The organism is Microvirga calopogonii (assembly GCF_003347665.1).
Classification (GTDB): domain Bacteria; phylum Pseudomonadota; class Alphaproteobacteria; order Rhizobiales; family Beijerinckiaceae; genus Microvirga; species Microvirga calopogonii.
Genome location: NZ_QDGA01000039.1, coordinates 1 through 46,653 on the forward strand (window position 1 = coordinate 1; position 46,653 = coordinate 46,653).

At 64.1% G+C, this 46,653-nt stretch carries 51 protein-coding genes; 28 read left to right on the plus strand and 23 right to left on the minus strand.

The window, feature by feature from the left end; all coding sequences use genetic code 11:
• The 3 genes from DDF70_RS22190 to DDF70_RS22200 all read right to left on the minus strand — a co-directional run.
• Positions 1-893 (minus strand): transglycosylase domain-containing protein (locus tag DDF70_RS22190; protein ID WP_170316109.1); only part of this gene is annotated, 893 nt, incomplete at its 3' end.
• Between the two features lie 151 nt (positions 894-1,044).
• Positions 1,045-2,487, minus strand: coding sequence for a UdgX family uracil-DNA binding protein (locus DDF70_RS22195; RefSeq protein ID WP_114946994.1), 1,443 nt, complete (start codon positions 2,485-2,487; stop codon positions 1,045-1,047).
• Positions 2,488-2,653: 166 nt separating this feature from the next.
• A complete protein-coding gene (locus tag DDF70_RS22200) occupies positions 2,654-3,868 on the minus strand; it encodes a putative DNA modification/repair radical SAM protein (RefSeq protein ID WP_114946995.1) in 1,215 nt (404 codons plus the stop codon).
• Between the two features lie 266 nt (positions 3,869-4,134).
• Between DDF70_RS22200 and DDF70_RS22205 the strand changes: the two genes are divergently transcribed.
• Positions 4,135-4,509 (plus strand): ComEA family DNA-binding protein, encoded by a 375-nt coding sequence (locus DDF70_RS22205; RefSeq protein WP_114946996.1) that lies wholly within the window; start codon positions 4,135-4,137, stop codon positions 4,507-4,509.
• Positions 4,510-4,568: 59 nt separating this feature from the next.
• Here the strand turns inward: DDF70_RS22205 and DDF70_RS22210 are convergent, their stop codons facing one another.
• The gene (locus DDF70_RS22210) at positions 4,569-5,132 is read right to left on the minus strand and encodes a PRC-barrel domain-containing protein (RefSeq protein ID WP_114946997.1); all 564 of its coding nucleotides are present in this window, start codon (positions 5,130-5,132) and stop codon (positions 4,569-4,571) included.
• 203 nt (positions 5,133-5,335) lie between these two features.
• Here DDF70_RS22210 and DDF70_RS22215 point away from each other — a divergent pair, with 203 nt between their 5' ends.
• Genes DDF70_RS22215 through DDF70_RS22225 form a run of 3 tightly spaced genes read left to right on the plus strand, consistent with a single transcriptional unit; the run spans position 5,336 to position 8,211 of the window.
• Positions 5,336-5,881 carry a TRAP transporter small permease gene (locus DDF70_RS22215; protein WP_114947038.1) on the plus strand — a complete coding sequence of 182 codons (546 nt, stop codon included), beginning with the start codon at positions 5,336-5,338 and terminating at the stop codon, positions 5,879-5,881.
• Between the two features lie 6 nt (positions 5,882-5,887).
• Positions 5,888-7,195 (plus strand): TRAP transporter large permease, encoded by a 1,308-nt coding sequence (locus DDF70_RS22220; RefSeq protein ID WP_114946998.1) that lies wholly within the window; start codon positions 5,888-5,890, stop codon positions 7,193-7,195.
• A gap of 32 nt (positions 7,196-7,227) precedes the next feature.
• Entirely contained in the window at positions 7,228-8,211 is a 984-nt protein-coding gene (locus DDF70_RS22225) for a TRAP transporter substrate-binding protein (protein WP_114946999.1), read from the plus strand.
• Positions 8,212-8,328: 117 nt separating this feature from the next.
• On the opposite strand, the gene DDF70_RS22230 is transcribed toward DDF70_RS22225, so the two are convergent.
• On the minus strand, positions 8,329-8,751 hold the full coding sequence (locus DDF70_RS22230) for an OsmC family protein (RefSeq protein ID WP_114947000.1): 423 nt from the start codon (positions 8,749-8,751) through the stop codon (positions 8,329-8,331).
• Between the two features lie 199 nt (positions 8,752-8,950).
• On the opposite strand from DDF70_RS22230, the gene DDF70_RS22235 reads away from it, so the two are divergent.
• Both DDF70_RS22235 and DDF70_RS22240 read left to right on the plus strand, forming a co-directional pair.
• A complete protein-coding gene (locus DDF70_RS22235; RefSeq protein ID WP_114947001.1) occupies positions 8,951-9,595 on the plus strand; it encodes a DUF1345 domain-containing protein in 645 nt (214 codons plus the stop codon).
• Positions 9,596-9,745: 150 nt separating this feature from the next.
• Positions 9,746-10,300 (plus strand): GNAT family N-acetyltransferase, encoded by a 555-nt coding sequence (locus DDF70_RS22240; RefSeq protein ID WP_114947002.1) that lies wholly within the window; start codon positions 9,746-9,748, stop codon positions 10,298-10,300.
• Here the strand turns inward: DDF70_RS22240 and DDF70_RS22245 are convergent.
• The 4 genes from DDF70_RS22245 to DDF70_RS22260 form a co-directional block, all read right to left on the minus strand.
• On the minus strand, positions 10,297-10,887 hold the full coding sequence (locus DDF70_RS22245; RefSeq protein WP_114947003.1) for a DUF2239 family protein: 591 nt from the start codon (positions 10,885-10,887) through the stop codon (positions 10,297-10,299). The genes DDF70_RS22240 and DDF70_RS22245 overlap by 4 nt on opposite strands.
• Before the next feature lie 81 nt (positions 10,888-10,968).
• On the minus strand, positions 10,969-11,520 hold the full coding sequence (locus tag DDF70_RS22250; RefSeq protein WP_114947004.1) for a regulatory protein RecX: 552 nt from the start codon (positions 11,518-11,520) through the stop codon (positions 10,969-10,971).
• The gene (locus DDF70_RS22255; RefSeq protein WP_114947005.1) at positions 11,517-12,269 is read right to left on the minus strand and encodes a phosphatase PAP2 family protein; all 753 of its coding nucleotides are present in this window, start codon (positions 12,267-12,269) and stop codon (positions 11,517-11,519) included. The genes DDF70_RS22250 and DDF70_RS22255 overlap by 4 nt, the downstream gene beginning before the upstream one ends.
• 55 nt (positions 12,270-12,324) lie before the next feature.
• Positions 12,325-13,518: a winged helix-turn-helix domain-containing protein gene (locus DDF70_RS22260; RefSeq protein ID WP_114947006.1), complete on the minus strand. Its 1,194-nt coding sequence runs from the start codon at positions 13,516-13,518 to the stop codon at positions 12,325-12,327.
• A 293-nt stretch (positions 13,519-13,811) separates the two neighbouring features.
• On the opposite strand from DDF70_RS22260, the gene DDF70_RS22265 reads away from it, so the two are divergent.
• The 4 genes from DDF70_RS22265 to DDF70_RS22280 all read left to right on the plus strand — a co-directional run bounded on the left by DDF70_RS22265 (position 13,812) and on the right by DDF70_RS22280 (position 18,040).
• Positions 13,812-14,750 carry a ring-cleaving dioxygenase gene (locus DDF70_RS22265; protein WP_114947039.1) on the plus strand — a complete coding sequence of 313 codons (939 nt, stop codon included), beginning with the start codon at positions 13,812-13,814 and terminating at the stop codon, positions 14,748-14,750.
• A 233-nt stretch (positions 14,751-14,983) separates the two neighbouring features.
• Positions 14,984-15,502, plus strand: coding sequence for a putative pterin-binding protein (locus DDF70_RS22270; RefSeq protein ID WP_114947007.1), 519 nt, complete (start codon positions 14,984-14,986; stop codon positions 15,500-15,502).
• Positions 15,503-15,542: 40 nt separating this feature from the next.
• Positions 15,543-17,471 (plus strand): putative bifunctional diguanylate cyclase/phosphodiesterase, encoded by a 1,929-nt coding sequence (locus DDF70_RS22275; RefSeq protein WP_162820574.1) that lies wholly within the window; start codon positions 15,543-15,545, stop codon positions 17,469-17,471.
• A 182-nt stretch (positions 17,472-17,653) separates the two neighbouring features.
• Complete coding sequence (locus tag DDF70_RS22280) at positions 17,654-18,040, plus strand: 6-carboxytetrahydropterin synthase (RefSeq protein WP_114947009.1); 387 nt, start codon at positions 17,654-17,656, stop codon at positions 18,038-18,040.
• Positions 18,041-18,115: 75 nt separating this feature from the next.
• Here DDF70_RS22280 and DDF70_RS22285 read toward each other — a convergent pair whose 3' ends face one another.
• A complete protein-coding gene (locus tag DDF70_RS22285) occupies positions 18,116-18,934 on the minus strand; it encodes a MipA/OmpV family protein (protein ID WP_114947010.1) in 819 nt (272 codons plus the stop codon).
• Between the two features lie 168 nt (positions 18,935-19,102).
• Between DDF70_RS22285 and DDF70_RS22290 the strand changes: the two genes are divergently transcribed.
• Positions 19,103-19,306 carry a hypothetical protein gene (locus DDF70_RS22290; RefSeq protein WP_162820575.1) on the plus strand — a complete coding sequence of 68 codons (204 nt, stop codon included), beginning with the start codon at positions 19,103-19,105 and terminating at the stop codon, positions 19,304-19,306.
• Between the two features lie 33 nt (positions 19,307-19,339).
• Here the strand turns inward: DDF70_RS22290 and DDF70_RS22295 are convergent, their stop codons facing one another.
• A complete protein-coding gene (locus DDF70_RS22295) occupies positions 19,340-19,888 on the minus strand; it encodes a BON domain-containing protein (RefSeq protein WP_245435603.1) in 549 nt (182 codons plus the stop codon).
• Positions 19,889-19,969: 81 nt separating this feature from the next.
• Between DDF70_RS22295 and DDF70_RS36820 the strand changes: the two genes are divergently transcribed.
• Both DDF70_RS36820 and DDF70_RS22305 read left to right on the plus strand, forming a co-directional pair.
• Positions 19,970-20,248: an HNH endonuclease gene (locus DDF70_RS36820; RefSeq protein WP_162820576.1), complete on the plus strand. Its 279-nt coding sequence runs from the start codon at positions 19,970-19,972 to the stop codon at positions 20,246-20,248.
• 77 nt (positions 20,249-20,325) lie between these two features.
• Positions 20,326-20,505: a hypothetical protein gene (locus tag DDF70_RS22305; protein ID WP_114947013.1), complete on the plus strand. Its 180-nt coding sequence runs from the start codon at positions 20,326-20,328 to the stop codon at positions 20,503-20,505.
• A gap of 3 nt (positions 20,506-20,508) precedes the next feature.
• Here DDF70_RS22305 and DDF70_RS22310 read toward each other — a convergent pair whose 3' ends face one another.
• Positions 20,509-21,612, minus strand: coding sequence for a patatin-like phospholipase family protein (locus DDF70_RS22310; RefSeq protein ID WP_114947014.1), 1,104 nt, complete (start codon positions 21,610-21,612; stop codon positions 20,509-20,511).
• 129 nt (positions 21,613-21,741) lie between these two features.
• On the opposite strand from DDF70_RS22310, the gene DDF70_RS22315 reads away from it, so the two are divergent.
• Positions 21,742-22,479: a dienelactone hydrolase family protein gene (locus DDF70_RS22315; protein ID WP_162820577.1), complete on the plus strand. Its 738-nt coding sequence runs from the start codon at positions 21,742-21,744 to the stop codon at positions 22,477-22,479.
• 3 nt (positions 22,480-22,482) lie between these two features.
• On the opposite strand, the gene DDF70_RS22320 is transcribed toward DDF70_RS22315, so the two are convergent.
• Positions 22,483-23,184 carry a winged helix-turn-helix transcriptional regulator gene (locus tag DDF70_RS22320; RefSeq protein ID WP_114947015.1) on the minus strand — a complete coding sequence of 234 codons (702 nt, stop codon included), beginning with the start codon at positions 23,182-23,184 and terminating at the stop codon, positions 22,483-22,485.
• Between the two features lie 63 nt (positions 23,185-23,247).
• Between DDF70_RS22320 and DDF70_RS22325 the strand changes: the two genes are divergently transcribed.
• The 5 genes from DDF70_RS22325 to DDF70_RS22345 all read left to right on the plus strand — a co-directional run bounded on the left by DDF70_RS22325 (position 23,248) and on the right by DDF70_RS22345 (position 26,515).
• Positions 23,248-23,679 (plus strand): VOC family protein, encoded by a 432-nt coding sequence (locus DDF70_RS22325; RefSeq protein ID WP_114947016.1) that lies wholly within the window; start codon positions 23,248-23,250, stop codon positions 23,677-23,679.
• Positions 23,680-23,725: 46 nt separating this feature from the next.
• Positions 23,726-24,205, plus strand: coding sequence for an SRPBCC family protein (locus tag DDF70_RS22330; protein ID WP_114947017.1), 480 nt, complete (start codon positions 23,726-23,728; stop codon positions 24,203-24,205).
• 128 nt (positions 24,206-24,333) lie between these two features.
• A complete protein-coding gene (locus DDF70_RS22335; RefSeq protein ID WP_114947018.1) occupies positions 24,334-24,798 on the plus strand; it encodes a DUF4126 domain-containing protein in 465 nt (154 codons plus the stop codon).
• Positions 24,795-26,174: an FAD-containing oxidoreductase gene (locus DDF70_RS22340; protein WP_114947019.1), complete on the plus strand. Its 1,380-nt coding sequence runs from the start codon at positions 24,795-24,797 to the stop codon at positions 26,172-26,174. The genes DDF70_RS22335 and DDF70_RS22340 overlap by 4 nt, the downstream gene beginning before the upstream one ends.
• Positions 26,175-26,299: 125 nt before the next feature.
• Positions 26,300-26,515 (plus strand): hypothetical protein, encoded by a 216-nt coding sequence (locus tag DDF70_RS22345; protein WP_114947020.1) that lies wholly within the window; start codon positions 26,300-26,302, stop codon positions 26,513-26,515.
• Between the two features lie 195 nt (positions 26,516-26,710).
• Here the strand turns inward: DDF70_RS22345 and gyrB are convergent, their stop codons facing one another.
• From gyrB to mutM, 9 genes are all read right to left on the minus strand, one after another.
• Complete coding sequence (gyrB, locus tag DDF70_RS22350) at positions 26,711-29,137, minus strand: DNA topoisomerase (ATP-hydrolyzing) subunit B (protein ID WP_114947021.1); 2,427 nt, start codon at positions 29,135-29,137, stop codon at positions 26,711-26,713.
• 195 nt (positions 29,138-29,332) lie between these two features.
• On the minus strand, positions 29,333-29,947 hold the full coding sequence (locus DDF70_RS22355; protein WP_114947022.1) for a LysE family translocator: 615 nt from the start codon (positions 29,945-29,947) through the stop codon (positions 29,333-29,335).
• 62 nt (positions 29,948-30,009) lie between these two features.
• Positions 30,010-31,191, minus strand: coding sequence for a DNA replication/repair protein RecF (recF, locus tag DDF70_RS22360; protein WP_114947023.1), 1,182 nt, complete (start codon positions 31,189-31,191; stop codon positions 30,010-30,012).
• 172 nt (positions 31,192-31,363) lie between these two features.
• A complete protein-coding gene (gene dnaN, locus DDF70_RS22365) occupies positions 31,364-32,482 on the minus strand; it encodes a DNA polymerase III subunit beta (protein ID WP_114947042.1) in 1,119 nt (372 codons plus the stop codon).
• Between the two features lie 159 nt (positions 32,483-32,641).
• Positions 32,642-34,144, minus strand: coding sequence for a chromosomal replication initiator protein DnaA (gene dnaA / locus DDF70_RS22370; RefSeq protein WP_114947024.1), 1,503 nt, complete (start codon positions 34,142-34,144; stop codon positions 32,642-32,644).
• 780 nt (positions 34,145-34,924) lie between these two features.
• Positions 34,925-35,191 (minus strand): 30S ribosomal protein S20, encoded by a 267-nt coding sequence (gene rpsT, locus DDF70_RS22375; RefSeq protein ID WP_114947025.1) that lies wholly within the window; start codon positions 35,189-35,191, stop codon positions 34,925-34,927.
• Between the two features lie 175 nt (positions 35,192-35,366).
• A complete protein-coding gene (locus DDF70_RS22380; protein WP_114947026.1) occupies positions 35,367-36,170 on the minus strand; it encodes a TSUP family transporter in 804 nt (267 codons plus the stop codon).
• Between the two features lie 2 nt (positions 36,171-36,172).
• The gene (locus tag DDF70_RS22385; RefSeq protein ID WP_114947027.1) at positions 36,173-36,946 is read right to left on the minus strand and encodes an enoyl-CoA hydratase; all 774 of its coding nucleotides are present in this window, start codon (positions 36,944-36,946) and stop codon (positions 36,173-36,175) included.
• A gap of 87 nt (positions 36,947-37,033) precedes the next feature.
• A complete protein-coding gene (mutM, locus tag DDF70_RS22390) occupies positions 37,034-37,927 on the minus strand; it encodes a bifunctional DNA-formamidopyrimidine glycosylase/DNA-(apurinic or apyrimidinic site) lyase (protein ID WP_114947028.1) in 894 nt (297 codons plus the stop codon).
• A 95-nt stretch (positions 37,928-38,022) separates the two neighbouring features.
• Between mutM and ubiE the strand changes: the two genes are divergently transcribed.
• The 9 genes from ubiE (at position 38,023) to DDF70_RS37365 (ending at position 44,462) form a co-directional block, all read left to right on the plus strand.
• Positions 38,023-38,772, plus strand: a complete 750-nt coding sequence (gene ubiE, locus DDF70_RS22395; protein WP_114947029.1) for a bifunctional demethylmenaquinone methyltransferase/2-methoxy-6-polyprenyl-1,4-benzoquinol methylase UbiE — start codon at positions 38,023-38,025, stop codon at positions 38,770-38,772.
• A 3-nt stretch (positions 38,773-38,775) separates the two neighbouring features.
• Complete coding sequence (ubiB, locus tag DDF70_RS22400; protein ID WP_114947030.1) at positions 38,776-40,350, plus strand: 2-polyprenylphenol 6-hydroxylase; 1,575 nt, start codon at positions 38,776-38,778, stop codon at positions 40,348-40,350.
• A complete protein-coding gene (gene coaBC, locus DDF70_RS22405) occupies positions 40,347-41,561 on the plus strand; it encodes a bifunctional phosphopantothenoylcysteine decarboxylase/phosphopantothenate--cysteine ligase CoaBC (RefSeq protein WP_114947031.1) in 1,215 nt (404 codons plus the stop codon). Before ubiB ends, coaBC begins: the two co-directional genes overlap by 4 nt.
• Positions 41,558-42,013 carry a dUTP diphosphatase gene (dut, locus tag DDF70_RS22410; RefSeq protein WP_114947032.1) on the plus strand — a complete coding sequence of 152 codons (456 nt, stop codon included), beginning with the start codon at positions 41,558-41,560 and terminating at the stop codon, positions 42,011-42,013. Before coaBC ends, dut begins: the two co-directional genes overlap by 4 nt.
• A 12-nt stretch (positions 42,014-42,025) precedes the next feature.
• On the plus strand, positions 42,026-42,475 hold the full coding sequence (locus tag DDF70_RS22415; protein ID WP_114947033.1) for an RrF2 family transcriptional regulator: 450 nt from the start codon (positions 42,026-42,028) through the stop codon (positions 42,473-42,475).
• Positions 42,476-42,548: 73 nt separating this feature from the next.
• A complete protein-coding gene (gene cysK, locus DDF70_RS22420; protein ID WP_114947034.1) occupies positions 42,549-43,523 on the plus strand; it encodes a cysteine synthase A in 975 nt (324 codons plus the stop codon).
• Positions 43,524-43,669: 146 nt separating this feature from the next.
• Complete coding sequence (locus DDF70_RS22425) at positions 43,670-44,026, plus strand: hypothetical protein (protein ID WP_114947035.1); 357 nt, start codon at positions 43,670-43,672, stop codon at positions 44,024-44,026.
• Positions 44,027-44,051: 25 nt separating this feature from the next.
• Complete coding sequence (locus tag DDF70_RS22430) at positions 44,052-44,273, plus strand: hypothetical protein (RefSeq protein WP_114947036.1); 222 nt, start codon at positions 44,052-44,054, stop codon at positions 44,271-44,273.
• Positions 44,274-44,294: 21 nt separating this feature from the next.
• The gene (locus DDF70_RS37365) at positions 44,295-44,462 is read left to right on the plus strand and encodes a hypothetical protein (RefSeq protein WP_170316108.1); all 168 of its coding nucleotides are present in this window, start codon (positions 44,295-44,297) and stop codon (positions 44,460-44,462) included.
• A 108-nt stretch (positions 44,463-44,570) separates the two neighbouring features.
• On the opposite strand, the gene typA is transcribed toward DDF70_RS37365, so the two are convergent.
• Complete coding sequence (gene typA, locus DDF70_RS22435) at positions 44,571-46,397, minus strand: translational GTPase TypA (RefSeq protein WP_114947037.1); 1,827 nt, start codon at positions 46,395-46,397, stop codon at positions 44,571-44,573.
• Between the last annotated feature and the right edge of the window lie 256 nt (positions 46,398-46,653).

The following is a 46,653-nucleotide window of genomic DNA, read 5'->3' on the forward strand; positions in this document are numbered from 1 at the left end:
ATGAAGCCGAGCTCGTTCATGGCCGCGATCACCAGCTCCGCACGGGCCTGCGCGCGCTCGGGATTGCGGTTGGGCGCAAGACGCGAGGGCGACTGGACCAAGCCCGCCAGCACGGCCGCTTCCGAGAGCGAGATGTTGCGGGCCGATTTGCCGTAATAACGCTGGGAGGCGGCCTCGACGCCGTAGGCGCCGGCGCCGAAATAGACCCGGTTGAGATAGAGTTCGAGGATCTGGTCCTTCGAGTAGTTGCGCTCGAGCCAGAGCGCCAGGATCGCCTCCTGGATCTTGCGCGAGGCGGTGCGCTCCTGGGTCAGGAAGAGGTTCTTGGCGAGCTGCTGGGTCAGGGTCGAGCCGCCCTGCAGGCCGCCCTTATGGGCCAGGTTGCGGTAGACCGCGCGGGCAATGCCGACGGGATCGATGCCCCAATGGTCGTAGAAGCGCCGGTCCTCGATCGCCACGAAGGCCTTGGGCAGGTAGGGCGGAAGTTCTTTCAGCGAGACGGTGCGTCCGCCGGTCTCGCCGCGATTGGCCAGAAGGGAGCCGTCGCTCGCCATGATGGCGATGTTCGGCGGGCGTTTCGGCACCGTAAGCTGGTCGATAGGTGGCAGCTGGGAGGCGTAATAGGCCACCACGCCGCCGACGGCGATCACACCCCAGAGGCAGAGCACGAGACCGGTATAGACGAGCTTGCTGAAGAGGGAACGTCCACCCTTGCGCTTGGATTTCTTGAGCTTGGCCGGGCGACGCGGTCCGCCCCCGCCGTTTGAAGAAGCCCGTCTGCGCGCCATGGTCCCCCCTGCCCGGTCCTCGGGCGAGAGGTGAAAGTCCAGCTCCCCCGCTTCCCCAGCGGTCGCATCGAAGACCGGCTCGCGCCGGTCGCGTCCGTTCGCCACTTTTGAATAACCCCGCATCGATGTGGCCGGTATATCGTCCGGCCTTCCATGCTCTCGGAGCACCCTAATTGTGGCGGTTTAAGGGGCGGTTAACGGGGATTAACCCCTCCCGAACCGGATCTGCCAGGGCGTGGTTTTCGTGCCACGAACCCTATTCCGCCGCCAGCGGCAGCTCCCCGGTTTCCAGGTCCGCCTGAGCGAGATCGCGGATACGGCGCAGGTCGTTCAGGAACGCCTCATAGGCCTCCCGCTTGGTAGCCTCGTCAGGCAGGCGCAGCAGATAGGACGGGTGCACTGTGACGTAACCTTCGTACGGACCAAACCGGGCTCGCCCGCGCGAGCGGGTGATCGGCGTCGCCTTGCCGGTCAGAGCCAGTACAGCTGTCGCTCCGAGCGCTACCACGAGCTTGGGCCTTACCAGCTCAAGCTCCTTCATGAGCCAGGGCCGGTAATGCTTCACCTCTCCGGCCGTGGGCTTGGAATGGATACGCCGGTGCCCGCGCTGCTCGAATTTGAAATGCTTGACCGCATTGGTGAGGTAGGCCTGCTCGCGATCGATGCCGGCTTCCTTCATGGCCTTGGTCAGGAGCTTGCCGGCGGGCCCCACGAAGGGGCGGCCCTGCAGATCCTCCTGGTCGCCCGGCTGCTCGCCGACGAAAACGATCTCGGCATGGGCGGGGCCCTCGCCGAACACCGCCTGGGTCGCTCCCGGCACGAGCGGGCCGGCCTTGGCGATGATGGCGTTGAGCTCCTTCAGGTTCTTCGGCTCCTGATCCCACATGGCCTCAAGAGCACGCTCGGGGGTGCGTTTGGCGGGCATCGTCGCCTCCTGTTCGATCATCCGTTCAACGCGCCGGGAGGCGGTTTGGATCAGGCCGGGGATCGCGGCGGTCTCGGGCATGTTGCGCCAGTATTTCTTCGGCATCTCGGCCCGCATGGCATTGGGGTTCACCCGGGCCGGGTTGAACACGCTCTCGTAGTAGCCGCGCCAGCCCTCCTCGAAACTGTCCTCTGCAGGGGCATCCTCGCGTTGCGCCGGCGGCCCGAAGGTCAGGGTCCGGCGATCCCAGCGCACCGAGCCGATGGGCGTGAGGATCGTCCAGTCCATGGAGCGGAAGCGGTCGACGAAGAAGGGAGCCGCCGCCTCCAGGATGAAATGCTCGGGCTCGAACCAGGCGGCGAAGCGCTCGAGATCTTCGCCGGTCATCCGCCTGAAGCGCACGAAGGCATGCATCTTGTGCAGGTCGCGTCGCACGGATCGCGCCATCAGGTCGATGCGGTGCACGAGAGGATCGCTCGCCACCTCGAGCAGATCGCGCTCGCCGTTCAGCACCCGCCAGACGAGCTGGTAGAGCAGGGCGTAGCGCTCCGGGTCGCTGTGGCAGACCACATGCTCGATCAGTCGCGCCACTCCCTTCGGAACCGTGACTGGCGGTGCATCCCCCGTGGATTCCTGGCCGAACAGGCCAGGCGCGTCATCGATGGCGAAGACCACATGCTGCGGCGCCAGTTCCTCGGCGATCAGCCGCCGCACCGCTTGGCGGAAGCCATCGAGATCAGCGCCGGTTCTGAGCGTGATGCGGTGGAGGGTCATGTCTTAGCTCCATGGTCATTCCGGGGCGGCCAGAGGCCGAGCCCGGAACCCATAACCGCTGACGATGCAGGAATACGCATAACGGTAATCGTGCTTTCTTGAGCCGTCGTGTTCATGGATTCCGGGTTCGCCTGCGGCGCCCCGGAATGACAGCTTGATGGCGGGCTCATCCGAACAGGCTCAACTGCTCAGGCTTCTCGATCAGCCGTTCGCGCAGGCCGAGAGAGTCGAGCCTGGCTTTCGGGTGGTGGTCGGCCGTGATGAGGAAAGGCTTGGCGCGCTTGAGCCCCGAGGTGAGGCGGGCGACATCCTCCAGGCGCAAGGTCGTGTGCTTTCGCGCCACCACGATCTTGTCGACCGCCCGGGCGCCGAGGCCGGGGACGCGCAGCAGCATCTCGCGCTCGGCGCTGTTCACGTTGACGGGGAAGCGGTGGCGGTTCTTCAGCGCCCAGGCGAGCTTCGGGTCGACGTCGAGGTCGAGCATGCCCTTGTCGGTCCCGGCCGCGATCTCGTCCACGTCGAAGCCGTAATAGCGCAGCAGCCAGTCGGCCTGGTAGAGCCTGCTTTCGCGCATCAGCGGCGGCGATTTCAGGGGCAGGATGGCGCTCGAATCCGGGATCGGGCTGAAGGCGGAGTAATAGACGCGCTTCATAGCGTAGTGGCCATAGAGCTTGGCGGATGTGCGCAGCACGTCCGCATCCGTGGTGTCGTCCGCGCCGACGATCATCTGCGTGGTCTGGCCGGCCGGCGAGAAATGGCGGCGCTCCTCGCGGGCCTCCTCGATGCGCTCGAACATCTGCGCCATCGCGGTCTCGATGGAGGCGCCGTCCTTCTCCGGCGCCAGCCGCTCAAGGCTCTTTTCCGTCGGCAGTTCTAGGTTGATCGACAGCCGGTCGGCCCACAGCCCCGCTTCCTCGATGAGCCAGGGGCTCGCTTCGGGAATGGTTTTCAAGTGGATGTAGCCCCGGAAGCCGTGATTGCGGCGCAGCTTCTTCGCCACCAGCAGCATCTGCTCCATGGTGTAGTCCGGCGAGCGGATGATGCCGGAGGACAGGAACAGGCCCTCGATGTAGTTGCGCTTGTAGAACTCGACCGTGAGCGTCACCACTTCGTCGACCGAGAACTTCGCCCGTTTCACGTTCGACGACCGCCGGTTCACGCAATAGGCGCAGTCGAACAGGCAGTAATTGGTGAGCAGGATCTTCAACAGCGAGACGCAGCGCCCGTCCGGCGTGTAGGCGTGGCAGATGCCATTTCCGTCCGTCGAGCCCAAACCTCCCACGTCGGCCTTGCGCTTGGGCGCGCCGGAGGAGGAGCAGGAGGCATCGTATTTGGCCGCGTCCGCCAGGATGCGCAGCTTCTTGGCAAGCTTCTCGTCCATGGACCTTCCGCAGATTTGTTCATGATTTGTTCTACCACGGAGGCCGGCTGTTGGCGAGGCCCGGAACAGGGACGGGAGGTCGCATCGGTCTCGATCCAGAGGGGCACGGCGAGAAAAGACATGCGGGCGGCACCGATGCTCCGCGGGACCTGCGTCTGGAAGTGCGCAAGGACGGCTCGCTCCAGCCTAACTGTGCTCTAATTCTCTCCTCTGATGATGCCGGGTGAAGGATTCCGGGAACAACCCGGCCGTCAAAGGAGGATACGATGCGCTTATCTCATCTCGGGGCTTTGATCGCTCTCGGCTCCCTGCTCGTCTCGCCGGCTTTCGCCCAAACCGCCGCTCCGGGAACCGCCACTCCCGGCACGGCCGCGAAACCGCCGATGACCGGGACGGCCCCGGCGACGGGCGCCGCCAAGCCGATGCCGAGCACCACATCGTCCACGAGCGCGCTCATCGATATCAACACCGCGTCCAAGGACCAGCTCGACAAGCTGCCTCAGATCGGCTCGGCCCGGGCAGATGCGATCATCAAGGGCCGCCCCTACAAGGCCAAGAACGAGCTCGTGGACAAGAAGATCATTCCACAGAACGCCTATGATGCGATCAAGGATCGGATCATCGCCCATCAGAAATCATGAGCAGCCAACAAAAAAAAAGGGGCCCGACGGGCCCCTTTCTCTTATCCGCTGGAAGCGGCTTAGCGGCTGTACTTGAACTCCGGAGCAGCCTTCAGCTGGTCCTTGGTCATGTCCAGCAGGGCATGATCGGGAGCGGACCGTTTCATGTTGTCGGTGGTCGTCGTGGTCGTGGTCGTGGTCGACCCCGTCGTTGCCGGCGCAGTCGAGGTGGTGTTCGTCGTACCGGCCGTGCCGGTCGTGGTGTTCGCAGCGGTCGTGTTCGCGCGCGGCTCGGTGACGAACTTGATCTGGTCGAAGGGAACGGCGACGTCATGCTCGCCCATGCCGAGGAAACCGCCGACGCCGATCACAACGGCCTCGACCTTGCCGCTCTGATCCACGAGCAGCTCGCTGATGTCGCCGATCTTCTCGTTGTTGTTGTTATAGACGTTCAGGCCTTCGATCTTCGATGCACGCCACTGGCCGGCACGCTCCTGGGTCATCCAGTTGCCGCTGGACACGGATCCGGCCGACGCAGCGGCGTTCGGGCTTGTCGACGAAGTCGCTGGCTGATTCTGGGCGAGAGCCGGGGCCGACAGAAGAGCCGTTCCGAGAAGCGCCATCATGAGATGCTTTGAAGCCATGTATTCCTCCTGAATATGGGTGACGCACTGTCACGTCTGATCTCTCAACGGCGGAGGGGGAGATTGGTTCTGTCAAGAAGATGGGCAGTCTCCCAAGTTTTGCTCAACCCCTGCGCAGCGGCACGGCAAGGAACCGCTTGCTCCTTCGGAGAATGCTCCTAAACTCGGCCAAGCTTCCTCGCCGAGCCTCCGAAACGGAACGCATGATCCGAACCCTCCTCGATGGCCTTTATCGCCTCGCCGGCTATCTCGCAGGCGTCTTCCTCCTCGTGATCTTTCTCCTGATGATGGGCCTGTCCCTGGGGCGAGGCCTCGGCATCAACATCCCGGCCGGCGACGATCTCGCCTCCTGGTCCATGGCCGCGATGGCGTTCCTGGGGCTGGCACACACCTTCCGCTCCGGCGAGATGATTCGGGTCGGCCTCCTCACTGATCGCCTTCAGGGTCGCACCCGCTGGTGGTTCGAGATGTTCTCCCTCGTGATCGGCCTCGGGTTCGTGGGCTTCTTCGCTTGGCATGCGGTGTTCCTGACCTATGACAGCTGGCGCTTCAACGACATGGCCCAGGGCGTCCTGGCGATCCCGCTCTGGATTCCGCAGATCGGCTATGCGGCCGGCCTCGTGATCCTGTTCATCGCCTTCGTCGACGAGTTCATCCATGTGCTGCGCGGGGGCGACCCGCGCTACGAGAAGCCGCCCGCCACCACGGCCGAAGAGGTGGTGGAGCGCGCGATCCAGAGTGGAGTTTGAGGCGTCATGGAACTCATCGAGATTTCAGGCCTGCTTCTCCTGCTGCTCGCGGTGCTTCTCGCCGGCGGCGTATGGATCGCCATCGCGCTCATGGCCTGCGGCTGGGTCGGCATGCAGTTCGTCGGTGGCGGCATCCCGGCAGGTTCAGTGCTCGCCACCACGATCTGGGGCAATTCCGCCTCCTGGACGCTCGCCGCATTGCCGCTCTTCATCTGGATGGGCGAGATCCTGTTCCGCACACGGTTGTCGGAAGAGATGTTTCGCGGATTGGCGCCCTGGCTCAACTGGCTGCCGGGAAGATTGATGCACGTGAACGTGCTCGCCTGCGGCATCTTCGGGTCGGTTTCCGGTTCGTCCGCCGCCACCTGCGCGACGGTCGCCAAGATCGCGTTGCCGGAGCTGAAGAAGCGCGGCTACGACGACATGGTGAGCCTCGGCTCGCTTGCGGGTGCGGGCACGCTGGGCATCCTCATTCCGCCCTCGATCACCATGGTGGTCTATGCGGTGGCTGCCAACGTGTCGATCATCCAGATCTTCCTCGCGGGCTTCCTGCCGGGCCTGCTCGTGATGGCGCTCTATTCCGGCTACATCGCCGTATGGTCGGTGCTCAATCCGGCGAAGTCGCCTCCCCCTGAGCCGACCATGTCGTTCCGCGAGAAGCTGAGGGAATCGACCAATCTCATCCCCGTGGCGCTTCTGATCGCGCTCGTCTTCCTGACCCTCATGCTCGGCTGGGCCACGGCGACCGAATGCGCCGCCTGGGGCGTGCTCGGTTCGCTCGCCATCGCCTGGTGGTCGGGCTCGCTGTCCTGGGAATCCTTCTGGGCCAGCGTCATGGGAACGACGCGCATTACCTGCATGATCATGCTGATCCTGGCGGGCGCCTCCTTCATGTCCACCTCGATGGCCTATACGGGCATCCCCCAGGCTCTCGCCTCCTGGGTCGACAGCCTGCACCTCTCGCCCTATGCGCTGATCGCCGCGCTCACGCTCATGTACATCCTGCTCGGTACGGCGCTCGACGGCATCTCGATGATCGTGCTGACCACCGCCGTGGTGATCCCCATGGTGAAGACTGCGGGCTTCGACTTGGTCTGGTTCGGCATCTTCCTGATCCTGGTGGTCGAGATGGCGGAGGTCTCGCCCCCGGTCGGGTTCAACCTCTTCGTGCTGCAGACCATGTCGGGCAAGGATTCGAACACGGTGGCGCTCGCCTCGCTGCCCTTCTTCTTCCTGCTCGTGGTGGCGGTCGCCATCATCACGGTCTTTCCCAGCATCGTGATGATCCTGCCGCAGATCGCCTTTCCGGACTAAACCGTTCCATAAAAACCAGTGGGAGAACGACAATGAAACACATGACACGCTTCGGCTTGAGCCTCGCGGGAGCCCTGCTCCTGGCAGCGCCCGCGATGGCGCAGACCAAGTGGAACCTGCCCGCCGCCTATCCGCCGGACAACTTCCACACCGAGAACCTGAACGCCTTCGCCAAGGATGTCACTGAGGCGACCGGCGGCAAGCTGCAGATCACGGTCCACGGCAATGCCTCGCTCTTCAAGGCTCCGGAGATCAAGCGCGCGGTGCAGACCGGTCAGACCCAGGCCGGAGAGGTGCTGATGTCGCTGCACGAGAACGAGGATCCGGTCTACGGCCTCGACGTGGTGCCCTTCCTCGCCACCTCGTTCGACCAGGCGAAAAAGCTCTGGGACGTGCAGAAGCCCGCGATCGAGAAGAAGTTCGCAAGCCAGGGCCTGATGCTGCTGTTCGCGGTACCGTGGCCGCCGCAGGGCATTTTCGCCAAGAAGGACATCAACACCGTCGACGATCTGAAGGGCGTGAAGTGGCGCTCCTACAATCCCGGCACGGCCCGCATCGCGGAACTCGTCGGCGCACAACCGGTCACCGTGCAGGCCGCGGACCTGCCGCAGGCGCTTGCCACCGGGGTGGTCACGACCTTCATGACCTCGGGAGCCACCGGCTACGATTCGAAGGTGTGGGAATCGCTGTCCCACTTCTACGACACGCAGGCCTGGATCCCGAAGAACCTGACCTTCGTCAACAAGGCGGCTTTCGACGCGCTCGACAAGCCGACCCAGGAAGCGGTGCTCAAAGCCGCCAAGACGGCAGAGGAGCGCGGCTGGAAGACCGCTCAGGAAAAGACCAAGTGGTACACCGACCAAATGGCCGGGAAAGGCATGAAGGTCCAGCCGCCGAGCGCCGAGCTCAAGGCGGGCCTGCAGAAGGTCGGCGAGCAGTTGACGCAGGACTGGTTGAAGAAGGCCGGCCCTGACGGACAGGCCATCGTCGACAGCTACAAGAAGGCGGCGATGTAGAGCATCCCTGCCCTCTCACGTCATGGCCGGGCTTGTCCCGGCCATCTCGATTGGAAAAGCGCCGCACTCTCCGGAAGCGAGATCACCGGCACAAGGCCGGTGATGACGGCGTGATTCTCACGCCAGCGTGAAATCCATCGTGATTTCGGCGTTGAGAACCTTGGAGACCGGGCAGTTCTTCTCTGCCGCGCGGGCGAGTTCCTCGAACTTGGCCCGGTCGATGCCCGGCACGTTGGCGCTGAGCGTCAGAGCCGACTTCTTGATCGCGAAGCCGCTGCCCTCCTGTTCGAGGGAGACGACCGCCTCGGTGGCGAGCTCGGTCGGCGTGAAGCCCGCGCCCTGGAGCTGGAAGGCAAGGGCCATGGTGAAGCAGCCGGCATGGGCGGCGGCGATCAGTTCCTCCGGGTTCGTGCCCTTCTCGTTCTCGAAACGGGTCTTGAAGGAATAGGGCGTCGAGGACAAAACGCCGGAATCCGACGTGAGATGGCCGCTGCCATCCTTGCCCGTCCCCTGCCAAACGGCTCTTGCCTTGCGGTTCATTGTGATCTCCTTTTGCGGATAGGCTTGGAGCATCGGACCCAAAAGTGGGATGCACTTTTGGGTCCGATGCTCCGCTCTTAGAAGAGCGCATCGTTCGGGGCGGAAAACCGAGTCCACTTTTCCGCACGATGCGCTAGTGATCTAGGACAGTTTGCGCCAAGCTCCAGAGTCTCTCCCTTGTTCGAGTTGCAGGTTTGCGATGTCGATTATCAACCAGGTCCGTCTGCGCCCTCGGCTTCTCGGAGCCGCTCTCGTTGTCCTTCTGGTCTTCGCCGTCCTGCCATCTTCCTGGGAAATCAATTCACGTCTGCTTGTGGCCTGGGATCTCGGCGTGGTGGTCTATCTCGTGCTGGCGGGAGCCATGGCGGCCCATTCCTCGACGGCCATGATGCAGGACCGCGCCGCTCAGGAGGACGAGGCCGCCGTCGTCGTGCTCGCCCTGACGCTCGCGGCGTCCATCGCAAGCCTCGCCGCCATCGCCATGGAACTCGCCGGCATCCGCGACGGCGGCACCGACGGGAAAGGCTTCCATCTGGCCATTGCAGGGATCACGATTCTTTGTTCCTGGTTCTTCGTGCATACGATCTACGCCATCCATTACGCCCATGAATACTACGGCGATAAAGGCGAGCGGCAAGGCCTCGCCTTTCCGCACAAAGACCGGCCCGATTATTGGGACTTTCTCTATTTTGCGTTCAACCTCGGGGCCGCGGCACAGACGTCGGACGTGGTCATCGTGTCCAAGCGCATGCGACGTCTGGCACTCGCCCACACGATCCTGTCCTTCCTGTTCAACACCACGATCCTCGCGCTGGCCGTGAACGTCGGGGCAGGAATGCTTTAAGCCGGAGTGCTTTCAGGCTCGGGCCTTGCATGACCATGATCGTTATGCAGAAGTCTTCGGCGAAAACACATGTTGCCAGCAATGGGGAGCGGATTTCATCGTCCCGATGAAATTCCTCAGGGCATGTGTTCACACCTGCCGAATGAACCGATGCTCATCGTCCCCGCGACCGCCGCTTCCGTCCCCATCCTCGAAACCGAGCGCCTCGTCCTGCGCGGCCATCGGGTGGACGATTTCGCCGATTGCTTCGCTCTCTGGACCGATCCGGACGTAACGCGGTTTATCGGCGGCAAACCCTCCACGCAGGAGGAGGTCTGGGGGCGGTTGCTGCGCTATGTGGGGCACTGGTCGCTGCTCGGCTTCGGCTACTGGGTCATCATGGAAAAGGAAACCGGCCGCTTCATGGGGGAGGTCGGGTTCGCCGATTTCAGGCGCGAGATCGACCCGTCCCTCGAAGGGATACCGGAAATCGGCTGGGTTCTCGCGCCCGATTGCCAGGGCAAGGGCTATGCGACCGAGGCCGCACGGGCCGCCATCCTGTGGGGCGAGGAACATTTCGGCCCCGCGCGCACCGCCTGCATCATCGCGCCGGAGAACGAGGCCTCGATCCGGGTCGCGGAACGATGCGGCTACCGGGAGTTCCGGCGCACCACCTACAGGGATCATCCGACGATCATGTTCGTGCGGGAAAAGGCCGTTCCTTAAGGTTCGTCCGCAAAAGCGGGACCGGCGAGTCTCTCGGCATAGGCGCGAAGATCCTTCGGCCAGAGCTGGATCAAAGCCATGAACAGCTTCCGATCCCCTGCGAAGAGCGCTCGCGAGGCCTCCTCGAAACCGACCTCGTCGCCCGCCAGGGCAGACATGAACCGATAGAGTGCCTCCTGCGCCTGCCGCACGCGGTCCTTCGACCCATTGCCACGCCGTGCTTCCTCGACAAGCTTGCGCAAGGCAACCGATGCGCCGCCCGGTTGCGCGTTGAGCCACTCCCAGTGACGCGGCAGCAGAGTCACCTCCCGGGCGATCACACCGAGTTTGGGCCGGCCGGGGCCACGCGGTTCAGGCCTGTCGGGCACGGGATCGGAGCTATCGCCCAGCCGCTTCAACACATCCTCAAGGGTGCCGCGGAAATCCACTTCGACGATACGGCAGGTCTCGTCGTCGAGAATGAGGACGGGCGTGCCTTCGTCGCGATCGAGCCATTCCTTGGCCGCTTCGGCCACTGATGAAAGGGAGCCCGATGCGATCAGGCGGTGGCCTGTGAAAGCCGTAAATGTCCTGGGAACGTCACTCATCGTGTCCTCGCCGTCATAGAAGATGGCGGGTTTTATCCGGGTTAAATCTGGATGTCAATTATACCCGGGTAAATCCATGTTCTACATTCCGGTCAGCTCATCGTCCTTCTCTCCGTCGATCACATGCCGGGCCACGTCGAACCGGAAGCCGGCGCGCGCCATGGCGGCGAGGTCCTTGTCGCGATAGGGCGCTCGCTCCCCGGACCGGAACGGCCCGAGCTTGCGGCGGCGGGCGAAGGCGCGGGCGGCCTGCTCCTCGTTCCCGTCGTCCTGCTCCAGCACGGCCGCGATGGTCGCGCGGTCCACGCCCTTGGCGGAAAGCTTGGCCTGGATGGCGCGGGCTGAGCCACCCCGGCGGCGCAGGGTGGCGACCCGGGCCTCAGCATAGCGGGTGTCGTCGATGAGGCCGCTTCTGAGGCTCTTCGCCACCACCTCGTCGATCATGTCCTGGAAGGCAGCGGGATCCTCGCCGCGCAGGCGACAGCGCTTGTCCACCTTGCGCCGCAGCACGCGGCGCAGGTTCTCGGCCGAGGAGGCATAGCGTTCGAGATAGGCCAGCGCCGCCCGCTGCAGGTAGGCGGCCGTCACCTGTCGCGGCGGCTTGCGGAGCGGCTTATCGGCCTCGTCCGTCATTCCGGCTTCGCATCCGAGGGCGGTGCGGCCTCGCCCGGCTTTTCAACCTGCCCCCGCCGTTGCAACTGCAGCGCCACGAACCAGCACAGGGACGCCCAGGCGGCGCCCACCGCCCAGCCGGCGAGCACGTCGCTCGGCCAGTGCACGCCGAGATAGACCCGGCTGATGCCGACCAGCAGGGTCGTGGTGATGGCCAGACCCATGATGAACGTGCTGACGCGCCGGCTCTTCTCCACACGGGCGAGCAGGGCTCCCAGGGTCAGATAGGTAATGGCCGACAGCATGGCATGTCCGCTCGGGAAGCTCGCGGTATAAACCCGGGCTGCATGAGGCACGAGGTCCGGTCGCGGGCGTTCGAAGCCCATCTTGAGCCCCGTGGAGATCAGCATGCCGCCCACGATGGCAACGAGCACCAGAAGCGCTGCGCTCTGCTTCCTGGTCATGAGCAGGTAGATCCATGTGGCCAGCGTGATCATGGTCAGGATGGCGTAGCCGCCGAGGCCGGTGATGTCCCGCGCGGCTTCCTCGACCCATGAGGGCCCAAGCGGATTGGCCGGGTTCTGTGGATCGCGCAGCGCTAACAGCAGGTAGCTGTCGAGGGCATGGGTTTCCCCTTCCCGCACTTCGTCGGCCAGCGCGATGAACGCCCAGGCGAAGAATCCACAGGCGGACAACGATAGAAGCGGACCGACCTCGTTGAGGCGCAGACGAAGCCACAGGCGCGTGGCGGGGGCGAGAAGCGTGTTCATGGCCCCCTGAGATAGGAGAGTTCAAAGCGTCTGGCGAGGGGAGAGCGCATTGCTCTCACACCTCCAGCTGCTTCCGCCATTCCTTCGGTGCCGTGATGCTGCCGAGGTTGAGCCACTCGGCCATCAGGCGAAGCTCTTCTCCGAGGGCGGGAGCGATCTCTTCCGGAGCAACGGAGGTTTCCGGGTGGATCGAGTGTACGATGAGATTGCCTGCGGCCCGGTCGGCCTTGAGGTCCACGCGGGCCACGATCTTTTCGCCCAGCACGAAGGGTAGGCAGTAATAGCCGAATTCCCGCTTCTCGGCCGGCGTGTAGATCTCGATCCGGTAGCGGAAATCGAACAGGCGCTCCGTGCGGGTGCGCTCCCAGACGATCGGGTCGAAGGGCGACACGAGGGCTCTGGCTTCGACGCGGCGCGGGATTTTGGCCTGTGGGTCGAGATAGACCGGCCCGTTCCAGCCCTCGACCGTGACGGGGACGAGATCACCAGCCTCCACCAGTTCGGGAATGCGGGCCTTCGCGTCCTGCGGCTCCAGGCGGAAATAGTCGCGCAGACAGCGCTCGGACGCGATGCCGAGCGCCCTGATGGAGTGCCGCAGCAGCTCGCGCTGCGCCTCGTCGGCCGAGGGTGTTTCGGCATTCAGGATGTCCGAGGGCAGAACGCGCTCGGGCAGATCGTAGATGCGCTCGAAGCCGCGCCGCGTGGCGGTGGTGACCTCGCCGGCCCAGAACAGCCATTCCAGAGCCCGCTTGCCGTCGCTCCAGCCCCACCACGAGCCCTGGCCCTTATGTCCGCCGGAAAGCTCGCCCGCGGCCATCGGGCCATGCGTGGCGATCTCGCGGCGTACCTCCTCGATGAAGGCGCGCTTTTCCTGCCCGAACCTGGCGAGACCGCCATAGATGCCCTCGCCCCGCCTGGCGCGCTCCATCCGCCAGCGGAAGAGAGGATGCAGGTCGAGCCGGATCAGCGAGGCCTCGTGGCCCCAGTACTCGAAGGTCTCGCGCTTCCGGGCGTGATAGGCGGCCTTCTCGAGAAGGTTGCGGTCATAGGCGCCGATCCGCGAGAAGAGCGGCATGTAATGGGCCCGGACCAGCACGTTGACCGAATCGATCTGGAGCAGGTGCGAACGCTGCAGCACGCGGCTCAGGTGCCGCCTCGTCGCGGCTGCAGGCCGAGCTTCGTGGAGGCCCTGAGCGGCGAGCGCAATGCGCCGCGCTTGGGCGGGGTTGAGTTTGGTGCGCGATGTCATGGGCGAACAATACCGGAACGTTGTCCCAGAGCGCCAGAGCCGTGGTCCTCTGCAAGCCTGGAACGACGCGGAACCTGTGGATCGCATTCCCGCCTCATCCGTGCGGCCTGAGGATCGCGCCCTGAAGACAGGAGAGCCAAGGCCTTGTGACCGGCATCTTTTCCGTTCTGCAAGAATACCCAGTCCTGGCTCGGCCATCCTTGCATTTCAGCAAGACCGGCTTGGCGTTCCGCAGGGTCGCAACGGCACTGTCCCGCGTCTATCTTCGTTGCAACATTGATGGAGACAGCACCATGAAGCTGACCGGAATTCACCATTTGACCGCCGTCACCGCGGACGCGCCGGGCAACCACGCCTTCTACACGCAGACTTTGGGTCTGCGCCTCGTCAAGAAGACCGTAAATCAGGACGATGTGAGCGCCTACCATCTGTTCTATGCGGACGGAAAGGCTTCCCCCGGAACCGACATCACCTTCTTCGACTGGCCGGTCGCGCGCGAGCGGCGCGGCACGCACAGCATCTCCCAGACGGCCCTGCGCGTGAACGGCGAGAAGGCGCTGCAATGGTGGAAGGATCGCTTCGGCAGCCTCGGCGTCCGCAGCGAGTCCATCGTGGAACGTGATGGACGACTCAGCCTCGACTTCGAGGATTTCGAGGGCCAGCGCCTCAGCCTCGTCGATGACGGAGGGCAGGGCGAGGTGCATCCGTGGGAGCGTAGCCCCGTGCCGATCGAGTACCAGATCCGTGGCCTCGGCCCGATCCGGATCAGCGTGCCGAAGCTCGATCGCACGGCTCGCGTCCTGACGGATGCGATGGATATGCGCGCCGCCCGCGAATACCGCGTCGGCGACACGCCGGTTCACGTCTTCGAGATGGGAGAGGGCGGTCCAGCGGCGGAACTGCATGTGGCGGTGGAGCCCGGCCTTTCTCCAGCCCAGCCTGGAGCAGGCGGCGTGCACCACGTGGCCTTCCGCACGCCGAACGAGCAGACCTATCAGGAATGCTGGGAGCGGCTGCAGTCTCTGAGGGCGCCCTCCAGCGGCCCGGTCGACCGCTATTACTTCCAGAGCCTGTACTTCCGCGAGCCGAACGGAATCCTGTTCGAGATCGCCACGGACGGTCCGGGCTTTGCCACGGACGAACCCATGGAGAAGCTCGGCGAGCGCCTGGCCCTGCCGCCCTTCCTGGAGCCGCGCCGGGCACAGATCGAGGCAGGTCTCAAGCCGCTCTGATGCGGGCGCCCACGTCGGAATAGAACGCAAAAGTTGCAAGCCGCCTCGCCCTGGTTGCGAGGCGGTTTTGCTTTAAGAGAACCGATAGGATTTGATGCTGCTACGATTGACTAACCATTACAAGATAACGCTGGCGGTTTCGCCGCTTTTACTTCCGTAGCGGAGTTGTGTAACGTTTTGATCAAATTTATGTGTTTCTATCGCTTATATTTGATGTTCCGTAGGGGATCTGCATGCTCGGCGCCAAGATGAGAATGGGCCTGCTGGGAACGCTTGTTGCGTTCCTGGGAATCGTGGGCGCGGCTTATGCCGCATCGCTGCCCGCTCCGAAAGAGCGGCCGATCCTCACGATCTCCGGAAAGATCGACGTCACGAACAAGGACGGTACGGCCCAGTTCGACCGCGCGATGCTGGAGGCTCTTGGGCTTGTCACGATCGAGACGACGACGCCTTGGTATGAAGGGAAGGTCAAATTCGAAGGCGTTCCTCTCGACAAGCTGATGAAGCAGGTCGGAGCCAAGGGAGAGCGCGTGTCCGTCGTCGCGCTCAACGATTACGCGACCGAGATCCCGATCGCGGACTTCGCGAAATACAATGTCATTCTCGCCATCAAGCGCGACGGCGAATATATGCCTGTGCGAGACAAAGGTCCTCTGTTCATCGTTTATCCATACGACAGCAACCCCGAGCTCAAGAGCCAGACCTATTATGCTCGCTCGGCTTGGCAGGTTGCCAGGATCGAAGTGAAGTAGCAGCAGACCGGTAGGTCTCGGAGGCCTTACGCATTTGTCCTTGCGCAGCTTCAAAGCGATTATTGCGATCGTCATCGGCGGCTTTCTGATCGCCGGCATCTACATTTCGGTGCTGGTCGTCCAGCGCCAGGGTGCCTTGCAACAGATCTCCGTTTACAACCCGGCCTGGGAAGCGGGACAAGCCGCCTCCGAATTCATCCGTCTCGAGCACCGCCTGTCCGAGTTCGGCAAGCCTGGAACGGATATCGACAAGGACGAAGTCGATCTGCGCTTCGATATCCTGCTCGGCAGGGCGCAGATGCTGAACGAGGGAAGTTTTCAGGATCTTCTCCAGCGCAATCCCGAGCATCACGCGACCCTCCGGGACTTCCAGGACACGCTTGCCGCAGCCCAGCCCCTGATCGCGCAGATCGACACGAACCCGGCGGCGGCGAGACAGGCTCTCGACCTTCTGCGTCCTTTGGAAGGCAAGCTCGCGCAGCTTGCATCCGTGGCGCACAACCATGGCGCGGCGCTCGTTCAAAGGGACCAGCAGGAGCTGATCCGGCTTCACTGGGCCTTCTCCGGCATCGCGGCAAGCCTGATCCTCGTCGGGGTCGTCCTGATTTTCCTCCTCGACAAGCATAACCGCCTTCTCGGGCGCGCCCATGAGGAGCTGCATGTCCTGGCCCATCAGGATGCTCTCACGGGCCTGCCCAATCGCGTGGTGCTTCGCAGCGAGCTGGAGAACGCGCTCGTACGTCAGAAGCCGAACGGTCGCATGGTGTCCGTTTCCTATCTCGACCTGGATCACTTCAAGGACGTGAACGACTCCTTCGGCCACGAAACGGGCGACGAGCTGCTCAAGGCCGTGGCCGAGCGTCTGCGCGCCTGCATTCCGGCCACCGAAGGCCAAGTGCGCAATCTGATTTCCCGCTTCGGCGGCGACGAGTTTGCCATCCTCCAGACCGGCATCCGTCGCCCCGAGGAATGCGCCGCGCTTGCATCGCGCATTGTCGAAGCGTTGCGCGAGCCGTTCAGCGTGAACGGGCAGGAGCTTTTCATCGGCACCAGCATCGGCATCGCGCTGGCTCAGAGAAACATGACCTCGAGCCAGATCCTGAAACATGCGGACATGGCGCTCTATCATGCCAAGGCCGACGGACGGGGCACGTTCCGCTTCTTCGAGCCGGATATGGACGAGCAGCTTCAGGCGCGTCGCGCCCTGGAGGTCGATCTGCGCAAGGCGATGACCAACGGTGAGTTCGAGCTGTTCTATCAGCCGCAGATCAATATCCAGAAAAGCGAGATCGGCGGGTTCGAGGCTCTTCTGCGCTGGCACCACCCCGAGCGCGGTCTCGTTCCACCGGGCGAGTTCATCCCGGTAATCGAAGATACCGGCCTCATCTCGCCTCTGGGCGATTGGATCATCGAACAGGCCTGCAAGGAGGCCGCCACTTGGCCGGGCGAGATGCATGTGGCCGTCAATCTCTCGCCGATTCAGTTCCGCAACCGCGGTCTCGTCCAGAGCGTCAGCAACGCCTTGGCTTCGTCCGGGCTCTCTCCGCACCGGTTGGAGCTGGAGATCACAGAGTCGGTCCTGCTGCAGGACAACGAAATGACCGTCTCGACGCTCCATCAGCTGCGCCGGCTCGGCGTGCGCATTGCGATGGACGATTTCGGAACCGGCTACTCGTCCCTGAGCTATCTTCGCAGCTTTCCCTTCGACAAGATCAAGATCGACCAGTCTTTCGTGCGGGAAATGTCCCAGCGGGCGGATTGCCTGGCCATCGTGCAATCCGTCGCCAACCTCGGCGCCAGCTTAGGCATGCCGACCGTGGCCGAGGGCATCGAGACGGAAGATCAGCTTCGGCAGGTTCAGGCGGCCGGATGTACCGATGCACAGGGCTATTATTTCGGGCGCCCCAAGCCTGCGCGGGAACTGGTTCATACGCTGGATGCTCTCAAGCACAAGGTCAGAGTTGCTTAGATCCGGTTCTGTTTCCGGCATTGAAGATGAATGTCCAGAGCCTTCACGGTTTTATGAGTGAAGCGAACTGTGTTAGGTACATTTTCCATTGCCTAAACGCGAAAACTCCGCATGAATCAATGTTCGGTAAGCTGAGCCTCTAGGTCAGCGTCAGACAGGAATCGACGACGGGAGCAAGTTGCATGAAGACATACTGCGAATTTACGTTCGAAGCCGCGCACTCGGTGGCTCCCTATTCCGGGCTGCATGGACATACCTTCATCGTCAAGCTCACCTTCGGCGGCGCCGTCGACGAGATTTACGGCTGGCCGGTCAACCTCTACGAGGTCGAGAACTACATCAAGGAAATCAAGGGCGAGCACGGCTCGGGCCTTGACCACGGCAACCTCGATCTCAACCCCGAGATCGGAATCGCCTCGCTCGAGAACGTGACGACTTATATCTGGCGCTTGGTGAAACAACGATTCCCGAACCTCGAAGAGGTCGAGCTCAAGCGCGGCATGCCCGGCTCTACGGAAGGCTGCATCTACCGTGGCGAAACGGCGGATGGCAGCCGTCTCGCAGCCTGACGAACATTCGGGATCCTCAAAATGAAAGAGCCGCCCTTGTGTGGGCGGCTCTTTCATTTTGGATGCAGTCTGGCCTCAAGGCGTATAGCCGAACGAATAGGATATCGTCAGTCCGGCGCCGAACTGATTCTCCGAGCCGAACCGCTTGACGATCGGGCTGTCGGCCGCGTCTCCAACCAGACGCTTGTAGGTCACGAAGGCGGTGGTCGACCATTGCTGGGACCAGTCGTAGCTGATGGCTCCCGTCGCCCCCACCGAGGTGATGCCGCCCGAGGGCCGGTAGGGCGTGACCCGTCCGTTCAGCGCCGCCTCGGCCGGCGTCACGCCGAAATAGGTTTGCATGAACTCGCTGTCGCCGAGTGCGAGGCGGGGACCGACCGAGACCGTGAAGGCCCCGAACCTCTGAACCGCATCGAGGCCGAAATCAGCCACGAAGCCCTCATGTCCGCCAAAGCCGCGCCGGATCTCGGCGCGGGCGCGCAGGAAATCGAGAGGCCAGTATTCCACGAAAACGCCGGGCTCCACCGCCCAGTCGATCTTCTCCAGGCCGAAGAGTTCCCGATTGTCCTGATAGTAGCGACCGCCCACAAAGCGGCCCACGACACCGACACGGACGGCGGAATCCTCAAGGAACGAGAAGCTCAGACCGTCGTCGGGAGCACTGAAGCGTTCGACCGTGCCGGCCCGGCGGAAGCTCAAGGATGGATAGCCGATGAAGCTGAACTCGTCCGAACCCGGATAGGACGGTCCGACCCGCAGGTTGCCCTTCACGGTGACGATCCAGCCCGTGGATTGCTGCATCGGCTCGGGCGAAAAGAAGAGATCGGCGGCCTGAGCCGTGGTCGTGCCCAGCATGAGGGCGGCGAGAACGGCAAGGGATGGGGCTGCGCGCATGGCTCTTCCGATTGCAATTTCCATCCTGCCGTCGTGGCCGCAAACGGCCGTAACGTCAAGCCTCCGGTTGGTTCTATGGTTTCGCGTTCGTGACAGGCCGGCGCGTGGGAGAACTTTCGCGAGCTTGGGCGGTTGATGGAGAGACAGAATGTTGCAAGGGAGAAGTTCTTGTCCGTGTTAAGCGCCAGCAGCCGTCCGCAGCCGGATGAGTTCTACCCCAAGCCGCCGCCGACCGAGCCGGTTCCCGGCGTGCCGGCTCCTTCCGAGACGCCTCAACCCGTTCTCCCCGGTGCTCCGTCTCCCCTTCCGGAGCAGCCGCCGGAACCCGAGAAGCCGGTCACCCATCCGATGCCGCCGCCCGAGGTTCCGTAAGAGGGCTGAGCCGGAGACGTATCTCCGTCCTGTTCAGGCTCCTTCGACGCGAAGGTTGTTCTGCACGTGCGTGATGCCGGAGGCTAGCTCCGCCAGATCTTCGGCCCGGCGCTTGAGGCCGCGGCTCGAAACGGTTCCGTTGAGCGTGACCTCGCCTTCCCTCACCAACACCTCGATGTTCGACGCATCGATGAACGGGTCTTGTGTCAGGCGCTCGCACACGTCCTCATGGATGCGCTCGTCGGAACGCTTGTAACCCTTGGGACCGCGCCCGCGGTGGCCGCCGCTGGAGCGCCCGCCTTCTCGGCCCGAGCCGACGTCAGGATCGTTCGGATCGCGCGACCCGAAGGCTCCGAGGCCGGAACGATCGCCGCTGTAGCCCGGATCGAAACCTTCGTCGTCCGGAGGTCCACCACGCCCGTCGTCGATCACGCCGCCTGCAAACTCGTTGGTATCGCTGCCGTAGCCGCCCGGATATTCCCGCCCTTCGCCGCGAAAGCCGACGGCGCCACGTGGAGGCAGGTCACCATAGCCGTTGTCGTCGTTGAAAGGGTTCCGATTCCTGCGACGGACATCTACCATCGTTCTGCTCCTTCTCATTTGCAGGAGCAACCACCCGGCTTCTCTCCGGTTCCACTTAAAAGGAATGCAGGTTTTCTCGGCATGAAGGCAGCTCAGCGCATCACGTTTTTCAACGATATCTTTGCCCGTGACCAGGGACGATGCGTCTATTGCGGCATTCCGGCGAGGCGCCCGGGGCGCGGCGTCAGGCGTGCTCCCGATCTCGCAACCCTCGACCACGTTCGGCCCAAAGCCTTCGGCGGGCCGCTCGACCGCGACAATATCGTGCTGGCCTGCGCCGCCTGCAACAACGAACGCGGCACGATGGACGCCCAGGCGTTCCGAGACCTGAAGGGGCGGAAGAAACCAGCGGACGCTTAATGTCGTATGGACGTGGAACAGGGCTCTCCGTCCCGACGTTCGTCAGCCACAAGCGCCACGGCGAAAGGACAGGATCGATGAACATCGAGGATCAGGTGCGCGAGGCCATCATCGCCGAGCTGAAGCGTCAGTCCGATGCGGGTCAGCAGGGCCTTCGCGTCAAGTCGGGCGACGCCGAGATGATCACCATCGAAGGTCGCGTCAACCTCGATGAACTGACGATGGCGGTCGTGGGCTCCTTGGCGGGCGGCCCCTGACATTCACGCTCTCGCCGTAGCGGCTCCGAGTTGCGCCGACATCGCTTCCTGCTGCGGATCCAGTGTGAGGTAACGCAGGCGTCGGTGGTCTTGCGGCGCATTGGTCAGGAGCAACAGAGCCTTCTCCATGTCACGCTTCCCGGCGGCCCAACGATCTCGTATCGAGGAGGGAGAGTAGTCGAAGGTCTTTCCGGCGCGCTCGTCGCTTCCCGCATAATAGGCCAAGTGCAGCAGCGTGGCCCTGGGGCCTTCAGGCTCCCATCGGTCACGGAGGGCGTATTCCCGCTCGAGCGCCTTCAGGCTCCGCCGCGTGGCACTGGCGAAGATGAGATCGTTCGCTCGTTCCGCCGTTGAATCGAGCGACGCCGGACGTGATGCATGCAGGCTGAAAAGCTCGACGGCGATGCAGGTGAAGTCCCGATCCATCGGTTCGGCGAAGGGCACGTCGAGGGGCAGATTGTTGGTATAGCCCGGATCGCACAGCAACCGGCCGCCGATCTCGACCGGCGGAAAGATCGGCGTGATGGCGGCGCTCGCCAGGAAGTGCTCGGGCGTGAGGGTGTCGCGGGTCGTATCGAACAGGACCTCGTCGCCGGATTCCAGGTCGACGCAGCCGATGGTGAGCCTGATGTCGCCCCGGTTCAGCCGGTCGAAGTCGATGAGCCTTTCAAGGGTCTGGCGCAGAGGCGCATGGTCGTAAAGCGCGACATCGTTCGGCATCCAGGGCAGCATGGACAGCATCCCTGGAAAGCGATGTCCGAACAGTCCTGGCCGGCCGAACAGGAGTGCCGTGATCGTATGCAGCTCGTTGTAGGTGTGCCGGATCCTCGTGCCGCGTCCCAGCAGGCCTGGCGAATGGATCATCGCTTCGTCCCAGAATGCTTTGAGTCGATCCAGGCGATCCTCAGGCGCATTCCCGGCGATGATCCCGCCCGTGACCGCGCCGATGGAGCCGCCGACGATCCATTGCGGTTCGATAGCCTGCCGCAGAAGAGACTCGTATGCACCGGCCAGATAGGAGCCGAGCGCATTGCCGCCGCCGAGCACCAGGACCGGCGTCTGCTCCTTGCCCAACTTCTCCCGACCTGATTTCGGCGAAGGGTTCATCGTCACCGCCTTGGCAAATCACCGTACGCCGCCAGGTTTGAAATGGCGCTCCTATGCGGTCATAGGAGACGGCAGGAAACGCTCGCCTCTCGTGAGGGTTCCGGGCACAAGCAGAGCAGATACGAGGATATGATCGTGGCGAAGCAGGATATTTCCATCCGGACTGAAGACGGGAACGCCAAGGCGGGATTGTTCCGCTCGAGCGGTCAACGTGCGGCAGGCGTCATCCTCTACATGGATGCGTTCGGACCGCGTCCCGCGCTCGATGCGATGGCCGAGCGCCTCGCGGGCGAGGGCTATCTGGTTCTCGTTCCCGATCTCTTCTATCGCTTCGGCGATTATGGTCCCCTGGATGCCAAGACGGCCTTTTCCGTGGAGCCGACCCGCAGTGCGTTGAGGAGCATGATTGAGGGCACGAGCCAGGACATGACCCGGCGGGACACGGCTGCGTTCATTGCCGCTTTGACGGAGGCCGGCGCCACGGGCTCGATCGGCACGGTCGGCTATTGCATGGGCGGAAGCCGCGCCATCCATGCCGCTGCCGCCTATCCCGACCGCATTGCGGCCGCGGCGAGCTTCCATGGCGGGCGCCTCGCAAGCGATGTCCCCGACAGCCCGCATCGTCACGTGTCGACGATCAAGGGCCGCGTCTATGTGGGCAGCGCCGGGGTCGACGGCAGTTTCCCGCCCGAACAATCGGCTCTCCTGGCGGAGTCATTGCGGCGGGCCGAGATCGATCACATCATCGAAAACTATGTCGGCATGGCCCATGGCTGGGCCGTATCCGATCACAGTGTCTATGACGAGCGCGGTGCCGAGCGGCACTGGAAGCGGCTGCTCACCTTCTTTGACGAAACGCTGCGGTAACACTTACGCTCGTTTCGACGCCTTCGGCGGCAGCGGGAACAGGCTTACGAACCGCTGGGCGAGGGATCGGTCGCCCTCGATCGTCAATGCACCCGCCTGTTCCAGCATCTCCAGGGGTTGGCCACCATAGATCGCTGCGGCCAGCATCGGTGGCGCTCCTGCAAAGATCACGTCAGCCTGATCGAGCGACGCGCGGACGATCTCGATCCGGCCATCGGCGACACGCGCGACAAAGGTTTCCTCGCCGATGCGGAAGCCGATCCGCGCATCCGATCCCGCTGCGCGCTTCGCGTCGAACATCGTCCGCATGGACAGCACCAGGGACGCGGTGCTGAATGGCAGGGTCGGATCGTGCGACGGCGAGCGCGCGGCCCAGCGGCCCATCGCCTGGAAGATCGGCTCGCTTTCATAACCCCATTCCGTCAGCTCGTAGACCTGTGCCGCGGCGGGCGGAGGCAGCTTGCGCCGCACGAGGATGCCTGCGGCTTCGAGTCCTTCGAGGCGCTGGGTCAGGACGTTGGCACTGATCCCGGGCAGGCTTTCGCGCAGGTCGCTGAACCGCTTCGGACCCAGCATGAGCTCGCGCATCACCAGAAGGGCCCAACGCTCGCCGACGAGATCGAGCGCGTGGGCGGTCGCACAAGCGTCATCGTACTGGCGCTTGGAGCGACTTTCCGGCTTATCAGTTATTTTTTCTAACTTCATAGTTGCTATTTATAACTAAGCGTGGAATCAATGTCAAACCGCAAGCCAAAAGGGAGCGACCCAATGCCCAAGCTGATCTTCGTGAACCTGCCCGTCAGTGACCTGCCCAAATCCATTGCCTTCTACGAGGCCTTGGGAGCGGTGAAGAACGAGCAGTTCACGGACCATACCGCCGCCTGCATGGTGTTCTCCGAGACCATCCACGTGATGCTCCTGACGCACGAGAAGTTCCGTCAGTTCACGCCCAAGACGATCGCCAACGCCAAGGACAGCACCGAGGTGCTGATCTGCATGTCCGCCGACAGCCGCGATGATGTCGACACGACCCTCGCAAAGGCTGCAGCGGCAGGTGGTACGGTCGATCCCGGCCCGAAGCAGGATTACGGCTTCATGTATGGCCGTAGCTTCGAGGATCTCGACGGGCACATCTGGGAAGTGATGTGGATGGATCTCGCGGCCGCCCAGGAAGCCATGAGTGCACCCGCGTTGGCGTAAGTGCGAAAAATCCAAAAGGGCGAAATCCAAAAGGGGAGTGAGGACGATGTCCGACCGGAATTCTGCTACGCATGAACTCTCGATCACACGGCTGATCGATGCCTCGCCCGAGGCCGTCTACAAGGTCTGGACCGAACGGGCCGGCGAATGGTGGGCACCACGTCCCTACACCACACCGGTGGTCGACTGGGACCTTCGTCCCGGAGGGCGGGCCTATACGATGATGCGCTCGCCCGATGGCACGGACATGCCCCATGAAGGCGTGTTCCTGGAGGTCGTGCCCCACCGCAAGATCGTCGTGACCGACGCCTTCAGGCCGGACTGGATCCCGCAGAATGCCTTCATGGTCGCCGTCTTCACCTTCGAGCCCGAAGGTTCCGGTACCCGCTACACGGCCCGTGTGCGTCATTGGAGCGAAGAGGCGGTGAAACGGCACGAGCAGATGGGCTTCCATGAAGGCTGGGGCATCGTGGCGGGCCAACTGGCCGAGCTGGTGGAAGGCCGGACCGTGGCCTCTGCGGCATGATTCATCGAGGGGATGAGGGCGCCTTTGCCGATACTCCTCCCGCACCGTCGCGCTCCCCATGCTCTTCCGCATAGGATTGTAAAAGCCATCCAGGCCATGCAAGCTCAGGCAAGCAGCAGGGGAGAGCGATGGTCGTCTATGTCTTGGCACTCCTGATCGGAGTGATTGCGGGTCTGCGCGCGATGACGGCTCCGGCTGCTGTCAGCTGGGCAGCCTCTCTCGGCCTCATCAATCTCGAGGGAACCTGGCTCGCCTTCCTGGGCTATCGTTTCACGCCCTGGATCATGACGGTTCTCGCCATCGGCGAACTGATCGGCGATCAGCTTCCCACCACGCCCAGCCGCAAGACGCTGCTTCCTTTCGCGACCCGGATCATCGTCGGCGGTCTATGCGGGGGCGCGATCGCTGCGCAAGGTGGTTCCTTCCTCGGCGGGCTTGTCGCCGGAGCCGTGGGTGGGGTCATCGGAACCCTCGGAGGTGCCGAAGGCCGGGCGCGCCTCGCCGCCGCCTTCGGCAAGGATCGTCCCGCGGCCTTGATCGAGGATGTCATCGCGATCCTGGGAGCGGCCTTGATCATGGGAGCGGTGCCATGACGAAAAACTTCGATGCCATCGTGGTCGGAGCCGGACAGGCAGGACCTTCGCTTGCCGGGCGGCTGACCGCAGCGGGGATGAAGGTCGCCATCGTCGAGCGCAAGCTCTTCGGTGGAACCTGCGTCAACACCGGCTGCATGCCGACGAAAACCCTCGTGGCGAGCGCCTATGCGGCGCATCTGGCGCGCCGGGGAGCGGATTTCGGCGTTTCCATTGCGGGGCCCGTCGCGGTCGACATGAAGCGAGTCAAGGCTCGGGCCGAGACCGTCTCGACCAATGCGCGCACGAATGTCGAGACCTGGCTGCGCGGCATGGATGGCCTGACGGTGCTCGAAGGTCATGCCCGATTCGAGGGGGCGGATACGATCCGTGTCGGCGAGGAGCTGCTGAAGGCGCCGCGCATCTTCCTCAATGTGGGCGGCCGCGCGAGCGTTCCCGACATGCCGGGCGTCGACACGGTGTCCTATCTCACCAACACGTCGATTCTCCAGCTCGATACCCTTCCAGGCCACCTGGTGGTGGTCGGCGGCAGCTATATCGGGCTCGAATTCGCCCAGATGTATCGACGTTTCGGCACGCAGGTAACCGTCGTCGAGAAAGGGCCGCGCCTGATCGCCCGCGAAGACGAGGATGTGTCGGAAGCCATTCGCGATATTCTGACCGCCGAGGGGATCACCGTTCGCACCAACGCCACCTGCATCGGATTCAAGCCGCATGCCGATGGCGTGGCGGTCGATGTCGACTGCACCTCCGGCGAGCCGGTCGTGGTCGGCTCGCATGTGCTGCTCGCCGTCGGACGCCGTCCCAACACGGACGATCTCGGCCTCGACAAGGCCGGCGTCGCGCTCGATGCGCGAGGCTACATCGAAGTCGACGATACCCTTGCAACGAGCGTCCCGGGCATTTGGGCGCTGGGTGATTGCAATGGTCGCGGCGCCTTCACGCACACGGCCTATAACGATTACGAGATCGTGGCGGCCAATCTGCTCGATGGCGCGTCACGGCGGGTCAGCGAGCGGCTGCTGGGCTATGCGCTCTACATGGATCCGCCGCTCGGCCGGGTCGGCATGACGGAAACGGAGGCGCGCAAATCGGGCCGCAAGCTTCTTGTTTCCAAACGTCCCATGACGCGGGTCGGACGCGCGATCGAGAAAGACGAGACGAAGGGCTTCATGAAGATCGTCGCCGATGCCGAGACCCGGAAAATCCTCGGGGCTGCCATTCTCGGGACCGGTGGCGACGAAGCGATCCACGGAATCCTGGACATGATGAACGCCGAGGCGGATTACACCACCCTGCAATGGGCCGTGCCGATCCACCCGACGGTCTCCGAACTGATACCAACCGTTCTCGGCGATTTGAAGCCTGTCGTTTGAGGTCATCTCGGGTACGTCCGTTCCGATGCTGCCGGCCGCATTACGGAATTGTAATCCTCCCGCAATGCAGCGAACAAACAGCCACGCCTACCGTGATCCCCGTCGGTTCGGACGGAGGACCATCCATGACTTCGAATCAGGAGCACGATGGGCACGGGAAAGCCAAGCTATCGCCTCTCGATCTGAAACAGATCAGGGACGCCGTCAGCCAGTTGCGCGCGGCGAGTCCGAAAAGCGTCTTGGCCGATCTGGTCGAGGAAAAAATCCGGGCGCTTGAGAATGACGATCCAACCTATGCCCTGGATGGACATCATCCGCAGGCATGGCGGATCTTCGGTTAAGGGAGGGCAGACAGCGTACGCCGCTCGCGTTTAGAGCATCGGACGCAAATTCGAACTCACGTCCGATGCTCTAAGCTATTGTTTTCCTGCATCTTTACACGCAAAACCGGTTCCCACTTTTGCGTTTGATGCTCTAGTCAAAATAAGGGGCGCCCTCTTGCGAAGGCGCCCTTTGGCATTCGAGTTTCAGGAAAATCACACGTCCAGGTTTGCGACCGAGAGGGCGTTTTCCTGGATGAACTCGCGGCGCGGTTCCACCACGTCGCCCATGAGCTTGACGAAGAGATCGTCGGCGTCGGTCGTATCCTTCACCTTCACCTGCAGCAGCGAGCGCACGTCGCGGTCGAGCGTCGTCTCCCAGAGCTGCTGGGCGGTCATCTCGCCGAGACCCTTGTAGCGCTGGAGCTGCAGGCCCTTGCGGCCGGAGGCGATGACGGCGTTGAACAGCGAGAGCGGACCGTCGATCTGTATTTCGTCGTTCTTGCGCACGAGCTTCGCAGGCTTCGCATAGACGTCCTGCAGAGTCGTGGCGCGCTCGTCGAGCTTCTTGGCTTCCTGGCTGGCAATGAGGGCCTGGTCGAGCGTCGCGGTCTGCGTCACACCGCGCACGGTGCGCGAGAAGACATAACCACCTTCGCGAACCTCGCCGGTCCAGCCGCGTTCGAGTTCTTCCGAAATCGCGTCGAGACGCTGCGCGATATAGGCCGCAGCGGCAGGACCCTTCTGCGGATCCTCGACGACATCGGGACGCAGCGCGCCGGCAATCGCCGCCTGCTCCACGGCCTTGCGGTCGTAGCGGGTGTGCAGGCTGTTCAGCACCTGGCGCACGAGGCGGGCCTCATCGATCAGGCCCTTCAGCTGATCGCCTTGGAAAGCCACGCCGGTTTCCAGCTGCAGCGCGGCGTTCTCGACACCTTCGCCGATGAGGTAATCTTCCAGCGCACGCTCGTCCTTCAGGTAGATCGAGGACTTGCCGCGGGTCGCCTTGTAGAGCGGCGGCTGCGCGATGTAGAGGTGCCCGCGCTCGATCAGCTCCGGCATCTGCCGGAAGAAGAAGGTAAGCAGCAGGGTGCGGATGTGCGAGCCGTCCACGTCCGCGTCGGTCATGATGATGATGCGGTGGTAGCGCAGCTTGTCGAGGTTGAACTCCTCGCGGCCGATGCCGGTGCCGAGCGCGGTGATCAGCGTGCCGATTTCCTGGCTCGACAGCATCTTGTCGAAGCGTGCGCGCTCAACATTGAGGATCTTGCCGCGCAGGGGAAGAACGGCCTGGAAGGCGCGGTCGCGGCCCTGCTTGGCGGAGCCGCCGGCCGAGTCGCCCTCGACGAGCAGCAACTCGCATTTCGACGGATCGCGCTCCTGGCAATCGGCGAGCTTGCCGGGAAGCGACGCGATGTCGAGCGCGCCTTTCCGGCGGGTGAGCTCACGCGCCTTGCGGGCGGCCTCGCGGGCGGCGGCGGCTTCCACCACCTTGCCGACGAGGGTGCGGGCCTCCTGCGGGTGCTCCTCGAGCCAGTTGTTGAGCGCCTCGTTCATGACGTTCTCGACGGCGGGGCGCACCTCGGAGGAAACGAGCTTGTCCTTCGTCTGCGAGGAGAACTTCGGATCCGGTACCTTCACGGAGACGACGGCGGTCAGACCCTCGCGGCAATCGTCGCCGGTGAGCGAGACCTTTTCCTTCTTCGTCAGACCCGAGGATTCCGCATAGCCGTTCACTTGGCGCGTCAGCGCCGCGCGGAAGCCCGCGAGGTGCGTGCCGCCATCGCGCTGCGGGATGTTGTTGGTGAAGCAGAGCACGTTCTCGTGATACGAGTCGTTCCACCACAGGGCCACTTCGACGCCGATGCCGTCCTTCTCGGAGCGGATCATGACTGGCTGTTGGATCAGCGGGGTCTTGGCGCGATCGAGATAGCGCACGAAGGCTTCGACGCCGCCCTCGTACATCAGCTCCTCGCGCTTGTGCTCCGCATGGCGCTTGTCGGTGAGGATGATGCGCACGCCCGAGTTCAGGAACGCCAGCTCGCGCAGGCGGTGCTCGAGGGTCGCGTAGTCGAACTCCACCATGGTGAAGGTCTCGGGTGAAGGCGTGAAGGTCACTTCCGTGCCGCGCTTGCCCGGCGCGTCGCCGACGACCGCCAGGGGGGCCACGGCATCGCCGTGGCGGAACTCCATGAAGTGTTCCTTGCCGTTGCGGTAGATGCGCAATTTCAGGGAGGTGGAAAGCGCGTTCACCACGGAGACGCCCACGCCGTGCAGGCCGCCGGAGACCTTGTAGGAGTTCTGGTCGAACTTACCGCCCGCGTGCAGCTGGGTCATGATGACCTCGGCCGCCGAGACGCCTTCACCCGGATGGATGTCGGTGGGAATGCCGCGGCCGTTGTCGGTGACGGTCACAGAGCCGTCCGCGTTGAGCGTGACCGTGACTTCCGTTGCGTGACCGGCGAGCGCCTCGTCGATGGCGTTGTCCACCACCTCGTAGACCATGTGGTGCAGGCCCGAGCCGTCATCGGTATCGCCGATATACATGCCCGGCCGCTTGCGTACCGCATCAAGGCCCTTGAGGACCTTGATCGATTCCGCGCCATAGGCGTCGGCATTCACGTTGATAGCAGATTCGGCCATTTGGGATCCTTCAAGACGCGCGGAAAGGACAGGCGCGCCAGGGTTTTGATTCGTCAGATCAGATATTTAGTGACGAATGGTTGAAATTTCACCCCCGCGCGCATATGCGCGCGTGAAAACGGGCGGAAAAATCCACGAAAAACTGCCGAATCGGGTTGCCGAAGGGGTGGTTCTTTGCCTCAGCCCACCGGCCGATCAGCGTGACGCAACGGCAGTCGCGGCACCGGCCAGGAGCGCACCGGTGGTGCGGTTGAGCATTCGGATCGCCTTCGGCGTCGTGAAAAGCTGCCGGGCTCGGGCGGCAAGCACGATGTAGCCGGCAAAGACCACGCCCAGCACGCTCAAGGTCGCCACCACCAGTTCCGCATAGCCCAGCACCGTGATCCGCGTGAGATCGAGGATCGTCGGCAGGAGGGCGAGGTAGAACACGATGGTCTTCGGGTTGCCCAGGGTCAGGGCAAGGCCGGCGAGAAGAAGCTTGGCCGGGTGCTCGGGTTTCGTGTCCGCCTTCACGTCCTTGGCGAGCGCCGGCGCCGTCCAGATCTTGTAGGCGATGTAGAGCAGATAGGCTGCGCCGGCATATTTGATGACCAGGAACACCTCGTGGAAGGCCTGGGCGAGGGCGGCCAAGCCGAGGATCGCGAAGGTCAGCCAGACCACGTCCCCCAGCGCCACGCCGATGCTGAACGCCACGGCTTCCCTCGGTCCGCGGCCGAGAACCCGCCCGACAATGGCGGCGATGCCCGGGCCGGGCGAGGCGGCGGCGATGAAAAGAGCGGAGGAGAAGAGCAGCAGGCCCGCGAGATCCATGGGTTTTGAACCGAAGGAGACAATGTTGCCCCTACCATATGGCCAAAGGGCCTTCCGGACCATCAAGGAATTGTGATGGGTTCGATCACTCCGGGCGACACCTGCAGCAGGTCGGCCCGGCCTTGCAGCTCGGCAAAGAGGCCCGGATCCGCGCCCGTCATCCAGACCTGTCCGCCCAGGGATTCCAGGGCATCGTAGAGCCCGGCCCGGCGGCGGGGGTCGAGATGGGCGGCGACCTCGTCGAGGAGCACAAAGGGGGCGATGCCGCTCATGCTGGCGACGAGCCGGGCATGGGCGAGCACGAGGCCGATCAGCAGAGCCTTCTGCTCGCCCGTGGAGGCCGTGTTGGCCGGAATGTCCTTCGGGCCGTGACGCACCAGAAGGTCCGAGGCCTGGGGGCCGACGAGGGTGCGTCCGGCCGCCCGGTCGCGGGCGCGCGAGTCGCGCAGGATCGCCCGGTAGCGGTCCTCCGCATCGACGGCGGGCAGGGTGGCGACAAGCGTGTCGAGATCGCCTTCCAGGCCCATCGTGGCGAAGGGGAAGGGCGATTCCTCCTCGCGGGTTTCGAGGATGAGGGAGGCGAGCCGCTCCACGGTCTCGCGGCGGGCGGCGGCGACCGCGATGGCGAGTTCCGCCACCTCCCGTTCGAGCGCGTCGAGCCAGAGCCGGTCGTCGGGATTCTCCTCGAGCACGCGGTTGCGCGAGCGCAGAGCCCGCTCCAGCGCGTTCACCCGCGAGCCATGCTCCGCATCGACCGCGAGCACGAGTCGGTCGAGAAAGCGCCGCCGGTCGCCGGCGGGACCGCGGAACAGGGCGTCGAGATCCGGTGTGAGCCAGACGATACGCAGGAACTCGGCGAAAGCCGTGGGCGAGGAGGCGGGCATGCCGTCGATGCGGCAGACCCGTGAGGCACGGGCCCCTTCCCGCGAGGCGCGGGAGCCTTCCCCTTGATGCTCGATGCCGGTGCCGAGACGGTGCTCGCCGTAAGGAGCATCGAGGGTCACGGAGATAGCGAAGGAGCCCGGTCCGTCCTGGCGCGCCATCTCGCCCAGCTCCGCGCGTCTCAAGCCGCGACCGGGCATGAAGAGAGAGATCGCCTCCAGCACATTGGTCTTGCCGGCCCCGTTCTCGCCCACCAGCGCCACCAGCGGGCGCGAGACGGTGAGATCCAGGCTCGCATAGGTGCGGAAATCCTGGAGAATCAAACGGACGATTCGGGAAGCGGCGATGGGCGAGGAGGACATGCGCCCCCTTCATTCAGGAGCGGGCGCGAAAGATCAAGCGTTGGCGGCGACGGAAAAAGGTCATCCCGGGGCTGCGCAGCAGAACCCGGAATCGCAAAACAGGAATGGCGCCTCATCCTGCATACGATCCCGGATCGCCGATGGCGTCCGGGATGACCAGCACTGAAGCGGCTTACACCCGCATCGGCATCAGGACGTAGAGCGCGGAGGCGCCTTCGCGGTCCTGGACGATGGTGGGAGAGCCGGGATCGGCGAGCTTGAACAGGGCGGTGTCGCCGTCGAGCTGGGACGTGATGTCGAGGAGATAGCGGGCGTTGAAGCCGATATCGATCGGCGCGGCATCGTAATCGACCTCGATCTCTTCCGTCGCGCTGCCCGAATCCGGGTTGTTGACGGTGAGCGTCAGGCGGCCGTCGCCCAGCGCGAGCTTCACCGCGCGGCCGCGTTCCGACGAGATGGTGGAGACGCGATCGACGGCCTTGGAGAAATCGGCGCGCTCGACCACGAGGACCTTGTCGTTCCCGGCGGGGATGACGCGCTGGTAATCGGGGAAGGTGCCGTCGATGAGCTTGGAGGTCAGCACCACGCCGTCGAAGGTCAGGCGCACCTTGGCGGAGGACAGTTCGATGGTGACGTTCTCGGAGCCGTCCTCCACGAGCTTAACGATCTCGGCCACGGCCTTGCGCGGCACGATCACGCCGGGCATGCCTTCCGAGCCCGTGGGTGCCGGAATCTCGACCCGGGCGAGGCGGTGGCCATCGGTGGCGACCGCCCGCATGACAATGGCGCCGCCCGCGTCGATGGTGTGGAGATAGATGCCATTGAGGTAGTAACGCGTCTCTTCCGTCGAGATCGCGAACTGCGTCTTCTCGATCAGCCGCTTGAGATCGCTCGCGGCCAGCGTGAAGCGGTGTGGCAGGTCGCCGGCGGCGAGATCCGGGAAGTCGCTTTCCGGCAGGGCCTGCAGCATGAAGCGCGACCGGCCGGACCGGATCTGCATCTGGCCCATATCGGGCGTCATCTCGAGCGACACCTGGGCGCCGTCGGAGAGCTTGCGCACGATGTCGTAGATCATGTAGGCCGGAACGGTGGTCGAACCGGCGTCCGTGATCTCGGCCGGGATCGTCTCCGTCACCTCGATGTCGAGGTCGGTGGCCTTGAGGCGAAGCGATCCTTCGTCCGCGCGCAGCAGGACGTTCGACAGGATCGGAATGGTGTTGCGGCGCTCGACGACGCGGTGCACATGCCCCAGCGCCTTCAGCAGAGCGGCGCGCTCAACGGTAACTCTCATAACCCAGCACCCGATTTCGGTGAAATTCTTGGCCCGATCCCGCCAAGGATGGGCCTTGAGCGGGACAAGCAGGGCAGCAATGTTGGCTTTTGTCGCCTGAGAAAGCAAGGCCGGGGGATCCCCGGCCGGTCTCCGCCAGCAGCGGTCAATCCCTCAGGCTTACTCCTGCAGCATACGCTTGAGGAGTTCGACCTCGTCGGAGAGGGCGTGGTCTTCCCCCAGGGCCTTCTCGATCTTGCGCACCGCATGGAGCACCGTGGTGTGATCGCGCCCGCCGAAGCGGCGGCCGATCTCGGGCAGGGAGCGCAGGGTGAGCACCTTGGACAGGTACATGGCGATCTGGCGTGGGCGCACCACGGCGGCGGTGCGGCGCTCGGACAGGATGTCGGAGCGGGAGACGTTGTAGCGGGAGGCCACCAGCTTCTGGATGTCCTCGATCTTGACCCGCTTCGGCTCGCGGTTGCGCACGAGATCGCGGATCGCCGTCTCGGCGGTTTCCAGCGTGATGGAGGAGCCGGTGAGCGTCGCATGGGCGAGCAGGCGGTTCACGGCGCCCTCGAGATCGCGCCCGTTGGCCGTGATGGCGCGGGCCACATAGGCGATCACGTTGGGGCCCACCTCGAAGGTGGGGTGGATCGTCTTCAGCGCCTCGACGCGGGTGGTGAGGATGGAGGTGCGCAGCGCTTCGTCGAGGGCACTGACCTCGACCACGAGACCACCGGCGAGACGCGAGCGCACGCGCTCGTCCAGGTTCTCCAGATCGGCCGGCGGGCGGTCGGCGGCGATCACGATCTGGCGGCCCGCATCGATGAGGGCGTTCAGGGTGTGGCCGAATTCCTGCTGGATCTGCTTGCCCTGGATGAACTGCACGTCGTCGATGATGAGCAGGTCGATGCCTCGAAGACGCTCCTTGAATGCCAGCGAGGTCTGCGCCTTCAGGGAGGCCACGAAGCCGTACATGAAGCGGTCGGCCGTCAGATAGATGACGCGGCGGCCTTGCGCGCGCACCTCATGGCCGATGGCATGGAGAAGATGGGTCTTGCCGAGGCCGACGCCCGCATGGAGATAAAGCGGGTTGTAGATCGCCTGGCCGTTTTGTGCATGGGCGACACGATCCGCCGCCGCATGGGCGAGCGCGTTGGAGCGGCCGACGATGAAGCTTTCGAAGGTGAGGCGGGAATCGAGAGGCGCACCGCCGAGATCGCCGCTTTCGCCGCGCTCTTCCTGGGGAGCCGCAATGGACGGGGTCTTGAGCTCTCCCGGGGCGCTCGGGAGCGCCATGGAGGCGGCCGGTGTCGGACGAGGAGCATCGCTCACCCGACGCTGGGCCGCCGGATCGCGCCCAAGGGTGCTGCGCACCCCGATGGAGACGCGCTCCACGTCGCCGCTCTCGGACCGGTAAACGGCCAGCACCCGATCGGCATAATGGGACTCGATCCAGCTCTTCAGGAAACGGGTGGGAACGGTGAGATAGGCGCAGCCCTCGATCACCGAATCCAGCTCGAGACGCCCGAACCAGCTCGCGAAGATATCCTCCCCCAGCTCGGCCCGGAGACGGCGCTTGACCCGGGTCCAGACATCCGATGCCGATTGCTCGCCCGGGGCCTCCATGCCGTTCTCGCTGGGAGCGGCAAAGGTGCGGTGATCTTCGCTGCGGTACATCAATATCCCTCCACGAGGTTCCGCCTTCTTTAAGGTCGGAAACCCCCACGCATGACCCGTTTCGAACACCAAGGCACAAAGGCCTCACAGGTTATCCAAAACGTGGCGCCCCCAATTGTACTAAAGATTGTTTGAATGCTTTTAAGTCGAGGCGGTCGCTGACTGCCGCCTCCTTCGTCTTCACTCAAGGTCTACCAAGTCTACCCCTTGGTAAAGGATGAGCCTTCGCTTGCTTCTTGAGAGAATGAAACAACGACTTATCCCCGCACATGGTGAATTTAGTTCGAACTTTGAGTGAATGACTTCACGGCGAGCCGTTGAAGCAAATTGACCTTACACAGGGTGCGGGACGGGGTGCAATACGGCCGAGTCGAGTCGCAGGCGCTCGCAAGCCTCATCTTGCGTTCACAGCCTCGTCCACAGGTTTTGAATCTGGGCTTTAAAGTCCTGACTCTTCAACTGATTCACAGTTCCATCACAGCCTGTCCGAAGGCATGAAAAAAGAGTCTTTTCGCAACCTTGATTCAGAACCGATTCGTCCAGACTCGTGGGTGATTCTGATGCTTCGCGATGCTTTGCCTGCTAAGCTATTGAATAAAATGGATGTTTTATGTGCAATTTGAATCCGGGTTGTGGAGCTTCCAACCTGTCTAACGGGGATAAAGTCAAGCTGTCGTGTGGATAAATTTTGGGGCCCGAATCCGACCCTAGACATGAAAAAAACCCGGCCGCGAGGCCGGGTTTGATCGACGATGAAAAGACAGCTGTAAGGGCTGCTTTTTAAGCGCTCAGCGTCTTGATACGGCTCGCGAGGCGCGAGACCTTCCGCGACGCGGTGTTCTTGTGCACGATGCCCTTCTGAGCGGCGCGCATCATCTCCGGCTCGGCAGCGCGCAGGGCGGCGACAGCCTCGGTCTGATTGCCGGCGGCAATCGCCTCTTCGACCTTGCGGACGAAGGTCCGCATCCGGCTGCGACGCGACTTGTTGATCGCGGTGCGCTTCGCGATCTTGCGGGTCATCTTCTTGGCGGACACGGTGTTGGCCATGGCCCATCCTCGTTCTTGTTAAAATCCCGATGCGCCAAGCTCGAGCTCGTCGAGAGCTCCGGCAGCGACCGGTTGATTGCATGGAAACCGAAGAGCCCGCGGGACGCGCGGGCTCATGTGAGGCGGCTTATAGACGCGAAGGCTGCGAACGTCAACGACCATAGCCCTTTGCGCGTCAAAAAAGCGCCAGGGACACCTTCTGAAGGGCTTGCCGCCAGGGGTTGGACGGGTCGAGCAGGAGCCTGAGCGCCATGAGGCCCGAGACCAGAACCAGGAGCGGGCGAATGATCCGGGACCCCAGATGCATGGCAAGCCGCGATCCGGCCTGGGCGCCGAGAAAGGAGGCTCCGGCCATGGCCAGCCCGACCGGCCAGACCACCGCGCCGGTCGATGCATAGAGAAGAAGGCTGCCGAAATTGCTCGCGAAATTGACAAGCTTGGTATGGGCCGTCGCCTTGACCACGCCGTAGCCGAGGAGCGTCACGAAGGCCAACATATAGAAGGAGCCTGCGCCGGGCCCGAAAATGCCGTCGTAGAAGCCGATGGCGACCGGCGCGGTGAGGCCGAAGGCGAGGGCCGTCATGCGGGCATGGGCATCCTCGTCCTTCATCTTGCGCGAGAGGGCGAAGTAGATGGCCATGGCGATGAGCAGCACGGGGATCAGCACCTCGAGCACGGCGCGTGGCAGGAACTGCACGCACAGGGCCCCGGCGATGCTGCTCGCGAATGCCACCAGGGTGAAGCCCCAGGCCTTGCGCCACTCGATCAGTCCCTTGCGACCGAAGGTATAGGTGGCGGAGGCAGCGGCCACCGAGCCCTGCACCTTGTTGGTGGCGATGGCCTGGGCCGGATCGAGGCCCGCGAGCAGGAGGGCGGGCACGGTCAGAAGCCCGCCGCCTCCGGCAATGGAATCCACGAAGCCCGCAAGGAAGGAAACCGCGGCGAGAGCCGCGATCATGTCGAAGCCGATGTCGGTCACGTCTACTGGTTCTTGAACTCGGGTGCGCGCTTCCCGACGAAGGCCGCCATGCCTTCCTTCTGGTCGGCGGTGGCGAACATGGCGTGGAACAGGCGCCGCTCGAATCGGATACCCTCGGAGAGCGAGACCTCGTCGGCGCGGTTGATGGTTTCCTTGGTCATCATGGCGATGGGCAGCGACATGGACGCGATGGTCTCCGCCGTCTTCATGGCCTCGCCGATGAGATCGGCCAGCGGCACCACACGGGCCACCAGCCCGGAGCGCTCGGCCTCCTCGGCGCCCATCAGGCGGCCCGTCAGGCACATCTCCATGGCCTTGGCCTTGCCGATGAGCCGGGTCAGGCGCTGTGTGCCGCCCATGCCGGGCATCACGCCGAGCTTGATTTCCGGCTGGCCGAACTTGGCGTTGTCCGCCGCGATGATGAAGTCGCACATCATGGCGAACTCGCAGCCGCCGCCGAGGGCAAAGCCTGCCACTGCGGCGATCATCGGCTTGCGTCGGCCCGACACCTTCTCCCAGCCCGAGAAGAAATCGGCCATGTAGGTGTGCGGATAGGTGAGCTCGGCCATTTCCTTGATGTCCGCGCCCGCCGCGAAGGCCTTCTCCGAACCGGTGATGACGATGCAGCCGATCGTCTGATCCGCCTCGAAGGCGTCGAGCGCCTGGTTCACCTCGTTCAGCAGAGCCGAATTGAGGGCGTTCAGGGCCTGGGGCCGATTGAGGGTGATCAGCCCCACCTTATCGCGCGTCTCAACGAGAATCGTCTCAAAAGCCATGCCGGCATCTCCTCATCGTCGAATGGGACACCGGTAGGCGAGGCTTCCAGGGACGGCAAGCAGAAATCGGGACGCAGCGTGTCCGCCTTAAGACGAGGATCGCTTCTGGCATTCGGGACAATAGAAGGTGGAGCGTCCGGACTGCACGAGCCGCGTCACCGTGCCGGTGCAATCAGGGGTCACGCACGCTTCTCCCTCCCGGTCGTAAACCCGGAAGGAGTGCTGGAAGTAGCCCAGCGAGCCGTCCACCTGCGCGTGGTCGCGCAGGGTCGACCCGCCGGCCTCGACGGCCTCGGCGAGCACGTCCCGAATGACATCGGCCAATTGGTATGCCTTGTCGGTCGGCTTTCCCTTCTTCGTCGCGAGCGAGCCGGCTGGTGCCTCCGGGTGGAGGCCGGTGCGGAACAGGGCCTCGCAGACATAGATGTTGCCCAGGCCGGCGATCAGGCGCTGGTCGAGGAGAGCCGCCTTCAGCGGCGTGCGCTTGCCCGCGAAGAGCTTGGCTATGGTCTTACCCGATAGCTCGTTGCCGAGGGGCTCGATGCCCATGCCGGCGAAGTGCTTCGAGGTCTCGATGGCCGATCGGGGAACGAGATCCATGAAGCCGAAGCGGCGGGCGTCGTTGTAGGTGACGATCGCTCCGTTGGAGAGCTGGAATACCACGTGATCGTGGGCACCCAAGGACCCGTGCTCATGATGGAATTCCCCGGGCATGCGGGTAGTCCCGCCCTTCGTCACGAGAAAGCGCCCCGACATGCCCAGATGCATCACGAGCACCTCGCCCGAAGCGAGATCGGCGAGGAGATACTTGGCCCGGCGGCCCAAAGCCGTGATCTCCTGGCCTTCCAGGCGCTCGGCAAATCGTTCCGGGAAGGGAAAGCGCAGGTCCGGCCGGCGCTGGGTCACCTTGGTGAAGCGGGCGCCGACCATGGCGGGTTCGAGGCCGCGGCGCACGGTTTCGACTTCGGGCAATTCGGGCATCAACCATCTCTCGGCTTCTTGAGACCTCTTACATAGCCATCCGGTCCCGCTTCCGCTATGGATCGCGACAACAGGTGAAGGGTTTGGTGAGGATCATGACCGACGAGAACACCCATTTCGGGTTCCAGTCCGTGCCGCTCGGCGAGAAGCAGGGCAAGGTCAACGAGGTCTTCCGCTCCGTGGCGAGCCGCTACGACATCATGAACGACCTCATGTCGGCCGGGCTCCACCGCTTGTGGAAAGACGCCCTCGTCTCGACCCTGCGCCCCCCGCGCGACCGGCCGTTCCGCCATCTCGACGTGGCAGGCGGCACCGGCGACGTGGCCTTCCGCATCCTGGACGAGAGCGGCCCGCAGACCCGGGTGACCGTGCTCGACATCAATGGTGAAATGCTCAAGGTCGGGGCGGAGCGGGCCGGCCATCGCTATGAAGGCCGCATCGACTTCGTCGAGGCCAATGCGGAGGAACTGCCGCTCGAGTCCAAGACCTATGACGCCTACACCATCGCCTTCGGGATCCGGAACGTGCCGCGCATCGATGCGGCGCTGCGCGAGGCGCATCGGGTGCTCAAGCCCGGTGGACGATTCCTGTGCCTCGAATTCTCCAAGGTCGACGTGCCGGTCCTCGACAGGATCTACGACGCCTATTCCTTCAACGTCATCCCGAAGCTCGGAGGCATGGTGACGGGCGATGCCGAGTCCTACCAGTACTTGGTGGAGTCGATCCGCCGCTTCCCACCGCCGGCCGCCTTTGCCCGGATGATCGAGGACGCAGGATTCAAACGTGTCACGCACCGGACATTGACGGCGGGCGTCGTCGCCATTCATTCCGGCTGGAAGATCTGACACGTGATCGGCAGCCTCGTCCATTTCACCCGGAACCTGCATGCAGGCTTCGTTCTGGCCCGCGAAGGCGCGCTCGCGCTCGTCGATCCGAGCGCCCTGCCGCCTGCCGCCCGTCTGGGTTTGCGCGTCGCGCGTCTGATCGAGCGGCCGCAGGCGGGCGACGGTGCCGCGCGCCTTTCCAAGGCGCTGACGCGGCTCGGGCCCTCATACGTGAAATTCGGCCAGTTCCTGGCGACCCGTCCCGACATCGTCGGCGTAGCCGCCGCGCGCGACCTGGAGCGGCTGCAGGACCGCATGCCGCCTTTCCCCCGTGCGGAAGCGGTGCGCATGGTGGAAGCCGCGCTCGGCCGTCCCATCGAAGCGTTGTTTCTGGAATTCAGCGAGCCGATCGCGGCCGCTTCGATCGCTCAGGTCCACAAGGCCCGCATCCGCACTGCCGACGGGGAGGAAACCGTCGCCGTGAAGGTGGTGCGGCCCGGCGTGCGCGAGGGCTTCGCCCGTGACCTCCAGGCCATGCGCGCGGCCGCCCGCCTGTTCGAGCGCTTGGTTCCCGATGCGCGCCGCCTGAAGCCGCTGGAGATCGTGGAGGCGCTCGCCCGTTCCGTCGCGGTCGAGATGGATCTGCGCCTCGAAGCGGCCGCCGTCTCCGAACTCGCGGAAAACACCAAGGACGATCCCGATTTCCGCGTGCCGAAGCCGGAATGGGATCTCACCGCCCGGGACGTGCTCACCACCACCTGGATCGAGGGCATCCGCCTCAACGACCTGGCGGGGATCGAGGCGGCGGGCCTCGACCGGGTGGCCCTGGGCCGCACGGTGATCCAGTCCTTCCTGCGCCATGCCATCCGCGACGGCTACTTTCACGCCGACATGCATCCCGGAAACCTGTTCGTGGATGCGGAAGGCCGTCTCGTCGCCGTCGATTTCGGCATCATGGGCCGGCTCGGCATGAAGGAACGGCGCTTCCTGGCCGAGATCCTGCTCGGCTTCATCCGCCGCGACTACCTGCGCGTGGCGCAGGTTCACTTCGAGGCCGGGTACGTGCCGCCACACCATTCGGTGGAGGATTTCGCGCAGGCCATCCGGGCCATCGGCGAACCCATCCACGACCGACGAGCCGATGAGATCTCGATGGCGAAGCTCCTGACGCTTCTTTTCGAAATCACGGCCCTCTTCGACATGGCGACCCGCATCGAGCTCGTCATGTTGCAGAAGACCATGGTCGTGGTGGAAGGCGTGGCCCGCAATCTCGATCCGAAACTCGACATGTGGACCACCTCCGAGCCCGTGGTCCGCGACTGGATCGAACGGAACCTCGGTCCGCTCGGCCGCGCCGAGCAGGCGGGGCGCGGTCTGTGGACGCTCGCCGGCGTCATCGGCGACCTGCCGGAGCTGGCGCTCCGGGCCGAGCGCGTGCTCAACCAGCTCGAGGACGTAACCGCGAAGGGCGTCGCCCTCGACCAGGACAGCGTTGCCGCCATCGGCCGCGCCGAGGCCCGGGGCAACCGCTGGGGCGTGGCGGCCTTGTGGATCATCGCCGCCTCCCTGATGATCATGCTGTTCAGGGGCTTCGCATGACGGCGCTTTCAGGCAAACGCATCCTCCTCGTCATCGGCGGCGGCATCGCGGCCTACAAGTCGCTCGACCTTATCCGCCGCCTGCGCGAGCGCGGCGCCTCCGTCCGGTGTGTTCTCACCAACGGGGCACAGCAATTCATCACGCCGCTCGCGGCTTCCGCGCTGACCGGCCAGCGGTCGCACACTGAGCTTTTCGACCGCGAGGACGAGGCCGATATCGGCCACATCCGCTTGGCCCGCGATGCCGATCTCGTGGTCGTCGCACCGGCCACCGCCAATCTCATGGCGAAGATGGCGGGCGGCCATGCTGACGATCTCGCCTCCACGGTCCTTCTTGCCACCACGCTGCCGATCCTGATCGCGCCAGCCATGAACGTGCGCATGTGGCTGCATCCGGCAACGCAACGAAATCTGAAAGCGCTTGAGGACGACGGCGTTCATGTGGTCGGGCCCAATGACGGTGCCATGGCGGAAGTCGAGTTCGGCCCCGGCCGCATGGCCGAGCCCCTGGAGATCGTGGCGTCGGCGGAACGCCTGCTCGCGCCGTCCGGGCCGCTCGCCGGCAAGCACGTGATCGTCACCTCCGGTCCGACGCACGAGCCCATCGATCCGGTGCGCTACATCGCCAACCGCTCCTCCGGCAAGCAGGGCCACGCCATCGCGAAGGCGGCGGCCGAAGCCGGTGCGCGCGTGACGCTGATCTCAGGCCCCGTGACGCTGCCGGACCCTTCAGGCGTGACGACGGTGCACGTGGAAAGCGCCCGCGAGATGCTGCAGGCGGTGGAAATGGCTCTGCCGGCCGATATCGGCATCTTCGCGGCCGCCGTCGCCGACTGGCGTGTGGCCAATGCGGGCGAGCAGAAGATCAAGAAGAAGGACGGCGCGCTGCCGAACCTGTCGCTGACGGAAAATCCCGACATTCTCGCCACCATCTCGCATCTGACCGAGAACCGCCCGCCGCTCATGGTGGGCTTCGCGGCCGAGACCGAGCATGTGATCGAGCACGCCAAGCAGAAGCTCGCCAAGAAGGGCTGCGATCTCATCGTCGCCAACGATGTGTCCGCCGCTGCGGGCGTCATGGGCGGCGACAGCAACAAAGTGCATCTCGTCACCGCCTCGGACGTGGAGACCTGGCCGACCCTGGCGAAAACCGATGTGGCAACGAGGCTCGTCGAGCGCCTGGGCGCCATGGTGGGAGACGCAAAGCCATGAGCCGCCGCCTTCCGATTCAGCGTCTCGCCCATGCCGCCGATCTGCCACTGCCGCGCTATGAGACGGCAGGCGCCGCAGGCATGGATCTTGTCGCGGCCAATCCTGCCGACGGACCGATTGTCCTGCAGCCGATGCAGCGCACGCTCGTCCCGACCGGCCTCGTGTTCCAGCTCGAGCCCGGCTTCGAGGCGCAGGTGCGTCCCCGTTCGGGCCTTGCCTTCAAGCATGGCGTCACCGTGCTCAATGCGCCCGGCACCATCGATGCGGATTATCGCGGCGAGGTGCAGGTGCTTCTCGTCAATCTCGGTTCCGAGCCATTCATCATCTCGCGTGGCATGCGCATCGCCCAAATGGTGATCGCGCCGGTAACCGTGGTAGAACCCGTCGCGGTGGGAGAGGTCGACGAGACCGACCGGGCCGCAGGCGGTTTCGGGTCGACGGGGCTGGGATAAGGGAGCTCTCGCATGAACTTTCTCTCGCGCCGCTCGCTTCTCGCTATCGCAGCCGTCACCGACATCGCCCTTCATGCTCGGCCGATGCCGGTCTCGGCGAAGGCGCTGGCCGCCCGTCACAACCTGCCTCCGCGCTATCTGGAACCGGTCCTGCAAGCCCTCGTTCGCCAAGGCATCCTGAAGGGCGTGCGCGGCCCCCGTGGCGGCTACGAACTCGCCCGCGAACGGCGGAGGATCACGGCGGGCGATATCGTGCGCATCGCCATGTCGGCCCTGGAGGAGGACGGCTCCTCGCCGATGCCGGAATCCCGTCTGGCCGAGGCCGTCGTTTCGCCGCTGGTCCAGCACGGAACCGAAGCGTTCCTGGCTGAGCTCGACAAGGTGACGGTGGAGGATCTGTGCCAGAAGGCACAGGTCGAAGCCGTTGTAGAAGCGATCCCTCCTGTCGATTTCACAATATGATATGTAAATTCTGAGAAATATCGACACACCTTGCGGGAAAGGTTAAGTTTCCTCTGACCTAAGGAGGAAACTCATGGCTGACACTCTCAATCCGCTGGATGCCAAGCCTGGACGCGGCTGCATCTACGGCTCCATCACCGAGACCATCGGCAACACCCCGCTTGTGCGCCTGAACCGGCTGCCCAAGGAACATGGGATCGATGCCGAGATCCTCGTGAAACTCGAGTTCTTCAACCCGATTTCGAGCGTGAAGGACCGCATCGGCGTCAGCATGATCGAGGCCATGGAGGCTGCCGGGAAGATCAATCCCGACACGACGCTGATCGAACCGACCTCGGGCAATACCGGCATCGCGCTTGCCTTCGTGGCGGCGGCGCGCGGCTATCGGTTGATCCTCGTGATGCCCGAGACCATGTCCATCGAGCGTCGCAAGATGCTGGCCTATCTCGGGGCGGAACTGGTGCTCACCCCAGGCCCCATGGGCATGAAGGGAGCCGTGGCCAAGGCGGAAGAGCTCCTGAACGAGATCCCCAATTCGGTCATCCCGCAGCAGTTCAAGAACCCGGCCAATCCGGAGATCCATCGCAAGACCACCGCGGAGGAGATCTGGAACGACACTAAGGGCCAGCTCGACGCCTTCGTGGCGGGCGTGGGCACCGGCGGCACCATCACGGGCGTTGCCCAGGTTATCAAGCCGCGTCTGCCGAACATGAAGGTGATCGCCGTGGAGCCCGAGGATTCTCCCGTCCTCTCCGGTGGCCAGCCCGGCCCGCACAAGATCCAGGGCATCGGCGCGGGATTTGTCCCCGACGTGCTCGACCGTTCGCTCATCGACGACGTGGTGACGGTGGGCAACCAGACGGCCTTCGATACGGCGCGCCGGCTCGCCCGGCTCGAGGGCATTCCCGGAGGCATCTCGACCGGCGCCAACGTGGCGGCGGCGCTCGAAGTCGCCGCGCGTCCCGAATTCAAGGGCAAGCGCATCGTCACCGTCGCGCCCTCCTTCGCCGAACGCTATCTTTCGACGGCGTTGTTCGAGGGGCTCTGATCGTCACCTTGCGCATCGTCACAAAAGGGCGGCTTCACGGCCGCCCTTTTTGTTTGCCGCTATGCCAAGCGTAGCCAGAACTTCGCTTGTCCGGTCGGGTTCTCCTTGCTGCACATGAATTCAAACGATGTCTCGAGGAGTTCGACATGGCGGAGCGCAAAGCGCCTCACTCATTGAAGGAGCAGACGGCGGACCAGATCCGCAACGAGCAGCGCGGGGGCATCGACAGCCCCGTCGATCCGAACCGGGACGGCGGCATCGAGGGCAATGCCACCATGCGCAAGGTGTGGAGCGAGCCCGGCGGCGAGGCCTACAACTACCGCCAGGGTCAGACCGGCCAGACGAGCCAAGCCGGCATGGACGGTCACGACGAACTCACCGCCGCCGAAACGCCCGAGGCCACCAAGCACCTGAGCGACGCCAGCCTCTCGCCCGAGGACAAGGATGCGACCGCGGAAGCGATCGAGCGGGCGACGGCCGTCAACGGCAAGCAGCAAGACTGAGAGGCAAGACTGAGAGGATAGTGGCATGGGCAATGCAGGCTACGGCAACCACACCGAGGATAGGGCGAAGGAAGTCGCCTCCACTAAGCAGGCTCCGCAGTCAGGATCCGACAAACCTTCCGGCAATAAGATTCCCGCGGCAGGGCCGCACGACCAGCCGCATCTGACCAATCCCGACTCGACGCCCGGAACCGGCTCGCTGCCGGAATCGGGCGACCACGATGCCACGGACTCGACGAGTTCATAACGATCGCGAGAGGAGACGAGCATGGCTCAACCGGAAAGCAAGAAGCCCGGTCAAGCGACCGAAGAGGATATCAGCGCGCCCCGGCTGACGCCGCAGGGCCGCGAGAACCCGGAGGCCTCCGGAGAGGATTCGACGAATCCCATGGGCGAGGGTGCGAAGAAGGGGCAGGGCAGCAAGGCGGAAGGGTAAATCCACGTCGTCCCGTCATGGCTGGCCATGCGCCGATGATGACGAGAATACCAAAGAAAAAGGCCGCCCAATGGGGCGGCCCTTCGATTTCACTCACAACGCGGCGTTTTAAGCGCTCAGCGCTTCCTTCTGCTTCTCGGCGCGCTTGCGGTCGTTCGGGTCGAGGATCGCCTTGCGGATGCGGATCGACTTCGGCGTCACCTCGACGAGCTCGTCGTCCTCGATCCAGGCGAGCGAGCGCTCGAGGGTCATGCGGATCGGCGGCGTCAGGCGCACCGCTTCGTCCTTCGAGGTCGTGCGGATGTTGGTGAGCTTCTTGCCCTTCAGCACGTTCACTTCGAGGTCGTTCTCGCGGTTGTGCTCGCCGACGATCATGCCCTGATAGACCTTCCAGCCGGGCTCGATCATCATCGGTCCGCGATCCTCCAGGTTCCACAGGGCGTAGGCCACGGCCTCGCCCGCATCGTTGGAGATCAGCACGCCGTTGCGCCGTCCCGCGATCTCGCCCTTGTAGGGCTCGTAGGCGTGGAACAGGCGGTTCATGATCGCGGTGCCGCGGGTGTCGGTCAGAAGCTCGCTCTGGTAGCCGATGAGGCCACGGGTCGGAGCGTAGAACACGAGACGCTGGCGGTTGCCGCCCGACGGCTTCATCTCGACCATCTCGGCGCGGCGCTCGGACATCTTCTGCACTACGACGCCGGAATGCTCCTCGTCCACGTCGATGACCACTTCCTCGATGGGCTCGAGCAGCTGGCCGTTCTCGTCCTTCTCGAACACCACGCGGGGACGCGACACGGCGAGCTCGAAGCCTTCGCGGCGCATGGTCTCGATGAGGATCGCGAGCTGCAATTCGCCACGGCCGGAGACGTAGAACGAATCCTTGTCGGCCGCTTCCTCGATCTTGAGGGTCACGTTGCCTTCCGCTTCCTTGAACAGGCGGTCGCGGATCATGCGGCTCGTCACCTTGTCGCCCTCGGTGCCCGCCAGCGGGCTGTCGTTGACGATGAAGGACATGGTCACGGTCGGCGGGTCGATGGGCTGCGCCTGGATCGGAATGTCGTTCTCAGGGGCGCAGAACGTGTCGGCCACCGAGCCCTTCACGAGACCCGCGATGGACACGATGTCGCCGGCCTCGCCCACCTCGATCGGCTGGCGCTCGAGGCCACGAAAGGCCAGGATCTTGGACACGCGGCCGTTCTCGACCAGGTTGCCGTTGCGGTCGATCACCTTGATCGTCTGGTTCGGCTTCACCGTGCCCGAGGCGATGCGGCCCGTGACGATGCGGCCCAGGAAGGGATTGGCTTCGAGCAGCGTTCCGAGCATGCGGAACGGACCTTCCTCGGTCTTGGCCGGGGGCACGTGCTCGAGCACGAGGTCGAAGAGCGGGGCGAGACCCTGATCGCTCGGGCCTTCCGGCGACTTCGCCATCCAGCCGTTGCGGCCGGATCCGTAGAGGATCGGGAAGTCGAGCTGCTCGTCGGTGGCGTCGAGCGCCGCGAAGAGGTCGAACACCTCGTTGATCACTTCCTGATGGCGGGCATCGGGACGGTCGATCTTGTTGATGGCCACGATGGGACGCAGGCCGATCTTGAGGGCCTTGGAGACCACGAACTTGGTCTGCGGCATCGGGCCTTCGGCCGCGTCCACCAGCACGATGGCGCCGTCGACCATGCTCAGGATGCGCTCCACCTCGCCGCCGAAATCGGCGTGGCCGGGGGTGTCGACGATGTTGATGCGGGTATCCTTCCAGACCACCGAGGTGGCCTTCGCCAGGATCGTGATGCCGCGCTCCTTTTCCAGGTCGTTCGAATCCATGGCGCGCTCTTCCACGCGCTGGTTCTCACGGAAGCTGCCGGATTGCTGGAGCAGCTTGTCGACCAGGGTCGTCTTGCCGTGGTCGACGTGGGCGATGATGGCGATATTGCGTAGTTTCATGGGGGTCTTTCAAAGCAAAGCGGCCCGGCACGCGGCAAGCTTGGCCGCGCCCCTGGCTCGTACCGGGCGAAAATCTGATGCGCTGCAATATAATGATAAGAGAGCGGCGGCAATAGGGCACGGTGGCGTGTTTCTGGGCATGGGAATGGTCAGCACCTGCGGGCCCGCAGCGTGAGCTGCGAGCCTGGTGAGTGTTCGAGGGTGGCGCGACGGGCAGCCCGGCTCGCTACTGTGTGTTGGATGGAAGAGCCGGACG

Excerpts from the sequence above, each read along its gene's own strand:
- DDF70_RS22310 (WP_114947014.1), bottom strand. The coding sequence starts at position 21,612 with ATGAACCCTTCGCCGAAATCAGGTCGGGAGAAGTTGGGCAAGGAGCAG.
- DDF70_RS22415 (WP_114947033.1), top strand. The coding sequence starts at position 42,026 with ATGAACTTTCTCTCGCGCCGCTCGCTTCTCGCTATCGCAGCCGTCACC.
- typA (WP_114947037.1), bottom strand. The coding sequence starts at position 46,397 with ATGAAACTACGCAATATCGCCATCATCGCCCACGTCGACCACGGCAAG.
- DDF70_RS22345 (WP_114947020.1), top strand. The coding sequence starts at position 26,300 with ATGACTTCGAATCAGGAGCACGATGGGCACGGGAAAGCCAAGCTATCG.
- DDF70_RS36820 (WP_162820576.1), top strand. The coding sequence starts at position 19,970 with ATGAAGGCAGCTCAGCGCATCACGTTTTTCAACGATATCTTTGCCCGT.
- DDF70_RS22200 (WP_114946995.1), bottom strand. The coding sequence starts at position 3,868 with ATGGACGAGAAGCTTGCCAAGAAGCTGCGCATCCTGGCGGACGCGGCC.
- recF (WP_114947023.1), bottom strand. The coding sequence starts at position 31,191 with ATGTCCTCCTCGCCCATCGCCGCTTCCCGAATCGTCCGTTTGATTCTC.
- dnaA (WP_114947024.1), bottom strand. The coding sequence starts at position 34,144 with ATGTACCGCAGCGAAGATCACCGCACCTTTGCCGCTCCCAGCGAGAAC.
- dnaN (WP_114947042.1), bottom strand. The coding sequence starts at position 32,482 with ATGAGAGTTACCGTTGAGCGCGCCGCTCTGCTGAAGGCGCTGGGGCAT.
- DDF70_RS22245 (WP_114947003.1), bottom strand. The coding sequence starts at position 10,887 with ATGAGTGACGTTCCCAGGACATTTACGGCTTTCACAGGCCACCGCCTG.
- DDF70_RS22430 (WP_114947036.1), top strand. The coding sequence starts at position 44,052 with ATGGGCAATGCAGGCTACGGCAACCACACCGAGGATAGGGCGAAGGAA.
- DDF70_RS22225 (WP_114946999.1), top strand. The coding sequence starts at position 7,228 with ATGAAACACATGACACGCTTCGGCTTGAGCCTCGCGGGAGCCCTGCTC.
- DDF70_RS22260 (WP_114947006.1), bottom strand. The coding sequence starts at position 13,518 with ATGACATCGCGCACCAAACTCAACCCCGCCCAAGCGCGGCGCATTGCG.
- DDF70_RS22385 (WP_114947027.1), bottom strand. The coding sequence starts at position 36,946 with ATGGCTTTTGAGACGATTCTCGTTGAGACGCGCGATAAGGTGGGGCTG.
- mutM (WP_114947028.1), bottom strand. The coding sequence starts at position 37,927 with ATGCCCGAATTGCCCGAAGTCGAAACCGTGCGCCGCGGCCTCGAACCC.
- DDF70_RS22335 (WP_114947018.1), top strand. The coding sequence starts at position 24,334 with ATGGTCGTCTATGTCTTGGCACTCCTGATCGGAGTGATTGCGGGTCTG.
- DDF70_RS22355 (WP_114947022.1), bottom strand. The coding sequence starts at position 29,947 with ATGGATCTCGCGGGCCTGCTGCTCTTCTCCTCCGCTCTTTTCATCGCC.
- DDF70_RS22340 (WP_114947019.1), top strand. The coding sequence starts at position 24,795 with ATGACGAAAAACTTCGATGCCATCGTGGTCGGAGCCGGACAGGCAGGA.
- DDF70_RS22425 (WP_114947035.1), top strand. The coding sequence starts at position 43,670 with ATGGCGGAGCGCAAAGCGCCTCACTCATTGAAGGAGCAGACGGCGGAC.
- DDF70_RS22295 (WP_245435603.1), bottom strand. The coding sequence starts at position 19,888 with ATGGTAGATGTCCGTCGCAGGAATCGGAACCCTTTCAACGACGACAAC.
- DDF70_RS22280 (WP_114947009.1), top strand. The coding sequence starts at position 17,654 with ATGAAGACATACTGCGAATTTACGTTCGAAGCCGCGCACTCGGTGGCT.
- DDF70_RS22285 (WP_114947010.1), bottom strand. The coding sequence starts at position 18,934 with ATGCGCGCAGCCCCATCCCTTGCCGTTCTCGCCGCCCTCATGCTGGGC.
- DDF70_RS22215 (WP_114947038.1), top strand. The coding sequence starts at position 5,336 with ATGATCCGAACCCTCCTCGATGGCCTTTATCGCCTCGCCGGCTATCTC.
- DDF70_RS37365 (WP_170316108.1), top strand. The coding sequence starts at position 44,295 with ATGGCTCAACCGGAAAGCAAGAAGCCCGGTCAAGCGACCGAAGAGGAT.
- dut (WP_114947032.1), top strand. The coding sequence starts at position 41,558 with ATGAGCCGCCGCCTTCCGATTCAGCGTCTCGCCCATGCCGCCGATCTG.
- DDF70_RS22230 (WP_114947000.1), bottom strand. The coding sequence starts at position 8,751 with ATGAACCGCAAGGCAAGAGCCGTTTGGCAGGGGACGGGCAAGGATGGC.
- DDF70_RS22270 (WP_114947007.1), top strand. The coding sequence starts at position 14,984 with ATGCTCGGCGCCAAGATGAGAATGGGCCTGCTGGGAACGCTTGTTGCG.
- DDF70_RS22255 (WP_114947005.1), bottom strand. The coding sequence starts at position 12,269 with ATGAACACGCTTCTCGCCCCCGCCACGCGCCTGTGGCTTCGTCTGCGC.
- DDF70_RS22210 (WP_114946997.1), bottom strand. The coding sequence starts at position 5,132 with ATGGCTTCAAAGCATCTCATGATGGCGCTTCTCGGAACGGCTCTTCTG.
- cysK (WP_114947034.1), top strand. The coding sequence starts at position 42,549 with ATGGCTGACACTCTCAATCCGCTGGATGCCAAGCCTGGACGCGGCTGC.
- DDF70_RS22330 (WP_114947017.1), top strand. The coding sequence starts at position 23,726 with ATGTCCGACCGGAATTCTGCTACGCATGAACTCTCGATCACACGGCTG.
- DDF70_RS22325 (WP_114947016.1), top strand. The coding sequence starts at position 23,248 with ATGCCCAAGCTGATCTTCGTGAACCTGCCCGTCAGTGACCTGCCCAAA.
- DDF70_RS22195 (WP_114946994.1), bottom strand. The coding sequence starts at position 2,487 with ATGACCCTCCACCGCATCACGCTCAGAACCGGCGCTGATCTCGATGGC.
- DDF70_RS22235 (WP_114947001.1), top strand. The coding sequence starts at position 8,951 with ATGTCGATTATCAACCAGGTCCGTCTGCGCCCTCGGCTTCTCGGAGCC.
- DDF70_RS22305 (WP_114947013.1), top strand. The coding sequence starts at position 20,326 with ATGAACATCGAGGATCAGGTGCGCGAGGCCATCATCGCCGAGCTGAAG.
- DDF70_RS22220 (WP_114946998.1), top strand. The coding sequence starts at position 5,888 with ATGGAACTCATCGAGATTTCAGGCCTGCTTCTCCTGCTGCTCGCGGTG.
- coaBC (WP_114947031.1), top strand. The coding sequence starts at position 40,347 with ATGACGGCGCTTTCAGGCAAACGCATCCTCCTCGTCATCGGCGGCGGC.
- DDF70_RS22205 (WP_114946996.1), top strand. The coding sequence starts at position 4,135 with ATGCGCTTATCTCATCTCGGGGCTTTGATCGCTCTCGGCTCCCTGCTC.
- DDF70_RS22315 (WP_162820577.1), top strand. The coding sequence starts at position 21,742 with ATGATCGTGGCGAAGCAGGATATTTCCATCCGGACTGAAGACGGGAAC.
- DDF70_RS22265 (WP_114947039.1), top strand. The coding sequence starts at position 13,812 with ATGAAGCTGACCGGAATTCACCATTTGACCGCCGTCACCGCGGACGCG.
- DDF70_RS22320 (WP_114947015.1), bottom strand. The coding sequence starts at position 23,184 with ATGAAGTTAGAAAAAATAACTGATAAGCCGGAAAGTCGCTCCAAGCGC.
- ubiE (WP_114947029.1), top strand. The coding sequence starts at position 38,023 with ATGACCGACGAGAACACCCATTTCGGGTTCCAGTCCGTGCCGCTCGGC.
- DDF70_RS22250 (WP_114947004.1), bottom strand. The coding sequence starts at position 11,520 with ATGACGGACGAGGCCGATAAGCCGCTCCGCAAGCCGCCGCGACAGGTG.
- DDF70_RS22240 (WP_114947002.1), top strand. The coding sequence starts at position 9,746 with ATGCTCATCGTCCCCGCGACCGCCGCTTCCGTCCCCATCCTCGAAACC.
- gyrB (WP_114947021.1), bottom strand. The coding sequence starts at position 29,137 with ATGGCCGAATCTGCTATCAACGTGAATGCCGACGCCTATGGCGCGGAA.
- rpsT (WP_114947025.1), bottom strand. The coding sequence starts at position 35,191 with ATGGCCAACACCGTGTCCGCCAAGAAGATGACCCGCAAGATCGCGAAG.